Below are 56,569 nucleotides of genomic sequence, written 5' to 3' on the forward strand. Positions count from 1 at the left end.
GCCAGCCCGCCGCCGCCGTCGCCGCGGCCCTGGACCGGACCTCGAGTGCCACGGGCGAGCTGACCCGCGACGAGGTCCTCGACAACATCACGCTGTACTGGCTGACGCGCACCGGGGTCTCCGCGTCGCGGCTGTACTGGGAGTACCGCGGCGGCTTCTTCGACGCCAAGGGCGTCACCATCCCGGTCGCCGTCAGCGTCTTCCCCGGCGAGCAGTACCAGGCCCCGCGCAGCTGGACCGAGCGCGCCTATCCCGGCCTGGTCCACTACAACCGGCTCGACCGCGGCGGGCACTTCGCCGCCTGGGAGCAGCCACGACTGTTCACCGAGGAGCTCCGCGCGGGCTTCCGGTCGCTGCGCAGACCCCCGGTCCCGGAACCGCGCCGTTGATCCAGCGCGCCGACCGTCGAGAGGACGCGCCGATGGCGTCGCGAACGTCGCCACGCCGGCTCAGCCTGGCAGGAGACCCGCTATCGGTTCACGACCGACGCGTCCTCGGCGTTCGCCACGACGTGGACCGCAGGCCCCGCGGCGGCGCCGTCGATGCCGACGTCGGAAGCGTGCAACTCTGCCTCGACGAGCCGATCCGCGCCCCGACCTCGACCAGCCGACCGGCCCGCCGATGGCCCACCTCGATCAGCTCCCCGTCGGTGTCCGGAGGCGTCCCCCTTCCGCAGGAGGGCAGGAGATCGATGGGAGCCCGCCGCGGGCCCAGCACGGGATGGCTCAGGGACTTCCGACTGGCCCGAGGGGCCGCCAACGGTGCGACGGTGGTGCCGACACCGCCAGGGGGAGCTTCGAGGAGGTGAGCGCGTGGAGGGCGCGCCCGTGTCCGTGGCGATCGTGGGCAGCCGCACGGAGGGGGAACTGATCGTCGGCTTGCTGCGCAGTCACGGTCTGAGAGCCGACATCGCAACCGACGATGCCGGAGGACAGTACCCACAGCTGCAACTGGAGGGCGTTCACGTGCTGGTTGCCGCCTCGGACGAAGCCGCGGCCCGTCAGCTGCTCTCGCCCGCCGCTGAGTCGACCGGGCCGGTCTCCAGCGGCTGAATCCGGTGGGTGGTGGCCGACACGGCCGCGCAGCGGTCGTGGACGCGCCCTGCCGCCGGACCTGCCGCTGCGGCCCGTGCCGGGCATAGCGTCGGTCAGTGCTCGATCCCGGGACGCTCCGCCGGCAGAGACTGCGCAACGTCACCCAGGCCGTCCTCCTGCTCGTCGGCTTGATCGGCACGGCCGGTGTGCTGGCCTGGGTGCTGCTCGGCCCGACAGGCCTGCTGTGGGCGCTCGTCATCGGCGTGCTCGTCGGTGCACTGCGGCCCCGGGTGCCGACGCGGACCCTGCTGTCGATGTACGGCGCGCTACCGGTGGGCCCCGGCACGGCTCCGAGACTGCTCCGGATCGTGCAGGAACTCTCGGAGCGGGCCGGGCTCGCGAGCACGCCGGCCCTCTACTACGTGCCGAGCAGGATCCCCAACGCCTTCGCGGTCGGGCGCGGAGACGACGCGGCGATCGCGGTCAGCGACGGGCTGCTGCGCATCCTCACCACCCGCGAGGTGGCCGCCGTCCTGGCACACGAGGTGAGCCACGTGCGGTCCGGCGACACCACGATCATGAGTCTGTCGGACACGGTGGGCCGTTTCGTCCAGGGCCTCTCCTACGTCGGCGTCCTGTCGATCTTCATCACGCTGCCGATGACGCTCGGTGGCGACCCGGAACTGCTCCTGCTCTCCCTGAGCCTGATCGCCCTGCCGACCGTCGTGACCCTGCTGCAGCTGGCACTCTCCCGGACCCGGGAGCACGACGCCGACCTCGAGGCGTCGACGCTGATCGGGGATCCGGAGGCCCTCGCCTCCGCCCTGGAGGCCCTCGAGCGCAGCGCCGGCCGGATCTGGGAGCGGCTGATGGTGCGGCGCGGCCGGGTGCCCGATCCCCTGCTGCTCCGGACCCATCCGCCGACGGCCGAGCGCGCCAGGCGCCTGCGCGAGCTCGTGCCGCACCGACCGCAGCGGGTGCTGGGGGACGACCGCCCGGCGGCACCACCCGTGGACGTCCCGACCGTCGTCGGACCGCCGAGGTTGCGCTTCCCAGGCGTGCGGTGGTGATCAGCCCCTGACCGACGGGATGGAGAGGGGGCCGTCGTCCCTGCCCCGGTGCGGATCGATGACACACGTGCCCGGCGGTCGTCCGTGACCCCGGCGACCGGGCGCAGCGCCGCCCGGGTCACGACTGCTTCCCGGCCTGCTGCTCGGCCGGCGTGTCGACTCGCAAGTCCCCCCGGGCGCCGCGGAACCGCAGCGGCTGCAGGGCAGCGAGTTCGTCCTCGGTGGCGGTCCGGAAGGGCGAGGTGGACGGCGCCTCGACGGCGCGTCGGCCCTGGCCGCGCGTGGCCCGGAGGCTCGCCGCGACGGAGACGCCGATGATGAGGCTGATGACCGCGAGGCTGACCGCGGTGGGCACGTAGAAGAGGTCCACCTTCAGCATCATCTTGACGCCCACCCAGATGAGGACGAGGGCCAGCCCGGTCTTCAGGTAGACGAAGCGGTGGATCAGGTCGGCGAGCAGGAAGTACATCGCCCGCAGGCCCAGGATGGCGAAGGCGTTGGCGGTGAAGACGAGGAACGGCTCGTCGGTGACGGCGAAGATCGCCGGGATCGAGTCGACGGCGAAGACCACGTCGGTGACCTCCACGAGGACCAGCACCGCCAGCAGCGGGGTCGCGAGCAGGGCACCGTCGCGCCGGATGACGAACCGTTGCCCGTGGTATGCGTCGGTCATCGGCACGTACCGGCGGAACAGCCGAAGCGCTCGCGACTTCTCCGGGTCCAGGTGCTCGTCGCGCTGACGGATCATCCGGTAGCCGGTCCACAGCAGGAACGCCGCGAACAGGTACAGCACCCAGCCGAAGCCGGCGATCAGCACCGACCCGCCGGCGATGAACAGCCCGCGGAAGACCAGGGCGCCCAGGACGCCGAAGAACAGCACGCGGTGCTGGTACTCCCGAGGCACCGCGAAGTAGGTGAAGATGATCGCCCAGACGAAGACGTTGTCCACGGCCAGCGACTTCTCGATCAGGTAGCCGGCGAAGTACTGCTGGCCGAACTCCGCGCCGTGCGCCCACCACACCCAGCCGCCGAAGGCCACCCCGAGCGCCACCCACACGGCCGACCACACCGCGGCCTCGCGCACGGCGATGACGTGCGCGCGGCGGTGGGCGAACAGGTCCACGGCCAGCATGCCGACGATCAGGGCGAGCACGGCCAGCCAGAGCCACAACGAGACGTCCACGAGCCATCCCTCCGGTCGATGTGCACCGACCGGAGGTCTCTCCCGGCGCCCCACCGGGACGCCCGCCCCGCCGAGCGCCGTTCGGCGCCGTACTGACGACGGAGCGTTGGGGGGTACTCCCCTCCGTGAGATAGAGTGAACCACACTTCACCTGTCGCCTGCCACCAGAACCCGTGAGGAAGTGCCGTGGCCGAGGGAGTCGAGGCGCCGCGCCGCCCGCCCTGGACGTTCCTGACCAACCACGGTCACGTGCTGCTGACAGTCGCGGCGGATCCGGACGCCCGCGTCAAGGACATCGCCGACCGCGTGGGTGTCACGCAGCGAGCGGCGCTGTCGATCCTGCGCGACTTGGAGGACGGCGGGTACCTGACGCGCAGCCGCCGCGGCCGGCGCACGCACTACGAGCTACGTCCGCACCAGCACTTCCGGCACCCCAGCACGGCCGCGCACGAGGTGGACGAACTGCTCGCCATCTTCGCCCCGGACGGCGGGTGAGGACTCCCCGTCCATCTCCGCCGACGTCGCTGGACAGCACGGCCGCTGTCGCTCGGGAGAGCACACCGTGAACATCCCTCGACATCGCCGTCGCCGGTCGCACGAGAGCACCGTTCCACGGCTGTACCGGCGCGATCGTCCGGAGCAGCTCAGGCCCGCGCAGCCGCCTTCCGTGACGCCAGGGCGGTGACCGCCACAGCCGCCAGGCCCGCCGCCGCGAGCGCTGCGAGCCCACGCTCGCCGGCACCCGACGTCGACACGGCGACGCCAAGCAACGCCCAGCCGGCCGCCAGGGTGAACCCCAACTGGCCGCCGAACAGGCGCGCCCCCGCGCAGGCGGTCAGCGCGGCACCGGCCACCAGCAACGCCCAGGCCACGGTGGCATCGCCCGGCAGCAGCGTGGCCGCGTTCAGCCACACCGCCGCCGCGCTCCAGCCGGTGTAGACGCCCAGGGTCCCGCCGAGCAGCACCCGTGTCAGGCGGTCGGCAGGTGTGCGCAGCACCGTCCACAAGCTCCACGCCAGCGCGCCGAGCATCACCAGGAACACCGGGAGCGTCAGGGCCGGCACCGTGGCGGCGGCGAGCAGCCAGACGACGAAGCCGACCTGGGCCACCGACACCGGTACCTGCACCGCCGTCCACGGCGCCCGGGTGGCCCGCAGCAACGGCAGCCCCCACAGCGCCGCGGCGACCGAGCCGAGGACGACCACGCCCCAGACGGCGAAGAACGGGCCGGGCGGCACGACGACCGGATCCGCCCCGCTCCCCTGGTCGAACCCGGCGACCAGCGGGCTCACTGCCTGCGCTGCTGCCGTGCCCAGCAGCAGCCAGCGTGCCCGACGACCGCGACCGGCCCGCACGGACGCGTCCACAGCCCCTCCCTCACCCCGCCGGTCCGGGAACCCGCTCCCCTCATCCTTCACGTCGGAGTGGGTGCGCAGATGCACGTGGTGCCCTGGGGCGGGGATGCGAGAGCCGACAGCACCGGGCCCCGGTCGGTGTGACTCAGCGCCGCCGCAGGGCGCCGAGCACGGTCTCGGTCACCAGCCGCTGGGCGTCGGCCGGCGCCACGCGGCCGGTGCGCAGGCCGTCCGCGGCTCCGACGATGAGCCAGGTGACCGCGACGACGGCCCAGTCCGCGGGGAGGTCCACGCGGAACTCGCCGGCCTCCTGGCCGCGGCGCACCAGCGCGCGCAGCCGGTCTTCGGCGCTGCGAGCCTGCTCCAGCAGCCGGTCCTCCACGACCTCCTCGAGCGGCTGCAGCGCCAGCAGGCCGTACCGGGGAGCCAGGGCGACGAGGTGTGCGAGCACCCGGCGAAGGGCCTCGGGCGCCGGCCCCCGCTCGGGCTCGGCCCGGTCCACGTCCCGGACGTAGGCGTCCAGGGCCCGCCGGGAGAGGTCGGCCACCAGTTCGGCCCGCGAGGGATACCGGCGGAACAGGGTCGCCCGGCTGACGCCGGCGGCGCGCGCCAGCTCATCCATCGTCGCTGCAGGACGGCGGGCCAACACGGCCGCGGCCGCCTCGGCGATCCCCTCTTCGCTCACCTGTCGATCCTCTCGTTGACACGATATCGTCTCATCTGAGACGCATTCGTCTCAGGGATGGGGATTCCTCGTGTCAGCAACTCTCGTCGCCGGGATCGCCGGCCTCGCGCTCCTCGACTCGCTCAACCCGGCGACCATCGTCGGGGTTGCGCTGATCCTGATCACCCCGCTGCCCCGGCCCGCCGTCGTCGCGCTGGCGTACGTCGCCGGCGCCTACCTCACGGTCCTCGCCGCCGGCGCCGGCGTCCTCCTCGGTGCCGGCGCGGTGGCCGGGCTGGTCACCGACGGGGTGGTCTGGGTCCGCCGGGCGGCGCTGGGCCTGGCCGCGCTCCTGCTGTTCGTCGCCGCGGTTCGCCGGCTGGGCACGGGACGCGGCCGGGAGGTGCGGCTGCCGTCCTGGTTCGGCCCGTGGACGGCCGCGCCCGTCGGCGTGATGGTCACCGCCGCGGACCTGCCCAACGCCTTCCCGTACCTGATCGCGATCGAGCGACTGCTGGCAGCCGACGTCGCCACCACCCCGGCGCTGACCACCCTCGCCGCTTACGCGTTCATCTACTGCCTGCCGTGCCTGGTCCTGCTCACGGTCGGAGTGGCCTGCGGCGAGAGGGTCCGGACGCGTCTGCGTGCCGTGCAGGAGCACCTGGGCCGTAGCAGGCCCGAGGGCCGCAACACCACTCAGGCCGCCCTGCTGGCGCTGTCTGCAGCCGGGGTCGGCAGCATCGCCGTCCTGGCGTGAGCCCCGCCGGGGTGGGCCGCGGGCCGGCCGGCGTGCGTCCCAGCAACGTGCGCGCGACGAGATGGCCGCAGGCACCCGTGGAAGCTGCGCCGGCGTGCGGTACGTCGTCTCCTGGTCGCTGACGGGAGTCGAGCGCCTGCAGGTGGTGTCGCAGCAGCCGTGCGTCCCGTCTCGGGCAGGCACCCACAGTCGGTGAGCACCGTCTGGCGGTGGCCGACATCCTCAGAGCAGGCTGATCCAGTCGCCGGTCGCCCGGACCGGGGTTAGCGTGGGTGACCGGTCCAACAACGGAGCCGCCTGCAGCAGCAGGACCTTCGGCGGTCGACGCTCGGCCGCCGACGCCACGCGCTCACCACCGAGGTGATGCGTGACCGCCGAATCTGCCTGCGCCGCGGGAGCCGCCGATGGGCGGGACCCGTCGTTCACCGTCGATCTCGACCTCATCGGCGGACGCCTGAAGTTGACCGGACCGCTGGAGCGGGACACCACCCACCTCTTCCACGACGCGGTCGTGACCCTGCTCGTCTGCGACCGCCCCCGGTGGACGGTCGACCTCAGCGAGCTGACCGCGTGCGGGCGCACGGGGGCGCATGTGATCACCGGCGCCCGCCGGTGGGCCCAGCGGCAGAACCGCCGCATGATGCTGGTCGGAACGCCGTTGTGGCTGCAGCGGGAGCTGGCCCGGCTCCAACTGCACCACGGTCCGGTTCCTGACGTCCCGGGCGTGGTCACTGCTGCAGGCGTGGCCACCGCCGATGCGGCACCCACCGCCGCCGAGCGAGCCCGGCCCCTCGAGCGACCGTGAGCCGCGAGCGGAGGTGTCCGCCGAGGGCGTGCAGCTGGGGATGCGGTGACCGGGCCGCACGAGGTGGGATCAGCCTCGGCCACCCGGGTGCCGCCGAGCCGGAGCCGGCGCCGCACCGCCGATCCTGGCGGCGGGCCATGAGAGCCGGCACCGGCGGCGCCGAGCACGGGCAGGCGCAGTGGACTGTCGGCGCCGACGCGGTCGTGCCCCGACGGTGGGAGGACGAGTGGGTGGACATGCCCACCGGCCGGTTGCACGCCGTCGGCGGGAACGGGCTCATCACCGGCCGAGCCCTCTGCCTTGCCCCGGTGACACTCCTCGATCCCGCTGACTGGGCGTGGCCCGACGACGGCACCGAGGAGTGGCCACCCTGCCGGAGCTGCGTGGCGATGACCTGCTGACTCGCGCAGCCACGGTCGGCTCCAGCAGCTCGTCCGGCACCCGTCACGGGGGCGGGCCCGTCCCTCGTCATCGGTAGCGGCGCCGCCCGTCTCCGCTGGCGGTCGCCTCCCCGAGCGGTCAGGGCCGGCGCCGCCGGGGGCCGGGCACCTCGGACGGGTCCAGGGGCGCCCCGCCGCGCCGCTCATCGCCCCGGTCAGTCGCCCAGCCGGCTCCCGTCGCCGACGTCGAAGAGGTGGACGTGGCCGCGCCGGGGGGTCACGTGCAGGACCTCCCCCTTCTGCGGAGGCCGGCGTCCGTCGACGCGGGCGGTGATCTGGTGCTCCCCGTCCCCGAGCCGAGTCCGGCCGTAGACGTACGCGTCGGCGCCGAGCTCCTCCACGACGTCGACCTCGACCGGCAGGCCGTGGTCGGCGACCTCCAGGTCCTCCGGGCGCACGCCGAGGACGACGGAGGACGCGGAGGCCTCCTGGAGGACGTCGCGGGCCACCGGGTAGAGGTCGTCGCCGAAGCGGACGCCGCCCTCCACCTGCGGCAGGGTGAACAGGTTCATCGCCGGGGAGCCGATGAAGCCGGCCACGAAGACGTTGCGCGGCCGGTCGTAGAGCTCCCGGGGCTTGCCCACCTGCATGAGGTTGCCGTCCTTGAGGACGCAGACCCGGTCGCCCATCGTCATGGCCTCGACCTGGTCGTGCGTGACGTACACCGTGGTGATCCCCAGCCGGCGCTGCAGCTGGGCGATCTGGGTGCGCGTCTGCACGCGGAGCTTGGCGTCGAGGTTGGACAGCGGCTCGTCCATGAGGAACACCTGCGGCTTGCGGACGATCGCCCGGCCCATCGCCACCCGCTGCCGCTGACCACCGGAGAGCGCCCGCGGCCGCCGGTTCAGGTACTCCTCCAGGTCGAGCAGGCGGGCCGCCTGCCGGACCCGCTCGGCGATCTCCTGCTTGCCGACCTTGGCCATCTTCAGCGCGAAAGCCATGTTGTCCGCGACGGTCATGTGCGGGTACAGGGCGTAGTTCTGGAAGACCATGGCGATGTCGCGGTCCTTGGCCGGCACGGTGCTCACGTCCCGGTCACCGATCAGGATGCGCCCGCCGTCGACGTCCTCCAGGCCGGCGAGCATGCGGAGGGACGTGGACTTGCCGCAGCCCGACGGGCCCACGAGGACCAGGAACTCGCCGTCCTCCACGGTGAGGTCGAGCGCGTCGACTGCTGGCCGCTGCGCGCCGGGGTAGACCCGTGTCGCCTGGTCGTAGGTGACCGATGCCATGTCCTGCTCCTCATCTGCTCCCCCGGCGGCGTCGCCGGGGTCTGGTGTTGTCCGGTGGTGGTGCAGCCGCGCGCTGCGGCGGGTGGATCAGGTGCGTTCGGCGGTGGGGTCGCGCACCTCGGCGTAGCGCCGCCGCACGTGCACGGGCGGATCGGCCTCGTGGACCTCGGTCCCGGCGGCGCGCCACGGCAGCGGCGCCGCGCCGCCTCCAGGAGGCGGGGTCGACCTCGGTGCCCTCGGGGTGCGGCGCCCGGCCCTCGCGGACCAGCGCGCCGCTGCCGGCGTCCCGGACGACATGTGGGTTCCTCTCGCGAGCGGTACGGCTGGTGGCCGGGGTCGGTGGTCGATCTGGCGGTCAGCGGAGGGAGACGGCCGTCCAGGAGACGGGCGGCAGGGTCACCCCGAGCGTGCTGCCGACCACCGCTGCCCGGGTGTTGGGCTGCAAGCGGACCCGGTCCTGCCGGTCGGTCGTGTTGGCCGCGTGTGGGTCCGGGTCGCAGAGCATCAGCGTCTCCTCGATGGTGCTCACGCCCAGCGCCGTGAGGTCGACGGAGACCTCCGCCTCCTCCGTCTGCGAGCGGTTCACGAGGAACAGCGCGGCCACGCCGGCATCGGTGGTGGCGGCAGCGTCGACGACGGGGACCCGGCCGTACTCGGCGGTGTCGTAGTCAGGGCCGTCGACGCCCACCCGGAGGGCGACGCCGCGCGCCAGCCGGGCGGTGGTCGCGAACGGGAAGAACGTCGACTTGCGCCACGCCGGCCCCTGCGGCTCCGCCGCGATCGGGGCGATGACGTTGACCAGCTGGGCGATCGAGGCGCTGGTCACCCGGTCCGCGTGGCGGAGCAGCGACATCAGGAGACTGCCCACGACGACGCCGTCCGCCACGGTGTAGGCCTCCTCGCTGATGGGTGGCGCGATGGGCCAGTCGCCGATGTCCTTCGCCAGGTCGGCCGGCACCCGGGACAGGTACCAGACGTTCCACTCGTCGAAGGAGACGTTGATCGTCTTCGGGCTCCTCCGCACGGCCTTCACGTGGTCGGCGGTGGCGACGACCGTCTCGATGAAGCGGTCCATGTCCGTCGCGGAGGCGAGGAAGGAACCGAGGTCGCCGTCCTTCTCCTCGTAGTACGCGTGGCAGGAGATGAAGTCCACGTCGTCGTAGGCGTGGGTGAGGACGGCGCGCTCCCACTCGCCGAAGGTCGGCATGGTCGCGCCCGACGAGCCGCAGGCGACGAGCTCGAGGCCGGGATCGACCTGACGCATGGCCTTCGCGGTGCGGGCGGCCAGCTTGCCGTAGTCGTCCGCGGACCGCTGGCCGAGCTGCCACGGACCGTCCATCTCGTTCCCGAGGCACCACATCCGGACGTCGAACGGCTGCGGACGCCCGTTGCGGATCCGCTGTTCGGCGAGCGTGGTGCCGGCAGGCACGTTCGCGTACTCGAGCAGGTCCAGCGCCTCGAGCGTGCCGCGGGTGCCGAGGTTCAGAGCGAGCATGAGCTCGGCGCCGACCTTCTCCAGCCACGAGGCGAACTCGTGCAGACCGACCTCGTTGGTCTCCGTGCTGTGCCACGCGAGGTTGAGCCGGACGGGGCGGTTCTCACGGGGCCCGACGCCGTCCTCCCACCGGAACCCGGAGACGAAGTTCCCGCCGGGATACCGGACCGTCGTCACCCCCATCTCCTTGACGAGGTCGATCACGTCCCGGCGGAAGCCCTCCTCGTCCGCCTCCGGGTGCCCCGGCTCGTGGATGCCGCCGTAGACGCCGCGTCCCATGTGCTCGACGAAGGCGCCGAAGAGCCGACGGGACACCGGGCCCACCGGTCGGGCCGGGTCGACGGTGAGGCGTGCGCGCAGCATCAGACGCCCCGCCCCCGCGGTGCGGACCGCTCGCCGAACGCGGGCTGCCGGGCAGTGGGCACCTCGAGCCGGCTGCGGAGCCAGGCCAGCTGCGCACGCTGCTGGAAGCCCTGACCGCCCTCGTGGTCGTTGAACGGGTAGACCTCGATCTGCTTGGGCCCGCCGTAGGAGTGGTACGCCGCGAAGACCGTCGACGGCGGGCAGGTCTCGTCCATGAGGGCGACGGAGAACAGTGCCGGCGCGGACGACCGGCGGCCCAGCACCGCGCCGTCGAAGTAGGCGAGCGTCCGGAAGACGCGGTCCACGCGGTCGCGGTGGGCCTTGAGGTACCGCACGATCTCGCCGTACGGGTCTCCGGGAGCGATGCGCGCGGCCCTCGGGAAGTCGCAGAGGAACGGCACGTCGGGCATGACCGCCCGCACTCCGGGGACGAGGGCCGAGACGGCCAGCGCGATGCCGCCGCCCTGGCTGATGCCGGTCACCGCGACGCGGTCGCCGTCGACCTCGGCGTGGCCGCGCAACATCTCGACGGCCCTCGCGGCGTCGGTGTAGACGCGGCGGTAGTAGTAGTCGTCCGGCGACAGCACGCCCCGAGTCATGAATCCCGGCTGGGCGGCCGCGGAGCCCACCGGGTCGCCGGTGTCCCCCACGGACCAGCCGCTCCCCTGCCCGCGCGTGTCCACCACGAGGTGGGCGAAGCCCGCCGACGCCCAGAACACGTGCTCGTGGGGCAGCCCGCGCCCGCCGTTGTAGCCCTGGAACTGGACGACCCCGGGCAGCGCTCCGTTCCCGCGCAGTGCGCGCGCGGGCAGGTGCAGCCAGGCGCGGACCTCGGACCCGGCGGAGCCGGCGAAGGACACGTCGTGGGTCTCGACCGTCACGAGCCCGCTGTCGACCGGAGTGCACGACACGTCGAGCGGCCGCTCGGCCGCCTCGTCCAGGGTCGCCTCCCAGAACTGCCAGAGGTCGTCCGGTGCGGGGAGCTCCGGGCGGTAGCGCCGGAGCTCCTCCAGCGGGAGGTCGGTCTGCGGCATCAGCCGTCGCCCCCGCCGCCGCGAACCCCGTCCTCGACGACGCTCTCGGCGTGCAGCCGGCGCTCGAACCCGACCGTGCGGCGGCTGCCCGTGAGCGTGAACCGCAGGGTCTCCCGCACGTCGGCGCTGGAGGCACCCACCCGCAGTTCCACCGCACCCGGCTCGACGATCCGCCTGCCGTCCCGCCCGGTGAAGGAGGTGAGGTCGGCGTGCAGGCTGAACCGGACGGTCGCCGCCGACCGCGGCGCGAGATCGACCCGCCGGGCGGCCAGGAGGGCCTGCACGGGCCGGACCACCTCGGCGACGGGATCGTGCAGGTAGACCTGCACGACCTCGGTCACCTCGCGGTCGGTGTCGTTGCGGAGCTCGACCTCCAGCTCGCTGGTCCCGTCGGTGTCCCACTCCGATCCGGTGACCGCTCGGACCCCTGCCCAGGTCGCCGAGCCGTATCCCAGCCCGTGCCCGAAGGAGAAGAGCGGGGTCGGGTCCACCGTGCTCACGTCGGTGCGCCGGCCCAGGGGCGCCGCGAGGTAGGTCGCCGGCTGGCTGCTCTCCGCGCGCGGGAAGCTCACCGGCAGCCGGCCCGACGGGGCCACCCGCCCGCTGAGGACGTCCGCCATCGCCGGACCGCCCTCCTCACCCGGGAAGAACCCGCACACCACCGCGGCGAGCCGGTCGACCTGGCGGGACAGCTCGTAGGGGCGGCCGGCGAGCAGGACGAGCACGACAGGTCTCCCGGTCGCCAGCAGGGCCTCCAGCAGCTCCTCCTGGCGGCCGGGGAGGCGGAGGTCGACGGCGTCGCAGCCCTCCCCGGAGGTGCCGTTGCCGAACAGGCCGGCCTGGTCACCGAGGACGGCGACGCACACGTCGGCGTCGGCCGCGGCGCGCACGGCGGCCTGGATGCCCTCGTCGTCGCCACCCAGCACCGGGCAGCCCTCGGCGACCTGGACCTCGTAGGCGGCCGGATCCGCCCGCAGCGCGTCGGCGAGCGTCGGGATGTCGACGCCCACAGGCACGTCCGGGTGGTGCACGCCGACGTGCATCGGGAACGAGTAGCAGCCGAGCATGGCCTGGGCGGTGTCGGCGCGGGGACCCACCACCGCCAGCCGCAGCCCGGGCCGCAGGGGCAGCGTGCCGTCGTTGGCGAGCAGCACGACGGAGCGGCGGGCGAGCTCCGCCGCGACGGCACGGGACTCCGCCGAGTCGAGGTCGACCTCGCCGTCGAGGACGGCCGGCGAGTCCGGCGACCAGTCGGCGTCGAGCAGACCGAGCTCGCACTTCTGCAGCAGCACCCGGCGCAGCGCCCGGTCCACCAGGCCCTCGTCCACCGCCCCACTGCGCACCGCCTCGACCAGCGGCTCGCCGTAGCAGGCCACGGTCGGCAGCTCCACGTCGATGCCCGCCTCCAGGGCACGCCCGGCCGCCTCCCCCGGGGACGCGGCGACGCCGTGCAGGGTCTGCAGGAAGGCGATCGAGAAGTAGTCGGCGACCACGGTGCCGGTGAACCCGTAGGTCTCCCGCAGCAGCGTCGTGAGGAGCGCCGGATCCGCGGCCGCGGGCACGCCGTCGATGTCGGTGTAGGAGTTCATCACCGACCGGGCACCCGCCCGCAGCGCCATCTCGAACGGCGGGAGGAGCACGTCGGCGATCTCCCGGGGGCCGGCGGAGACCGGGGCGAGGTTCCGCCCCGCCCGGGAGGCGGAGTAGCCGACGAAGTGCTTCAGGGTCGCCACGATGCCGCTCGACTGCAGACCGCGGACGTAGGCGCTGCCGATGGTGCCCACCAGGTACGGGTCCTCGCCCATGGTCTCCTCGACCCGTCCCCAGCGCAGGTCCCGGGCGACGTCCAGGACCGGGGCGAGCCCCTGGTGGACGCCGAGCCGGCGCATGCCCTGCCCGATGACCGCGCCCATCCGCTCGACGAGGTCCGGGTCGAAGCCGGCCGCCCAGCACAGCGGCGAGGGGAAGGCGGTCGCCGTCCACGCCGCGAGGCCGGTCAGGCACTCCTCGTGCACCAGCGCCGGGATCCCGAAGCGGCCGGCCGCCACGATGGCCCGCTGGCTCTCCGCCAGACCCTTCGCGCCCAGCAGCGGATCGACGGGAGCCGTCCCGAACGGGCGGGTCAGCTGTCCGAGCCCGCTGCGGATCAGCTCGTCCCAGTCCACCGGCGCCGCGGCCATCTCGTGCTGGTGCGGGGCGACCTCGCCCGCAGTCGCATCGATGCCCACCCAGACGCCGTACAGCTGGGCGACCTTCTCCTCGAGTGTCATGCGCCGGATGAGGTCCGCCACCCTGTCCTGGGCGGGGATGGTCGTGTCCCGCCAGGGCGCGGAGCCGAGGTCGTCGTTGGTGCCCATGCTGTTCGGAAGTCCGTCCTGTGTCGTTCGTTGTCGGTTGCGGCCTGGGCGGGTGCGGCGGTCAGACCAGGGTGACCTCCGACAGCGGCACGTCCGGCCGCAACTCCCAGGACACGGAGCGGTCCCCGACCGACACCGTGTAGTCCCCGGGCCAGCCGCGCACGGCGACCCGGCCCTCGCCGTCGGTCCGCAGCCGGGTCGGCGCCTGCCACCACTCGCCCTTGACGAGGCCCCGGAGCGCGTCGTAGGCCGGCTTGGGGCTGCCGTCGGCGCGCACCAGCCCCGCGGGGGCGCCGAGCCACGACCCCCGGTCGGTGATCCCCCAGTACGTCACGGCCTGGACCGAGGGGTGCGAGAGCAGCGTCCGGTAGTGGCGGACGATGTCGTCGGCCTGCCGCTCCTCGCCCTCCGGCGTGGAAGGCCACTCGTCGACCTGGTGGTCGTTCAGGTCCACGATCTCCGGTGGCATCAGGTCCCCGGACACCAGAGTCGTCTCGGTCCAGTGCAGCGGGAGGCCGTAACGGGCGAACCGCTCCAGGACCTCCTGGGTCCGCTCCTCGCCCCAGTAGCCCTGGTGCATGTGGCTCTGCAGGCCGATCGCGTCGACCTGCACGCCGGCCTCGAGCACTCCCTCGATCAGGCACTCGTACGCCGTCGACAGGTTGAAGTCGTTGAGCACCAGGGTCGTCGCGGGGTCCGCCCGGCGTGCCTCCTCGAAGGCCAGGCGGATCGTCGGGATGCGACCGATGCGACGGCACAGCCGGGTGACGGCGTTCTGCCGGTCCTCGTTGGCGAAGACCGGCATGATGACGACCTCGTTGATCGCGTCCCAGGTGTCGACGAGCCCCGCGAAGGACGTGACCTCCCGCCGGACCCGGGCCCGCACGATCTCCTCGACCTCCTGGTCGGGGTACTCCCGCAACCAGTCCGGGGCGAGCGTGTGCCAGACCAGCGGGTGACCCTTGACGGACACGCCCCGCTCGCGGAACCACGCGGCGGCGGCCTGCAGGCGGCGGGTGTCGGGTTGCCCCTCCAGCGGCTCGAACCCGGCCCAGTAGAACGGGAGGGTCGCGGTGTTGAACAGGTCGAGCCACAGGTCCTCGAGCCGCTCGGCCGCCTCCGGGTCGGCTCCGCCGAAGACGTTCTCGCGGGACCCGCCCCGCTCGTCGTTGGCCAGTCCCACGAAGTCGAAGCCGATGTTGCCGAAGGCGAAGTCGTGCCGGACCTGCTGGACCACCACGTCCCTGTCGGCGCAGGGCGAGCCGTCGGCGGAACGTACGACCAACGTGGCTCCGGTGCACCGGACGGCGTCGACAGCTGTGGAGCAGGTCACTCCGAAATCGTTATCGACAACGATTGACAGCGCAAGCCCTTGCTGCCACCTTCGTGAAATGTGTTCCACGCCACCACGGCGTGCGGAAGGACGAAGGGGTCAGACATGCGGCGTTCGGGGCGAGCAGCTCTCTCGGTGCTGTGCAGCAGCGCGGTGCTGCTGACGGCCACTGCCTGCGGCGGTGGCGACAGCAGCGCCTCGGGGGGCGACGACAACACGATCACCTGGTGGCACAACTCGAACAACGAACCGGGCAAGGGCTACTACGAGCAGGTGGCCGCGGACTTCGAGGCCGCCAACCCGGGCGTGGAGGTCGAGGTCGTCGCCATGGCGCACGAGGACATGGTCGACAAGCTCGAGGCCGCCTTCCAGAGCGGTGACGTGCCGGACGTCTACATGGAGCGCGGCGGCGGTGAGCTCGCCGACCGCGTGGAGGCCGGCCTGGTTCGCGACCTGTCCGAGGACGCGGCGGAGGAGATCGACAAGATCGGCGGCTCCGTGGCCGGCTGGCAGGTCGAGGACCAGACCTACGCGCTGCCGTTCTCCGTCGGCGTCGTGGGCTTCTGGTACAACACCGAGCTCTTCCAGCAGGCGGGCATCACGGCGCCCCCGACCACGATGGCGGAGCTGGCCTCCGCCATCGACACACTGAAGGGCGCCGGCATCACGCCGATCTCGCTCGGCGCGGGCGACAAGTGGCCCGCCGCCCACTACTGGTACTACGCGGCGGTGCGCTCGTGCTCCGAGGACGTGCTGACCGACGCGGTCACCAGCCTCGACTTCTCCGACCCGTGCTTCGTCCAGGCGGGCGAGGAGGTCCAGTCGCTGATCGACACCGAACCCTTCAACCCCGGCTTCCTGACGACGCCGGCGCAGGAGGGTGCCACGTCGGCCTCCGGCCTGCTCGCGACCGGACAGGTCGCGATGGAGCTGACGGGCCACTGGGAGCCCGGCGTCATGCAGGGCCTCACCGAGGACGGCCAGGGCCTCGGCGCCAAGACCGGCTGGTTCCCGTTCCCGGCGATCGAGGGCGGCGAGGGTGACCCCGAGGCCCAGCTCGGTGGTGGCGACGCGTGGGCCGTCGCGCAGGAGGCTCCGGATGAGGCGGTCGACCTCGTGAAGCACCTGCTCTCCGACGAGGTGCAGCAGGGCTTCGCCGAGAACGACATGGGTCTCCCGACGAACCCCGCCGCTTCGGGCTCCGTCTCCGACCCGGCGCTCGCCCAGCTGCTCGAGGTCCGCGACGCGGCGCCGTACGTCCAGCTGTACTTCGACACCGCGTTCGGGGCGTCCGTCGGTGGTGCGATGAACGACGCCATCGCGCTGCTCTTCGCCGGTCAGGCGACGCCGCAGGAGATCGTGGACCAGACCCAGCAGGCCGCCGAGCAGGAGGGGTGATCCGAGGATGACCTCCCAGGGCGCCGTGACGGCGGCGGACCCGGAGGCAGCGGTCGCCCGGCGCGCGGAGGCGCGCCGGGCGACCGGCCGTTCGGTTCGTGCGACCGGGAGCCCCGGTCGTGACAGGGGCCGGAAGCGCCTGGAGATCCTCTTCTTCGTGGCGCCGGCCCTGACGCTGATGGCGGTCTTCGTCGTCTACCCGGTCTTCTCCGCCGCCCGGATGTCGTTCTTCCGCTGGAAGGGCTTCGGCCCGATGGTGGACTTCGTCGGGTTGCAGAACTACGTCCGTGTGCTGACCGACGACGTCTTCACCGACGCCGTGGTGCACAACTTCGTCATCGTCTTCGCCTCGATCCTCGTGCAGCTGCCGCTGGGACTGGCGCTGGCACTGCTGCTCAACCGCCGCATCCGGGGACGGGGGCTGCTGCGGACGATCATCTTCGTCCCGTACGTCCTCGCCGAGGTGATCGCCGGCGTCGTGTGGTTCCAGCTGCTGCAGCCACGGACCGGACTCCTCGAGACCATGCTGACGTCGGTCGGGATCCCGGTCCCCGAGCAGGGCTTCCTCGGCACCCCCGACGTCGCCCTCGCCACGGTCTTCGTCGTCCTCACCTGGAAGTACCTGGGCCTGGCGGTGCTGCTCTTCCTCGCCGGGCTGCAGGGCGTCCCCGACGAGCTGCACGAGGCGGCGCAGCTCGACGGCGCCTCGTGGTGGCAGGTCCAGCGCCGCATCGCGATCCCGCTGCTGGCGCCCACGATCCGGACGTGGTGCTTCCTGTCCATGATCGGTTCGCTGCAGCTGTTCGACATGGTCTGGATCCTGACCGGCGGCGGGCCGGCGAACGCGACGACCACGATGGCGACCTACCTGATCAGCCAGGGCACCCAGCGCAGCAACTTCGGCATCGCCGGTGCGGCGTCGGTCGTGCTGTTCCTGATCGGCTTCGCGCTGGCCGTCGCGTACCAGTTCCTGGTGCTGCGTCGCGACACCAAGGCCGACACGTGAACCCGGTGGACCGGGCACCCGAGAGGAGATCCTGGTGATGGCGCGACGGGCAACGACGTACGGGCGGGGTGGCCCGCTCGTCTACCTGGTGGCGCTGGCGGTCGTGGCGCTCACGCTCGGGCCGGTGCTCTACGGCGCGCTCGGCGGCTTCCGCAGCAACGAGCAACTGGCGCGTGACCCCGCCGCGCTCCCCGACCCGTGGCTGCTGCGGAACTACGGGGGCGTCCTCAGCAACCCGGACTTCTGGCGCTACGCGTTGAACTCGACGGTGATCGCCCTCATCACCACGGCGGTGGCCGTGCTCGCGGGCGTGATGGCCGCGTACCCGTTGGCGCGCTACCAGTTCAGGTTCCGGGAACCGCTGTTCCTGGTGTTCGTCCTGGGACTGCTCTTCCCGGCCGCCGTGGCCATCGTCCCGCTGTTCATCCTCGTGACGCGCGACCTGCAGCTCGGCGACACCTGGTGGGGGGTCGCGCTGCCGCAGGCGGCGTTCGCGCTGCCGACGACGGTCGTGATCCTGCGGCCCTTCCTGATGGCGCTGCCGAAGGAGGTCGAGGAGGCAGCCATGATCGACGGCGCCTCCAGGATCGGCATCTTCTGGCGGATCGCGCTGCCCCTGTCGATGCCCGGGCTGGTCACGGTCGGCGTCCTCGCCTTCGTCGCCTCCTGGAACGCCTACCTCCTCCCGCTGCTCCTCCTCCAGGGTGAGATGCGCACGCTCCCGCTGGGCGTGGCGGACTACTCGACCGAGCACTCGGCCGACACCGCGGGAGTGCTGGCGTTCACGACCATCGCGATGATCCCCGCGCTCATGCTGTTCCTCGCCATGCAGCGGCGCATAGTCAGCGGGCTCCAGGGGGCGGTCAAGGGCTGAGCCGGACTCCCGCGCCCGGAGCCGAGCGGACCGGCTTCAGCCCGGACCCCTTGTCGTCGATGTCCTGGACAGCGCAGCCCCCTCCCCTGGCAATCTGACCACCGAGGGCCCGACCGAGAAGAGGTTGACCCATGGAACTCAACGCCCCGAACGACGACGTCGGTGGCTCGGACCTCCTCGTGGCTCCCAGCGACGGAAGCCCCGACGGGAACCCTTCCGCGTCGTCCCTCCGCGGCCGCGTGACCATGCAGCAGGTGGCCGCAGAGGCCGGCGTCTCGGTCTCCACCGTGTCGAAGGTCATCAACGGGCGGTACGGCGTATCCGCCGAGACCGTCGACCACGTGACCCGGGTCATCGATCGGCTCGGCTACGAGGCGAGCCTCGTCGCGCGGAGCCTGCGCAACCGTCGGACCCACGTCGTCGGCGTGCTGGTCATGGACTTCGAGCCCTTCAGCACCGAGGTCCTCAAGGGGGTCGCAGACGCCGTCCACGGCTCCGGCTACGAGCTCATCGCCTACTCCGCCGGCGGACACGTCGAGGCGCAGGTGGGCTGGGAGCGTCGGTCGCTGACCCGGTTGATGGGGAGCCTCGTCGACGGCGCCGTCCTGGTCACGCCCACCGTGACCGACGTGCAGGCCGACGGACCGGTGGTGGCGGTCGATCCGCACACCGGTCCGGCGGGGCTGCCCTCGGTCACCGCCGACAACCTGCAGGGCGCCCGGCTCGGCGTCGAGCACCTGCTCGGGCTGGGGCACACCCGCATCGGCATGATCACGGGTCGCTCGGACCTGCTGTCCGCGCAGCAGCGGGAACAGGGCTACCGCGAGGCGCTCGTCGCCGCGGGGCTGCCCGTGGACGAGGCACTGGTGCGGTCCGGCGGCTTCGAACCGGAGATCGCGCGCGAGGCGGCTCGCGAACTGCTCTCGCGCCCATCCCCGCCGACCGCGGTCTTCGCGGCGAACGACCTCTCGGCGCTGGTGACGCTGGAGCTCGCGGCGGAGCTCGGGCTCGACGTCCCCCGTCAGCTCTCGGTGGTCGGCTTCGACAACATCCCGGAGTCCGCTCTCGCCAATCCCCCGCTGACCACGGTGCAGCAACCGATCCGGCGGATGGGCAAGGAGGCCGCCGACATGCTCCTGGCGCTCATCTCCGGCGAGGAGGTCGCCGACCTCCACCGCACCCAAGCCACCTCCCTCGTCCTACGGGCGTCCACCGCGCCTCCGGGGCAGGCCTCCTGACACAGCCGTTGCGCGACGGCGACGGCCTTCGGCCGTGCGGGTGTGGCGACCGCGCATGGACCCGCGACCGGACAGCGCTGTCGGGTCTCGCTCCCCGGAGATGCCGGGTGAGCCGATGCGCGTGGAGCCAGCCGCGCCCGGCGTCCGGCGTGCGGCGTCCGGCCGGCACGGACGAGTGATCCGGCGCTCGACGCCAGAGGAGCACAGCGCTCACACGACAGACGACCGACGTCCTGCAGCGGAGACGGCGGACTCCTCCGGTCGCCGTCCCGGGTCGATGCCGACCGCGGAGCGTCCCGCTCTCCCTGGGCGCGGGACTACCAGGGCCGGCCGTGGCGCAGCGCGCCGAAGACACCCCGCAGGCGTTCGACGAGCGCGGAGGTGGCGGCGTCGGCGGGCTCGGCGGCGTCGAGCAGCTGCATCGCGTGGTCCACACCCTTGCGCAGCTCGTCCCGCTCGGCGGCGCGTTCAGCGAGCTCGGTGTGCAACAGGTGGAGGTCGACGAACACGGCCACCTTCGACCGGAGCACCCACGGATCGAAGGGTTTGGTGATGTAGTCCACCGCGCCCGCCTGGTAACCGCGGAAGGCCAGATGGGGATCGTAGTCCGCTGCGGTGAGGAACAAGATCGGGATGTGCCGGGTCCGTTCCCGCTGCTTGACGTGCTTGGCGGTCTCGAAGCCGTCCATCCCGGGCATGCGCGCGTCGAGGAGGATCAGCGCGAAGTCCTGGACGAGCAGCTTCTTGAGCGCCTCCTCGCCGCTGGTGACCGGCACGACCTCGATGGGGAGCCCCTCCAGGACCGCCTGCAGCGCGAGCAGGTTCTCCCGCCGGTCGTCGACGGCGAGGACCCGGACGGGCGCGGTCATGCCGAAGGGCCGTCGTCGTGGGCTGCTGCATGCCCGTCGCCGGTCACCCACGAGGCCATGATCGCGAGCAACTCGTCGAGGTCGACCGGCTTGGTGACGTAGTCGGTGGCACCCGCGGCCAGGCTGGACTCCCTGTCCCCCGGCATCGCCTTCGCCGTCAGGAACACGATCGGCAGGTCCTTCCACTGCGGGACCGCCCGGATCCGGCGAGTGGTCGCGTTGCCGTCGAGGTCGGGCATCATCGCGTCCATCAGCACGATCCGGACCTCCGGGTGCTCGGTGAGCAGGGCGATGCCGTCGAGGCCGTTGTCGGCGTAGAGGACCTCGAGACCGTGCAGCTCCAGCGCGCTGGTGAGGGCGAAGACGTTGCGCACGTCGTCGTCGACGATGAGCACCGTGGCCCCGGACAGCTCCGGCGCCGTCCGCGCCGTCGCCGGCGGCGTTGCCCTCAGGATGGGCGAGCCCCGGTCGGCGGCCTCGGGCGCCGCTTCGGCCGGGCGCGGGGCGGGGACGTCGGACACCGCCGCGGTGATCGCCGGGGTGATCGCCGGGCTCTCGACGGGCAGCAGCAGGGTGAACACCGACCCGACGCCCGGCTCGGACGACACCTCGATCTTCCCGCCCAGCAGCCGGGCGAGCTCCTTGCAGATCGACAGGCCCAGCCCGGTTCCGCCGTACTTGCGGCTGGTGGTGCCGTCAGCCTGCTGGAACGCCTCGAAGATCATCGCCAACTTGTCGCCCGGGATCCCGATACCGGTGTCGCGCACGGCGAAGGTGATGACCGAACCGGCGCCGTCGAGCGAGGGCACCCCGTGGAGCGTCCGGGGTGGCGCCAGGCCGACCTGCAGGGTGACGCTGCCGGCGGCGGTGAACTTGATGGCGTTGGCCAGGAGGTTGCGGAGGATCTGCTGCAGCCGCTGAGCATCGGTGGTGATGACCGCGGGCAGCTCCGCCGCCGCCTCGACGCGCAGCTGGAGGCCCTTGTCCTCGGCCTGCACGCCGAAGGCCTGCTCCACGTCAGCGCACACGTCGGCGAGCAGCACCGGGGCCGGCTCGATGTCCACCCGACCTGCCTCGATCTTGGACAGGTCGAGGATGTCCTCGATCAGGTGCAGCAGATCCGACGCGGAGGCGTGGATGGTGCTGGCGAACTCGATCTGCTTGGGCGTCAGGGTCGCGTCCTGGTTGTCGGCGAGCAGCCGTGAGAGCAACAGCAGTGCGTTGAGCGGCGTCCGGAGTTCGTGGCTCATGTTCGCCAGGAACTCCGACTTGTACTGGTTGGCCAGCGTGAGCTGCTGCGCCTTCTCCTCGACGCCGCGCCGAGCCGCGTCGATCTCCATGTTCTTGAGCTCGACGTTGCGGTTCTGCTCGGACAGCTGCAGGGCCTTCTCCTCGAGCTCGGCATTGGTGCGCTGCAGCTCGGCCGACTGGTCCTGCAGCTCCATGGTCAGGCGCTGGGACTGCGCGAGCAGCTGCTCCGTGCGCCGGCCGGCCTGGATCGTCGCGAGGGTCACGCCGATCGTGGTGACCAGCCGCTCGAGGAAGGTCAGGTGCAGCGCCGAGAACGGCGCGGTCGCGCCGAGCTCGATCACACCCAGCGACTCGCCTTCGAACAGGATCGGGAGGACGACGAGCGCACCGGGCGCGCCGGTGCCGGTCCCGGAGCGCACGTCCAGATAGCCCTGGGGCAGATCGGTGACGACGATGCTCTGCTTGCTCATCGCAGCCTGGCCGACCAGGCCCTCACCGGAGCGGAACTCGAGTGGCGGGTCCCCGATCGGGACCCCGTATCCCCCGCACATGACCCAGCGAGCGGGGGCGCTCGCCTCCACCAGGTCACCGGGGTCGGCCGCCAGGAAGAACGTGCCGACCTGGGCCCCGACCAGGGGGGCGACCTCCCCCATGATCATCTGACCGACGTCGCCGAGGTCGCGCTGGCCCTGCAGCAGGCCGCCGACGCGGGCGAGGTTGGAGTCCAGCCAGCCCTGCTCGGCGTTCTCCGCAGTGGTCTCGCGCAGGGCCACGATCATCTGGTTGATGTTGTCCTTGAGCTGCGCGACCTCGCCGAGCGCGGCCACCTGGATCTGCTCGGTGAGGTCACCGCGCGCCACCGCGGTCGACACGGCCGAGATCGCGCGCAGCTGCGTCGTGAGCGTGCCGGCGAGCTGGTTGACGCTCTCGGTCAGGTCCCGCCAGGTGCCCGACACCCCGCGCACCTGGGCCTGCCCGCCGAGCTTGCCCTCGGTGCCGACCTCGCGGGCCACCCGGGTCACCTCGTCGGCGAACGAGGAGAGCTGGTCGACCATCGTGTTGACCGTCGACTTCAGCTCCAGGATCTCCCCGCGCGCGTCCACGGTGATCTTCTGGCTCAGGTCACCGCGGGCCACCGCGGTGGTCACCTGGGCGATGTTGCGCACCTGCCCGGTCAGGTTCGACGCGAGCTGGTTGACGCTCTCGGTGAGATCCCGCCAGGTGCCGGCGACACCCTTGACCTCCGCCTGCCCGCCGAGCTTGCCGTCGGTGCCGACCTCGCGGGCCACCCGGGTCACCTCGTCGGCGAACGAGGAGAGCTGGTCGACCATCGTGTTGACCGTCGACTTCAGCTCCAGGATCTCCCCGCGCGCGTCCACGGTGATCTTCTGGCTCAGGTCACCGCGGGCCACCGCGGTGGTCACCTGGGCGATGTTGCGCACCTGCCCGGTCAGGTTGAACGCGAGCTGGTTGACGCTCTCGGTGAGATCCCGCCAGGTGCCCGACACCCCGCGCACCTGGGCCTGCCCGCCGAGCTTGCCGTCGGTGCCCACCTCGCGGGCCACCCGGGTCACCTCGTCGGCGAACGAGGACAGCTGGTCGACCATCGTGTTGACCGTCGACTTCAGCTCCAGGATCTCCCCGCGCGCGTCCACGGTGATCTTCTGGCTCAGGTCACCGCGGGCCACCGCGGTGGTCACCTGGGCGATGTTGCGCACCTGCCCGGTCAGGTTGAACGCCATGTAGTTCACGTTGTCGGTCAGGTTGCGCCAGGTGCCCGAGACGTTGGGCACCTGGGCCTGCCCGCCGAGCTTGCCCTCGGTGCCGACCTCGCGGGCCACCCGGGTCACCTCGTCGGCGAACGAGGACAGCTGGTCGACCATCGTGTTGACCGTCGACTTCAGCTCCAGGATCTCCCCGCGCGCGTCGACCGTGATCTTCTGGCTCAGGTCACCGCGGGCCACCGCGGTGGTCACCTGGGCGATGTTGCGCACCTGCCCCGTCAGGTTGTCGGCCAGCTGGTTGACGTTGTCGGTCAGGTTGCGCCAGGTGCCCGACACGTTGGGCACCTGGGCCTGCCCGCCGAGCTTGCCGTCGGTGCCGACCTCGCGGGCCACCCGGGTCACCTCGTCGGCGAACGAGGAGAGCTGGTCGACCATCGTGTTGACCGTCGACTTCAGCTCCAGGATCTCCCCGCGCGCATCCACGGTGATCTTCTGGCTCAGGTCACCGCGGGCCACCGCGGTGGCGACCTGCGCGATGTTGCGCACCTGCCCGGTCAGGTTGGCCGCCATCAGGTTCACCGCGTCGGTGAGGTTCTTCCAGGTCCCGGCCACGTCGGGGACCGCGGCCTGCCCGCCCAGCCGGCCCTCGGTGCCCACCTCGCGGGCCACCCGGGTCACCTCGTCGGCGAACAAGCGCAGTGTGTCGGTGAGCGAGTTGATCGTCTCGGCCAGCTCGGCGACCTCGCCTCGCGCCGAGACGGTGATCTTGCGGGACAGGTCGCCCTCCGCGATGGCCGTGGCCGCCGAGGAGATCGAGCGCACCTGGTTGGTGAGGTTGCTCGCCATCGTGTTGACCGAGTCGGTGAGCGCGCGCCAGGTGCCCGCGACACCGGCCACATCGGCCTGCCCGCCGAGCTTGCCCTCGGTGCCGACCTCACGGGCCACCCGGGTCACCTCGTCGGCGAACGAGGACAGCTGGTCGACCATCCTGTTCACGGTGCGGCCGATGCGACGGAACTCGCCGCGGAGCCTCCGGCCCTCGATCTCCAGGGCCATGTGCTGAGACAGGTCGCCCTCCGCGACCGCATCGAGCACCCGGGCGATCTCGGCGGTGGGCGCCGCGAGATCGTCGATCAGCGCGTTCACGGCCTGCACACCCGCCGCCCACGCGCCGTCGTAGGACTCCTCGTCCAGCCGCTCGGACATGCGCCCGTCGCGGCCGACGACGCGGCTGATCCGGAGCAGGTCGCGGCTCTGCCGCTCCTGCAGCTCCACCAGCTCGTTGAACTGCTCGACCACCTCGCTGGCCGGCCCCTCGCGGCGGGCGAGCCGGACGTCGAAGCGACCACGACGCACCTGGGCCAGCGCCTGCGCCAGCTCGACCAGGAGCGCTCCGTCGTCGCCGACCGATCCGTCAGGGGCCACCGCGGGCGTCCCCGGGCCGGCGGGGACCATCGAGTCTGCGTGCCGTGTCGCGCTCATGAACGCCTCCCGCCGCAGCCTAGTCACGGTGACGGCTGATCCTGGCAGACCTGCTTCGGCACACCGGGCACCCCGCGAGCAGACTGCACGCGTGCCCGTTCAGGTCGAGCGACGGATGCGGTTCCCGCCCGACATCCGGTCGGTCAGACACGCTCGGCGGATGGTCCACGACGCGCTGGCCGAGGTGGCGGACGGCGGCCGCGCCGAGGACGGCTCCGCCGTGGCGGAGTTCGTCGACGACGTCGTGCTGCTGGCCAGCGAGCTGTGCGAGAACGCCGTGCTCCATGCCGGCACCGCGTTCGACGTGGCGGTGGTGGCCGGCGACGACGACATCACCGTGTCCGTCACCGACCGCGGCCCGGGCGCGCTGGAGCTGCACCTGGCCGAGCCGCGACAGCGCTACGGGCGGGCCGCGACCCACGGGCGAGGCCTGTCCCTGGTCGCGCGGCTGGCGACGACCTGGGGCACCCGGCACGAGGCCGACGGACGGCACACGGCGTGGTTCACCCTCAGCCGGCGTCCGGGCTCCACCGACGAGCCCCCGGCGGTCCAGGCATCCCAGCACGAGCGCACGTGGACCTCGGCCGAGCAGGCCCGCTGGCTGCAGCACGTGCCGGCGTCCCTGGTCCATCGCCTCAGGCCGGCCGAGCTGGTCCGCGAGTTGACGACACGGCTGTGCGATCTGGTGGACGCCGCGGCCGTCGTCGTCGAGATCGACCCCGGCGACGGCTCCGGGGCGCGGGAGCTGGCGCGCGCCGGTGTCTCGCCGTCCGACGACGCCGTCACGCCGGGGGCGACCGTCGCCGTGGCGCTGCCGACCACCACCGGGCTGCGCGGCACCATCCGACTCGACGTCCGCGAGGCCGCCGACGCCCCCCGCGCCCGGGAGCTGACCGAGCTGATCGCCGACCGGATCGCCCTCACCGCCGAGTCGCACTGGCTCCGCGAGGTGGACCAGAGCCGGCGGGCGTGGATGACCTATCTTGCCGAGGCCAGCGAGCTGCTCAACCAGTCCCTCGACCTCGAGCTGACGGCCGCGCTGGTGCCACAGCTGGTGGTGCCCCGGCTGGGCGCATGGTGCGCGGTGCTCCTCCCGGAGCCGACGCGCCGGCTGCGCCTGGCCGCAATCGCGCATGTTGACGAGGACCGGCTGCCCGAGCTGCGCACGGTGCTCGACCCCGCTGCCGTTCCGGGTCCCCCACCACAGCTGCGCGCCCTGTTCGCGGCAGCCCACCGGGCCGCCACGCCCTCGTGGTTCTCCGACCCGGCCGACGGTGTCGCGGTGGCGCTGCAGGCCCGCGGGACCTCGACCGGAGTGCTGTTGGTGGGCCGCCCCACGGGCCGCGCGCACACCCCGGAGGACCTGCTGCTGATCGACGACATCGCCCGTCGTGCCGCGCTGGCGGTCCACAACGCCCAGGTCGTCGGCGAGCACGTGCGGGTGTCGCAGACACTGCAGGCCGCCCTTCTGCCCCGCGCCCTGCCGCAGGTACCGCAGATCACGTTCGCGGCGGAGTACCTGCCCGCGAGCACCGGGGCGGACGTGGGCGGCGACTTCTACGACGTGATCGCGGTCGGCCCCGACACGTGGCTGGCCACCATCGGCGACGTCTGCGGCAAGGGAGCACGGGCCGCCGCCCGCACCGGTCTGGTGCGCGATGTGCTCCGGGCGCTCGTGCGCGAGGGCCGTCCGCTCGTGCAGGCGATCGAGATCCTCAACGCCGTCATGGTGGAGGCGGCCGACCCCCAGCAGTTCTGCACGCTTGCGGCGGCGATGCTGCGCCGGACGACGCTCGACGGGCGTCCCGCGGTGGCAGTGGACCTGGTGCTGGCCGGCCACGCCAAGCCGGTCGTGGTCCGCGCCGACGGCACGGCCGAGCTGATCGGCCGGTTCGGGACCGCACTGGGCCTGCTCGACGCCGTCGATCTGCCCTGCACCCAGCACCTCCTGGGCGCCGGGGAGACGCTGCTGCTCTACACGGACGGCATCACCGAGTGCCGGCGTGGCACGGAGCAGTTCGACGACGACCGGCTGCTCGAGGCCGCCACCGCCGCGTCCGGCACGAGCGCCGCCCGTGTCGTGGCGACCGTCCGTGAGGCCGTGCAGCGCTTCGCCACCGACCGCCGCAGCGACGACATGGCCCTGCTCGCCGTCCGCGCCGAGCCCCCGGTGCCGTGACCGAGGCACACGCGGGCCGAGGGTCGTAGGTTGGTGGCGCCGTCCGCAGAGCGGGCTCGGCACGAGCGGAGAGGGGAACCGGATGGCGACCGACCGGCCTGACCCCGGCGAGTTCCTCGACATGGCGCAGCGGGTGCTTCGCGAGCTCTTCGGCGGTCCGCGCGGCGGCGACGAGCCGTGGGCGGAGGCGACACGTCGTCCGGAGCGGAGCCGCGGGCCCAGCCTCGAACTGCAGCGCGACGACCTCACGTTCGCGCTGGCGACGCGCGCCGTCGAGGCCCTCGAGGACCTCGCGCTCAACGTCGCGGCGATCCGGCAGCGTCTGGAGCGCCTCGACCCGCCGGCCCCGGGGAGGCAGCCCGCGAGCGAGGAGCGGGACCCGGACGGGACCGACGCCGCGGAGACCTGACCCGGTCCGTCATCCCGACGGGGTGACGCCCACTGCGGGCCCTGTGGGTGCACCATCGGCGACGTGGGTGACCACCACACCGTCCGAGTCGTTCCCCGCCGCACGCGCGTCGCGGTGGCGCTGGGGGGCGGCGGCGCCCGCGGGTACGCCCACATCGGCGTCCTCCAGGTGCTGGAGGAACGCGGCTTCGAGGTCGTCAGCGTCGCCGGCTGCTCCATGGGCGCCCTGGTCGGGGGCCTCTACGCCGCGGACGGCCTCGACGCGTTCTCGGCGTGGGTGCGCGGCCTGACGCACCGCGACGTGCTGCGGCTGTACGACCTGTCCCCCCGGGCTCCCGGAGCCATCCGGGCCGGGAAGGTCTTCGCCAGGGTGAGCGGCATCCTCGGCGACCGGCGCATCGAGGACCTGCGCCTCCCGTTCACCGCGGTCGCGACCGACCTCGAGACCGGCGAGGAGCGGTGGTTCCAGGAGGGGCCGCTCGACGTGGCCCTCCGTGCCTCCGTCGCCCTCCCCGGCTTCATGACGCCGGTGGTCGTCGACGGCCGGCTCCTGGCGGACGGCGGACTGGTCAACCCCCTGCCGATCGCGCCCACCGCCACCGCCCGCGCCGACCTCACCGTGGCGGTCGCCGTGTCGGGTCCGCGGCTGTCGGCGGACCGGACCGGTGCGGCCACCGGCGCCCGCAGCGGGCACCGCAGGGAGGTCCTCCGTGGCCTCGGGACCCGCCTGGCCACGTTGCGCAGCGCCCCGCCGGACCGGATCGCCGACGAGGTGCCGGAGGTGGCGCCGGGAGCGCTGCCCCCGGGACTGCGCACCCTCGACGTCGTGGAGTTGTCCCTCGAGGCCGTCCGGACCGCGGTCATGCGCCACACGCTGGCCGTCCATCCCCCCGACGTGCTCGTCACCGTCCCGAGGTCGTCCTGCCGGACGCTCGACTTCCACAAGGCCGAGGAGCTCATCGAGCTGGGACGGCGCCTCGCGGCCGAGGCACTCGACCGCGAGGCGGAGAGTCCACCCGCCTGCGCCACCGGAGGGTGCTCGTAGCACCGCGGCCCGACCCCACCGCTCCAGGGAGGCTGCCATGAGCCAGAGGCACCGTGCGCTCCGGTCCGCGATCGCCGCTGCGGCGGTCGCCGCGGCCGGCCTGCTCACCCGGTCGATGGTGCGGGGCGTCCGCCGGCCCTGAGCCCACGCACCCCGGCGCGGGCGGTGAGCCCCGGAAGAGCGGCGGCCCGGGTCGGGAGTCGCGGAGCCGACATCAGCCCGTTGCCGGTGGTCGGCAAGCAGAGCCGCGCCCGTTCGCCGGTCACCGCCCTGTGCCGGTCGTCCGCCTGCGAGCAGGGTGGGTGCAGGTCGGGAGGCCGGCGAGCCGGCCGGGGACCCGCGCCGGCGGGCCGCCTGACCCGACCGGCCGATCGACTCGTCGGGCCCCGCACCGCGCGCGTCCGGCTCAGCCGGGACGCGCCTCCCGTCGTCCCAGGAGGACCCCATGACCACCGCCGCCGCCACGACCGCTTCGACGCGGACCACCGACCGGGCGCCGTTCACGGAGCTGCTGCGAGCCCAGCGCGCCGACGTCGTCCGCCAGCACGAGCTCGCCCTGGCCGAGACGGTCACGTCGGTGCCGGACCCGGTCGCGGTGACCCGCGCGGCCGGCCTGGTGCTCACGATCGAGGAGATCGACGCGGCGCTGGCCCGGATCGACGCCGGCACCTACGGCCGGTGCGTGCACTGCGGCGGCGGGATCCCCACCGAGCGGCTGGAGTTCCGGCCGTCCGCGGCCGCCTGCGTGTCCTGCCAGCGGGCGCGCTGAGCGCCGCGCGCGCTCGACGTCCTCCACCTCGCGGGCAGTTCCCGGTCCGACCCTGACCGATCTCGGCGCACGTCCTTCGCCGTCCCTGCCCGCACGACCCGTCCCGGCGGAACGACCGCCGGAGAAGGAGCGGGCATGTCCTCTCCCCAGCACGGTCCGGTGTTCGTCCCCGGCTCCCCACGCGAGGTGGCCGTCGTCGGCGCCGGCATGGTCGGCCTGGCCACCGCCTGGTTCCTCCAGGAGGCCGGCGTCCGGGTCACCGTCTACGACCGCGACTCCGCCGGCGCCGGCGCCTCCTGGGGCAACGCCGGCTGGCTCACCCCGGCGCTGGCCGCGCCGCTGCCCGAACCGGCGGTGCTGCGCCAGGGGCTGCGTGCGGTGCTCGGTCCCCGGTCGCCGGTCTCCCTGCCACCGCGGGCCGACCGCACGCTGCTGCGCTTCCTCGCCGGCTTCGTCGCGCACAGCAGCACCCGGCAGTGGCGGCGGGGCATGGCCGCCTTCGTGCCGCTCAACGGGCGCGCGCTGGAGGCCTTCGACGTCCTCACCGCCGCCGGGGTCCCCGCGGCCACCCACCCGGCACGGCCGTTCCTGGCCTGCTTCCGCCGGGAGCGCGAGGCCGAGCGGCTGTGCGCCGAGCTGGAGCGGATCCGCGACGCCGGCCAGGAGGTCAGCGGTCACCCGGTCATCGGCTGGCGGGCACGGGCGCTCGAGCCGGCGCTCACCGACCGGGTGGGCGCGGCGGTGCAGATCCACGGCCAGCGCTACCTGCACCCACCCGAGTTCGTGCGGTCCCTCGCCCACGCGGTGCGGCAGCGCGGCGGCACGCTCGTCGAGGGCACCGGCGTGGCCGACCTGTGTCACGAGGCCGGCGGGGTGGCCGTCGTCACCGGCACCGGCGATCGGCAGCGGCACGACGCGGTCGTCGTCGCCACCGGCGCCGAGCTCGGCCGGCTGGCGCGGCGCTTCGGTGTCCGGCAGCCGGTGCAGGCCGGGCGCGGGTACAGCTTCAGCGTGCCGGCGGACCGGATGCCCGGCGGCCCGCTGTACTTCCCGAGCCAGCGGGTGGCCTGCACACCGTTGGGCACTCGGCTGCGGGTGGCCGGGATGATGGAGTTCCGCCGCCCCGACGAGCCGCTGGACCCGCGGCGGATCAGCGCCATCGTCGACGCCGTCCGCCCCTTCCTGACCGGGGTGGACCTCGATGACCGGCGCGACGAGTGGGTCGGCTCCCGGCCGTGCACTCCCGACGGGCTGCCGTTGATCGGCCGCACGGCCTCACCGCGGGTGTTCGTCGCCGGCGGCCACGGCATGTGGGGCATCACGCTCGGCCCCGTCACCGGCCAGCTCCTGGCCCAGACCGTGCTGAAGGGCGATGCCCCACCGGAACTCGCCCCGTTCGACCCGCTGCGCTGACCCGCCTCCCCACCCCCGCGGAGCCCCTCCCCGCTGAACGAACGTCCGGCCGGCCGGTGACCTGCCGTCCGTCCCGTGCCGCGGGCCGTTGGTCTCGGCCAGGATGCCGGGCCATGAAGTACGTGATGACCTACCGCGCGGTCGAGGACTTCCTGCCCCTGGCCCGGCAGCACGGCCCGGCGCACCGGGCGCGGCTGGAGGAGTTCCGCGACCGCGGGCTGCTGCTCATGGCGGGGCCCTTCGACGAGCCGATGGACGGCGACGCCATGGGGGTGTTCACCAGCCGCGAGGCCGCCGAGGAGTTCATCGCCGGCGACCCGTTCGTGCAGGGCGGCGTGGTCGCCGAGTGGACGGTGCGGCCGTGGAACGAGGTCCTCGTGTCCTGAGCCTCACCCCGCGGGGTGATCTCCGGGCGTCCAGGGCACCTCCAGCCTCCGCCCAGGGGACCGACCGGCCGTTGACCCCGGTGTCCGGTCCACGACGGAGGTGCACGGTGCGGGTCTCGTTCCTGGTGTACGGCGTGCTCTACGTCGTCGTCGAGATCGTCGGCGCCCAGCTGGAGTCGATCGGCTGGCCGGAGCTCACCCCGCTCGACGTCGCCACCGCGGTCGCCAACGCCTGCCTGACCGTGGCCGTCGGCATCGCCGTCCTCGTGGGGCTCGACCTCGGCGGCCGGCGGTGGCACCGCGCGGTGCTGGCGCGGCGGGCCGAGCGGGCGCAGCCGGCCCAGCAGTACTGGGAGGAGCAGCCGCCGCTCGGCGTCCCCTCCTGGCGGGCCGAACCGCTCGCGCTGCCCGCGCGGCCCTCGCCGGCTCCCGTACCGGACTACTCCGGTGCACCCTCGGGGGGCCGGGCCTTCCCCGAGGAGCCGGGACACCTCCTCTGAGCTGCGGCGATCCGCAGGCCGGGTCAGGCGCCGGCCAGCAGCGCCGCCTTCAGGCCCAGCCCGTGCGCGGCCGTGGCGGCCCGCCCGCCGCGGCGGACTGCCCAGGCCAGCTCCACCGCGTCGGCCAGTCCCGGCCGGGGGCCCTGCCCGGAGATGACCCGGCCCACCTCGTCGCCGGACACGCCCGCCGCGTCGGCGCGCAGCCACAGCCAGCCGCCGTCCTCCAGCCGCTGGGCGAGGTCGGCGTCCAGGTCGCTGTCGGCGAGGTCCTCGACGTCGCACAGGACGAGGGGAGCGGTGGGCAGGGCGGCGATGGCGGCGGTCATGTCAGGAGTCCGTTCCTTCGGGTCGGCCGGGTCCGTCCCGGCACCGAGGACTCTCCGGCCGCTGCCGCAGGTACTCGACGAGGGAACCGCACGGTTGCCGCAAGACCCGCACATCCGCGACGCGCCCGGGCGGATGAGGAGAGTCCCGGCCCCCCGCAGGTGGCCGACGACGTCTAGGGTGGACGCGTCGGGAAGGCCCTGCGCTATGGCAGGACCCCGATGCACCACCTCAGCTAGGAGCGAGCAATGCCCGAAGGAACTGTCAAGTGGTTCAACGCGGAGAAGGGGTTCGGCTTCGCCACCCCTGACGGCGGCGGACCGGATGTGTTCGTCCACTACTCGGCCATCCAGACCAGCGGGTACCGCTCGCTCGACGAAGGCCAGCGGATCTCGTTCGACATCGAGCAGGGCCAGAAGGGCCCGCAGGCTGCGAACGTCAACCCGCTCTGATCTCACGATCAGCCGCTGATCACTGATCGGCACCAGCGCCCCCGTCCGGTTCTCCGGGCGGGGGCGCTGTCGTCGGTGGGCTACCGCGCGCGGGGCACGTAGCCGCCGATCAGCGAGGACATGAGCAGCGCACCGGCGTCGGGGCCGACCGCGGCCGCGGCGTCGGCGAGCGCCCGCCACCGGCCCCGCTCGACGTCGGTCGGCGCGTTCTCCGCCCGCGCGGTCAGCTGCTCGAGCAGCCGCTCCCACTCCCCCTGCGGCGTCGGCCAGAGCCCGGCCAGCCGGCGCGCCTCGGCCGAGATGCCGGTGAACCGCACGATGTCACCGGCGTAGTTGGTCAGCGCCTCGACGTAGCCCGACGACACCAGCGCCCGCGCGGCCGCGACCACCTCGGGCTTGGGCAGCCCGCTGGCCGGCACGACCTGGCCCAGGTACGGGGCGCCGCCGTACCTCGGCTCGTCCACCAGCCGCGCGACCGCCCGCAGCACGGGGAGGTCGCGGGTGAACCAGACGTCGGGCAGCGGCGTGTCCAGCGAGCTCACCGGCCCAGTCTCCGCCCGACACGGCGGCGCCCCGCCACCCGGGGTCACGGGGTGGCGGGGCGCTGTCGGCCCGGGGTTCAGCGGGCTCCGGTCAGCTCCGGCTCGCGGGCGAGGATGACGCCGAGGAGGACGTAGCCGACCAGCAGGTGCGCGGCGCCGGCGAACCCCCCGGCCGCGGGCACGATCGCGTTGAGCGGGACGACGACCGGCGCCCAGCTCTCGGCCACCAGCGGCCAGAACCGCGCGGCCCCCTGCCAGCGGCCGGCGATCGCGATGCGGATCCCGATGCCGGCCATGCCGAGCATCGACAGCGGCCAGAAGGCGTCCAGCAGCAGGAACCAGGTGGCTCCGTCGTACTGCCGCAGGAAGATCCAGGTCAGCGTGGAGACGATCGCCAGGCCGAGGAGCACGTGCTCGGCGTGCAGGAAGAAGCGCGCCAGTCGTCCGGTGCCGGTCGCCCCGGTGCGCAGCTGGAGGGTCACGAGCGCGACCAGGCCGAGCTGGAACAGCAGCGAGGTGAGGTTGTAGACCGTGTCCCCCCAGCCCGGGTCCGGGTTCGGGCCGAAGACGAGCAGCCCGGCCGCCCACGCCGCGGAGCCGGCGGCCACCGCCATCCCCGTGGAGCGGGCGAACCGGGTGGTGGCGGCGGGCCGGGTGCCCGACGGCGTCGAGGAGGCCGCACCCAGGTCGGTGCGGGCGGTGGCGGGGGTGGTGCTGAGGGACATCTCGTCTCCCGGATCGAGGTGGCGGTGCCCTGCGCACCGACTGGGAGAACCGTCTCGGGGCGGCGTCCCGGGCAGCCAGGGCGCGCCGCCCTCGATCCGGTCCCCGTCGCCGTCCCGGGCGACACGGGACACCTGCCTCGTGACGCGCGGGACGCCGGCGGGTGAGGATCGCCCGCGTGCAGGCAGGAGCCCCGGTCGCCGAACCGACCCCCGCGGCGCCGGACGACCCTCCCGCGCCGCCACCTGCGCGCCCCGCGGCGGCGACGGCAGGGCTGCGGACGCTCGCCTGGCTGCTCGTCGGGGTCACCGTCGCGGCCGCGGTCGGGGCCACCGTTCTCGACGTCCTCACGCCGGCCGCCGCCCGGCAGGCCGCGGACACCACACCCGGCTGGATCATCGGCCTCCCCGGCGTCGGGCTCGCCGTCCCCGGGGCCCTGCTGCTGCGCCGGGTCCCGCGCAACGCGGTCTCCTGGGTGGTCGGGGGCACCGGCCTGCTGTGGGCCCTGGACGGGGTGGCGCAGTCCTGGCTGACGTTCGCCCTCCAGTACGACCCGCCGTTGCCCGGGGCCACGGCGTCGTTCTGGTTCGTGAACCGCTTCGGCGCCTGGCTGCTGCTCGGGCTGCCCCTGCTGCTCCTGCTCTACCCCCACGGGCGGCTGCCGGCCGGGCGCTGGCGGTACGCGGCCGTGCTGAGCCTGGCGTCGACTGCGCTGCTGCCGACCCTGCTGATGGTGGTGCCGTCGGCGATCGCCGACGCTCGCGCCGGGGTGGAGACGCCCGCGATCTACCGCTCGCTCGACCTGGACCCGACCAGCCTGCCGCTGCCCGAGCCGGTGGTCCTGCCGCTGCTGCGGCTGGCCTTCCCCGTCGCCGTCCTCGGGGTGGTCGTGCCCGTCGCCGCCGTCGTCGCCCGGTACCGCCGTGCTCCGGGCGAGGACCGCCGCCGGATGCGCTGGCTGCTGTGGGCCGCCGTCGTCGACCTGCTGGTCATGGTCGCCGCCCTGGTCTTCCCCGGCGACGAGGCCTCCTTCGGGCTGTCCATCGCGGTGACCCTGACCGGCGTGGCGGTCGCCGTCGGCATCCTGCGCCCGCAGGCGGTCGACATCGACCGGCTGCTCGGCGGCACCCTCGTCTACGGCGGGCTCGCGGTCGCCGTCGTCCTGCTCGACCTGGCGGTGATCGCCGCCGCCGGCGCCCTGCTCGGGGACCGGCTCGGCGACCGGGACGCCACCCTGCTGGCCCTGCTCGTGGTCACCGGCCTCTACGTGCCGCTGCGCGCCCAGGCCTGGCGGCTGGTCCGCCGGTGGGTGCTCGGCGAGCGGGAGGACCCCTACCGCGTCGTCTCCGGGCTGGCCGCGCGCCTGGAGCGCTCCGACGGCGCCGAGGAGCAGCTCATGGCCGTCGCGGCCGGCATCGCCGAGGCGTTCCGCTCCCCCTACGTGGGCGTCGAGGTCGACCAGCCCGGCGGTCAGCACCTGCTGGCCGAGTCCGGACGGCGCCCGGCCGCGGTGCAGTCGCTGTCGATCGCCTACCGAGGCGAGGAGGTCGGACGGCTGCTGCTCCCGCGGGACGGCGTCCGCGCCCACCTGGTCACCCGCGACGAGGGGCTGCTCGCCGACGTCGTCCGGCAGGCCGCCGCGGCCGCCCGCGCGAGCTCGCTCGCCGCCGAGCTCCAGGCCAGCCGCGAGCAGCTGGTGGCCGCCCGCGAGGAGGAGCGGCGGCGGCTGCGCCGGGATCTGCACGACGGGCTGGGGCCCTCGCTCGGCGCGGTGGTGCTGCGCATCGACACCGCCCGCAACCTCGCCGCGGCCCGCCCGGAGGAGGCCGACCGGCTGCTGCGGCAGGCCCGCGACGACGTCTCGGCCGCGCTGGCCGACGTCCGCCGGCTGGTGCACGACCTGCGCCCGCCGGCCCTGGACGACCTCGGCCTGGCCGGGGCGGTCCGCCAGCAGGCCGAGCGGCTGCTCGCGCCGCGGGCCGAGGTGACCGTCGAGGCCGGCGAGCTCGCCGACCTGCCCGCCGCCGTCGAGGTCGCCGCCTACCGGATCGCCTCGGAGGCGCTGGCCAACGTCGCCAAGCACGCCGCGGCGACCCGGGTGCGGGTGTCGCTGGCCTGCGACGGGGACGGCGCCCTGGTGGTCGAGGTGGCCGACGACGGCGTCGGGATCGCCCCCGGCGCGCCGGCCGGCGTGGGGTTGGTCTCCTTGCGGGAGCGCGCCGCGGAGCTCGGCGGGCGCTGCTCGGTGGAGTGCCCCGCACCCGGCGGCACGGTGGTGCGGGCGGTGCTGCCCGCGGACGGAGGGAGTTCCCGTGTCGGAGCCTGAGGAGCCGCTGCGGATCGCCGTGGTGGACGACCACCCGGTCTACCGGGACGGGCTGGCGGTGCTGCTCGGCTCGGTCCCGGGTCTGGTCGTCGTCGGCACCGCCGCCGACGGCGCCGAGGCGGTGGAGCTGGCCCGCGAGGAACAGCCCGACGTCGTGGTCATGGACGTGCAGATGCCGGTGCTCGACGGGATCGAGGCGACCCGCCGGATCACCGCCGAGTCGCCGTCGGTCGGGGTCGTGGTGCTCACGATGAGCGAGGACGACGGCACGGTGTTCTCCGCCGTCCGGGCCGGTGCGCGCGGCTACCTGCTCAAGGGCGCCGACCAGGAGGAGGTGGTGCGGGCGATCACCACGGTGGCCGGCGGCGGCGCGGTGTTCGGGGCCGCCCTGGCACGCCGGATCGCGGAGTTCTTCACGACCGGGCCGGCCGGGCCGGAGACGGCGTTCCCCCAGCTGACCGCCCGCGAGCGCGAGGTGCTCGACCTGGTCGCGGCGGGCCGGTCCAACGCGCAGATCGCCGCGGCGCTGTACCTGTCGCCGAAGACGGTGCGCAACAACGTGTCCAACGTGCTGACCAAGCTGCAGGTCACCGACCGGGCGCAGGCGATCGTGCGGGCGCGGGAGGCCGGGCTGGGCCGCTGACCTCGCCCGTGATCAACAGCGCGTCCGGCGTCGTACCGTGGAGCGCATGACGACGTCCGCGGAGAACCAGCCGAAGGTCAGCAAGAGCGACGAGGAGTGGCGGGCGCAGCTGTCGCCCGAGGAGTACGCCGTCCTCCGCCAGGCCGGCACCGAGCGGCCCTGGACCGGTGAGTACGTCGACACGAAGACGGCCGGCGTCTACACCTGCCGGGCGTGCGGGGCGGAGCTGTTCCGCTCCGAGACCAAGTTCGACTCGCACTGCGGCTGGCCGTCGTTCTACGAGCCGACGTCGGCCGACAACGTGGTGCTGCGCGAGGACCGCAGCCACGGCATGGTCCGCACCGAGGTGCTGTGCGGCAGCTGCCACAGCCACCTGGGGCACGTCTTCGAGGACGCCCCGCAGACCCCGACCGGCGACCGCTACTGCATCAACAGCGTCTCGATCAGGCTCCTCGAGGCGTGAAGCGGAGGCTGGGGGTGCAGAATTCCTGCACCCCCAGCCTCCGCTGGGGTCACGGCAGGTCGTTGACGAGCTCGGCCACCGGCTTGCGGACGCCGGTGTAGAACGGCACCTCCTCGCGCACGTGCCGCCGCGCCGCCGAGGCCCGCAGCTCGCGCATCAGGTCGACGATGCGGTGCAGCTCGTCGGCCTCGAAGGCCAGCATCCACTCGTAGTCGCCGAGGGCGAACGAGGCCACCGTGTTGGCGCGCACGTCGGCGTACCCGCGGGCCATCTGCCCGTGCTCGGACAGCATCGCGCGCCGTTCCTCGTCGGGCAGCAGGTACCACTCGTAGGAGCGCACGAACGGGTAGACGCACACGTAGCGGCGCGGCTCCTCGTCGGCGAGGAACGCCGGGATGTGGCTGCGGTTGAACTCCGCCGGCCGGTGCAGCGCCATCTGCGACCACACCGGCTCCAGGTGCCGGCCGAGGGCGGTGCGGCGCAGCCGGGTGTAGGCCTCCTGAAGCGCCTCCGGCGTCGCGGCGTGCCACCAGACCATGAGGTCGGCGTCGGCCCGCAGGCCGGCGACGTCGTAGACCCCGCGGACGACGACGTCCTTGCCGGCCAGCTCGTCGAGCAGGGCCTGCACCTCGTCCGCGGCCGCGGAGCGCTGCTCCTCGCCCAGCGGGCGGGCCAGCCGGAACACCGACCACATCGTGTAGCGGATGGTCGCGTTGAGCTCGTTGGCCCGCTTGCCGATGCTGCGCTGGTCGCTCTGCTCGCTCATGGGGCCATTGTCCCGCGCGGCGCCGGCCGGGTCCGGCGGGGTGGTCAGGCGGCGTCGGTGGACGGCTCGGCCGGCTGCGGCTCGTCGCGGACGGTCGCGCTGTGCGCCGCGCGGCAGTCCAGACAGGCGGCCATCCAGACGCGGTGGCGCAGGCAGCGGGTCGTGGTCCGGGTCTCGGGTCGGGTCGGGTGGTGCGGTGTCCTCACCCCGAGCTCAACAACGGCCGCCCCGTGGTGATGCCCGCGGCCAGGGTGGCCCCGGCCACGGATCAGGACAGCGCGTCGAGGGCGTGGTAGGCGTCGCGGATGCAGGCGGGGACGCCCACCCCGCGGAACGCCGCACCCGCGATCGCCAGGCCCGGCACCGCGCTGACCGCCGTCCGCACGGCGTCGACCCGCTCCTGGTGACCGACCAGGTACTGCGGCAGCCCGCCGCCCCAGCGCACCACCCGCGTCGCCACCGGCTCCGGCCGGGACAGCTCCAGCAGGTCGGCGACGTCGGCGACCACGGCGGCGGCGAGGTCGTCGTCGGACCGCTGCAGCTGCGACTCGTCGCGGAACCGGCCGACCGACGAACGCACCAGCAGGTGCTCGCCGGTCAGGTGCGGCCACTTGGCCGACGACACGGTGACGCCCTTGACCAGCCGGCCGGTCACCGGGGGCACCAGCAGCCCGGAGCCGGCCGCGACCTGCTGCGCGGGGAAGGCCATCGCGACGACGGCCATCGACGCGTACGGGATCCCCTGCAGCGGCTCGACCGCGTCCGGCGCCACCCGGGCCAGCAGCCGCGCCGCCTTGGGCGCCGGCGCGGTGACGAGGACGGCGTCGGCCGTCAGCGTCTGCGGGGCGGCGGCCGGGCCGATCGAGAGCTCGAAGCCGGTCGGGGTCCGGGTCAGCGCGTGCGCGGGCGTGCCCAGCCGGACGCCGGCGCCGGACGCCGCCACCAGCGCGTCGGGCAGCCCGCCGATGCCGTCGGACACGGTCACGAACACCGGCGCGTCGGCGTCGAAGCGGCTGCGGGCGCCGGCGTCGCGGGCGGCGGCCGCCGCGCCGAGCACGGACCCGGCCCGCGGCAGGTGCGCCGCCAGCGCGGGCATGGTCGCGGTCAGCGACAGCTCGTCGGCGCGCCCCGCGTAGACGCCGCCGAGCAGCGGCTCGACCAGCCGGTCGACCACCTCGTCGCCGAGCCGCTCCCGCAGGAGGGTGCCGACGGCGACGTCGCCGTCCAGGGTGAGCGGCGGCAGCTGCGCCTCCGCCGCCACCCGGGCCACGCCGTCCGGGGTCAGGATGCCGTCGAGGCCCTCGGCCGAGGCGGGGACGCCGAGCACGGTGCCGGCCGGCAGCCGGTGCCGGCCGTCGGGGAGCACGACCGACGCCTGCGTGGTGGCGGGGCGGACCAGCCGGTCGGCCAGCCCGAGCCGCTCCACCAGCTCCACGGCCTCGGGCACCCGGGCGAGCATCGCCTCGGGTCCGGTGTCGTACCAGTGCCCGGCCAGCTCGACCCGGCCGAGCTTCCCGCCGACCCGGTCCCCGGCCTCGAGGACCACGATCTCGTCGTCCGGACGCCGCCGGCGCCACTCGAACGCCGCGGCCAGGCCGGTGATCCCGGCCCCCACGACGACCAGGCGGCTCATCTGGCCGACAGCTCGTGGACCAGCTCGGCGACGTGGGTGAGGACGCCCGGGTCGGTGTCCGGCAGGACGCCGTGGCCCAGGTTGAACACGTGCCCGCGGGCGGCGCGGCCCTGCTCGACGACCCGGCGCACCTCGCGGTCGACGGTCGCCCGGTCCGCGAGCAGGACGGCGGGGTCGAGGTTGCCCTGCAGCGACCGCTGCGGCCCCACCCGGCGCGCCGCCTCGTCCAGGGGCACCCGCCAGTCGACGCCCACGACGTCGGCGCCGGCGTCCCCGATGAGCGGCAGCAGCTCGCCGGTGCCGACGCCGAAGTGGATGCGCGGCACGTCCCGGTCGCCCAGCCCGTCGAACACCGCCCGCGAGTGCGGCAGCACCCGCTCGGCGTAGTCGGCCGCCGACAGCACCCCGGCCCACGAGTCGAACAGCTGGACCGCCGAGGCGCCGGCGTCGACCTGGGCGCGCAGGAACGTCGCCGCCGAGACCGCCAGCCGGTCCAGCAGCCGGGTCCACGCCTCGGGCTCGGCGTACATGAACGCCTTGGTGCGGGCGTGCTCCTTCGACGGGCCGCCCTCGATCAGGTAGGTGGCGAGGGTGAACGGCGCGCCCGCGAAGCCGATCAGCGGCGTCGGGCCGAGCTCGGCGACCAGCCGGCGCACCGCCGTCTCGAGGAAGGCCAGCCGCTCGGGCTCCAGCGGCGGCAGCGCGTCGACGTCGGCGACGGTGCGCACCGGCTGGGCCACGACCGGCCCGACGCCGGGCTTGATCTCGATGTCCACGCCGGCCACCACCAGGGGCAGCACGATGTCGGAGAAGAGGATCGCGGCGTCCACCCCGTGCCGGCGGACCGGCTGCAGGGTGATCTCGGTGACCAGGTCGGGGTCCTGGCAGGCCTCGAGCATCGCCGTGCCGGCCCGCAGCGCGCGGTACTCCGGCAGCGAGCGGCCGGCCTGGCGCATGAACCACACCGGGGTCCGGCTCACCGGCAGGCCGCGCGCGGCCCGCACGAGGTCGGAGTCGGCGGGGAGGGAGGAGCCGGGGGTGGTCACGACCGTCGATCCTCCCAGAACGGTGCGGCGCGTCGGCCGCGCGGGGCCGGTCGGCGCCCTACCCTGCGAACGTGGAGCCTTCCAGCCTGGCCGGTGCCGGGCCCGGCGCGGGCGACCGGACCGGCGACGTCCCCCCGGAGTTCCGGGCTGCCCTGGAGGCGCTGGCCGGCGTGACCACCCGGCCGGAGATCACGCTGGAGACCATCCCCGCCCCGCAGCGGCTGGCGCCCTACGCCCACGCGGTGGGTGCGCTGGTCACCGAGCCGGACGGCGAGGACGAGGTCGAGGTCGCCACCGGCCGGTTCATCGTGCTGCACGACCCGGCCGGCCACGAGTCGTGGGCCGGCACCACCCGCTGCGTCGGCTACCTCTCGGCGGCCACCGACGAGCACATGGTCGACGACGCGATGTTCTCCGAGGTCGCGTGGAGCTGGCTCACCGACGCCCTCGCCGAGGCCGGCGCCACGCACCACGCCGTCGGCGGCACGGTCACCCGCACCGCCTCCACCCGCTTCGGCGAGCTGGCCGGGCCCGAGCACTCGGTGGACGTCGAGATCCGCGCCTCCTGGACCGCCGAGGACAGCGCCCTGGACCGCCACCTGCTGGCCTGGCTGGAGGTGCTGGGCACCGCGGCCGGGCTACCGCCCCCCGGCGTCCGGCTGCTGGGTCCCTCCGGCCCCTCCGGCGGCGGGACTCTCTAACATCGGTGTCCCGAGGGGGCGTTCGGCGCCCCCGCGCCGGTTGCCCACTCCCCCGGCCCCTGCGGTCCCGTTCCGCGGAGCTGCGCGCTGCCGGTGCTGCACACGCTGACGACACGGGCGAGAAGGTGGACGAGCGCTGAGCACCGAGCCCATCCCGGAGCCGGACGAGGAGCAGACCGCTCCCCCGGCGATCCCGCTGCTCGCCCCGCGCGAGGGCCTGCCCCCGGTCATCGAGACCTCGACCGCGCTGGTCGAGTACGCCGACGCGCTGCGCGGCGGCACCGGCCCCGTCGCCGTGGACGCCGAGCGGGCCTCCGGGTACCGCTACGGCCAGCGGGCCTACCTCGTCCAGCTGCGCCGGGCCGGCGCCGGCACCGGCCTGGTCGACCCGGTCCCCCTCCCCGACCTCTCGGTGATCCAGGAGGCGATCGCGGACGCCGAGTGGGTGCTGCACGCCGCCAACCAGGACCTCCCCTGCCTGGCCGAGATCGGTCTGGTGCCCGCGCGCGTCTTCGACACCGAGCTGGCCGCCCGCCTGGCCGGGCTGCCGCGGGTGGGCCTGGGCGCGGTCGTCGAGTCGCTGCTCGGGTTCTCGCTGCAGAAGGGTCACTCGGCCGCCGACTGGAGCACCCGGCCGCTGCCCGAGGAGTGGCTGGTCTACGCCGCCCTGGACGTCGAGGTGCTGGTCGACCTGCGGGACGCGCTGGCCGAGGTCCTCCAGGAGCAGGGCAAGACCGAGTGGGCGCGCCAGGAGTTCGAGGCGATCCTCGCCGCGGGCCCCCCGGCACCGAAGGCCGATCCGTGGCGGCGCACCTCCGGCGTGCACGGCCTGCGCAACCGGCGGCAGCTGGGCATGCTGCGCTCGCTGTGGCAGGCACGCGACGACCTGGCCCGCCGCCGCGACGTCGCCCCGGGCCGGGTGCTGCCCGACGCCGCGATGGTCTCCGCCGTCCAGGCCGACCCGCGGTCGGAGGCGGCGCTGCTGGAGCTGCCGGTCTTCCGGGGCCGCGCCAACCGCAAGCTGGTGGGCACCTGGTTCGGCGCGCTGGCCCGCGGCCGCGAGCTGCCGGACGCCGAGCTGCCGCTGCACAGCAAGCCCGGCGACGGCCCGCCGCCGGTCAACCGCTGGGCCGACCGGGACCCGGCCGCCGCCGCCCGCCTGCAGGTGGCCCGCGCCGGGCTGGCCGAGCTGTCGGCGAAGCACAGCGTGCCGGTGGAGAACCTGCTCTCCCCCGACCTCGTCCGGCGGCTCATGTGGAGCCCGCCGGAGCAGCGCGACACCGGGTCGGTGGCCGCGGCCCTGCGCGCCGGCGGCGCCCGCGAGTGGCAGATCGAGCTCACCGGCGACCTGCTGACCGACGCGGTCACCCGCGCCTGAGCCGCTCCACCTCTCGTCGCGCGGTCTGCCCACCGGCGGTCTCCGACCCCGTGACGGCCGCCGGCGTGCGGATCTCGCCCTTCTTGGCCACGGCGGTTACCAGCGGGTAACTTGAGGGCGGCCGGTGGTCACCGGCCGGTGTCCCTGCTGCGGAGGTCCCATGTCCCGCTCGCTGCGTGAGGTCGTCTTCGTCGACGGCGTGCGCACCCCCTTCGGCAAGGCCGGCCCGAAGGGCATCTACGCCGAGACGCGCGCCGACGACCTCGTCGTGCGCTGCATCCGCGAGCTGCTGCGGCGCAACCCGTCGCTGCCGGCCGACCGGGTCGACGAGGTCGCCATCGCCGCCACCACCCAGATCGGCGACCAGGGGCTGACCATCGGCCGCACCGCCGCGCTGCTGGCCGGGCTGCCGACGAGCGTCCCCGGCTACGCCATCGACCGCATGTGCGCCGGCGCGATGACCGCCGTCACCACCACCGCGTCCGGCATCGCCTTCGGCGCCTACGACGTCGCCATCGCCGGCGGGGTCGAGCACATGGGCCGCCACCCCATGGGCGAGGGCGCCGACCCGAACCCGCGGTTCTTCAGCGAGAAGATCGTCGACGGCTCCGCGCTGGTGATGGGCTCCACGGCCGAGAACCTGCACGACCGCTTCCCGCACCTGACCAAGGAGCGCGCCGACGCGTTCGCCCTGGCCAGCCAGCAGCGGTACGCCAAGGCCGTGGCCAACGGGCAGATCGGCCCCGAGCTGGTCCCGGTCGCGACCCGCTCGGCCGAGCAGGGCTGGGGTCTGGCCACGGTGGACGAGCCTCCGCGCCCGAGCACCACCCTCGACGGCCTGGCCGCCCTCAAGACGCCGTTCCGCCCGCACGGGCACGTGACCGCCGGCAACGCGGCGGGCCTCAACGACGGCGCCACCGGCTGCCTGCTCGCCGCCGAGGAGGTCGCCCGCGAGCTGGGCCTGACCATCGGCATGCGGCTGGTCGGCTACGGCTTCGCCGGCGTCGAGCCCGAGGTGATGGGCGTGGGTCCGGTGCCCTCCACCGAGAAGGCGCTGGCCCGCACCGGCCTGTCGATCGAGGACATCGGCCTGTTCGAGCTCAACGAGGCCTTCGCCGTCCAGGTGCTCGCGTTCCTGGACCACTTCGGCATCGCCGACGACGACGAGCGGGTCAACCCGTGGGGCGGCGCCATCGCCGTCGGCCACCCGCTGGCCTCCTCGGGCGTGCGGCTGATGACCCAGCTGTCGCGCCAGTTCGCCGAGCGGCCCGACGTCCGCTACGGCCTCACCGCGATGTGCATCGGTCTCGGCATGGGCGGCACCGTGATCTGGGAGAACCCGAACTGGGAAGGGGCCGCGGCATGAGCGCCGTGTTCGAGGACGAGGTCGTCACCGCCGCGCGGGTCCGGTACCTGGCCGTGCCGGGCGTCGCCGGCGAGGTCGCGCTGATCACCCTGGACAACGGGCACGACCACACCCGCCCGTCCACCTTCGGTCCGGCGGGGCTCGCCTCGCTGGACGCCGCCCTCGACGAGATCGCCGCCCACTCCCCTCCCCCGGCCGCGATCGCCGTCACCGGCAAGCCGTTCGTCTTCGCCGTCGGCGCAGACCTCTCCGGCGTCCCGTCGATCGCCTCGGCCGACGACGCCCGCGAGATCGCCGAGACCGGCCACCGGGTGTTCCGCCGGCTCAAGGAGTCGGCGGTACCGACGTTCGCCTTCGTCAACGGCGCGGCCATGGGCGGCGGCCTGGAGCTGGCGCTGCACTGCCACCACCGGACGATCGCCACGACCGCCGTCGTCGCCTTCCCCGAGGTCTTCCTCGGCCTGGTGCCCGGCTGGGGCGGCACGCAGTTGCTGCCGAACCTGATCGGCATCGACCCGGCGGTCACGGTGATCGTCGAGAACGCCCTGGCGCAGAACAGGACGACGCCCGGCCCGGCCGCCGCCCGCCTGGGCATCGCCGACGCGGTGTTCGAGCCGGCCGACTTCCTGGAGCGCTCACTGGAGTGGGCGGCCGGCGTGCTGGGCGGCGACGTCCCCGTGTCCCGTCCCGCGGTCGACCGGGCAGCGTGGGACGACGCGATCGCCCGGGCCCGCGCTATCGTCGCCGGCCGCACCCGCAACGCCTCCCCGGGCGCGCTGCGGGCCGTGGAGCTGCTCGACCTGGCCCGGGCCGGCGTCGAGGGCGACGCCTTTCCGGCCGGGACCGCCGCCGAGGACGACGCCCTGACCGACCTGCTCATGAGCGACGAGCTGCGGGCCGGCCTCTACTCCTTCGACCTGGTCAACCGGCGGGCCAAGCGCCCGGCCGGCGCCCCGGACCGGAAGCTGGCCCGCACGATCACCAAGGTCGGCGTCGTCGGCGCCGGGCTCATGGCCTCCCAGCTGGCGCTGCTGTTCGTGCGGCGGCTGCAGGTGCCCGTCGTGCTGACCGACGTCGACCAGGCTCGGGTCGACAAGGGTGTCGGCTGGGTCCACGCGCAGCTGGAGGAGCTGGCCTCCCGCGGCCGCCTGTCGCCGGACGCGCTCAACCGGCTCCGCGGGCTGGTCACCGGCTCGCTGTCCAAGGACGTCTTCGCCGACGCCGACCTCGTCGTCGAGGCGGTGTTCGAGGAGCTGTCGGTCAAGCAGCAGGTCTTCGCCGAGGTGGAGGCCGTCGTCTCGCCGGAGTGCGTGCTGGCCACCAACACGTCGGCGCTGTCGGTGACCGAGATGGCCTCGAAGCTCGAGCACCCCGAACGCGTCGTCGGTCTGCACTTCTTCAACCCGGTGGCGGTGCTGCCGCTGCTGGAGGTGGTGCGCGCCGAGCGGACCGACGACGCCACGCTGGCGACCGCGTTCGCCGTCGGCAAGGCGCTGGGCAAGTCGTGCGTGCTGGTCGCCGACGCCCCGGCGTTCGTCGTCAACCGGCTGCTGACCCGCTTCCTCGGCGAGGTCACCGCCGCCGTGGACGCCGGCACCCCGGTCGCCGTCGCGGAGCGGGCGCTGGACCCGCTGGGCCTGCCCATGACGCCGTTCGAGCTGCTCTCGCTGGTCGGCCCGCCGGTGGCGCTGCACGTGGCCGAGCGGATGCACGAGGCGTACCCCGACCGCTTCGCCGTCGGCGAGGGGCTGCGGCGCATGGTCGAGCTGGGCAAGGCGTCGGTGTTCTCGGCCCCCGGCGTGGTCGACCCCGACCTCGCCAGCATCGACTCCGGGGACTCGCCGCTGACCGCCGAGCAGCTGCGGGCCAACGCGGAGCGGGCGCTGGCGCGGGAGATCGGGCTGATGCTCGACGAGGGTGTCGTGCAGGCGGTGCAGGACATCGACCTGTGCATGCTGCTCGGCGCCGGGTGGCCGTTCTGGCTGGGCGGCATCTCCGCGTACCTGGACCGCACCGGCGTCTCCGAGGCGGTCACCGGCAGGCGCTTCCTGCCCCGTGGGGTGGCCTCCCTCCCCGCCTGACGGGCGGCACCGCGGTGGTCCTCCCCGGACCACCGCGGTGCACCCGGCTCAGCAGGGCGGCATGGTCGCGTCGTCGCTGCCCGTGGCGAGCGCGATGTCGGCGACGGACCCGCCGTGGCTCGTGTCGTTCCACAGGTCGCTGCCGAAGGTCCCCGTCGGGTCCGGGACCGGCTCGGCACGCACCGTGCACCGGATGTGGACCACGGCGCCCTGCGGCAGCAGGCCGATCACGACGTCACAGCGGGACGCTGCGTCCAGTGTGCCGCGCCTGCCCTGCACGGGGAGCCCGCGGGGGCAGGCTCAGCGGAACTTGGCGGTGAGGCTGTCCATCGTCCGCCGCACCGAGGCGACCTTGATGTGCGACAGCCCGCCGGTCGCGCCGGCCGCCAGCATCGCCTCGTGCGCGGCGCGCAGCGTGGCCCACACCTCGTCGGCCTCGCCCTCCAGCGTCGTCCCGAGGGCGCCGACCTCGTACCGCAGCCCCGAGGCCTGGATGACCGCGATCGCCGCCTCCACGTGGGCGTGGGGGTCCTCCGCCGTGCCCGGGGGCGAGGGCGCCACCTGTATCTCGGCGATCACGCTCACGGCCGCTCCTCGACGACCTCCGACACGCGCCCCTCCGCGCGCTCGGCGACCACCGCGGCCCACTCGACGATCCGGCGGGCGACGTCCTGCTCGGTCAGGCCGACGTCGGCGAGCACCTGGCCGCGGCTGCCGTGCTCCAGGAACTGCTGCGGCAGGCCGAGGGCGCGCACCGGCACGTCGTAGCCGCGGTCCTGCAGCGCCTGGGTCAGCGTGGTGCCGACCCCGCCGGCGCGGCCGCCGTCCTCGACGGTCACGACCAGCCGGTGCGCGGCGGCCAGCTCGACCAGCTCCGGCGCGACCGGCAGCACCCAGCGCGGGTCGACGACGGTGACCTCGATGCCGTGGTCGGCCGCCCGCTCGGCCGCGGCCAGGCACATCGGCACCATCGACCCGACGGCGACCAGCAGCACCTCCTCCCGCGCCCCGCTGCGCAGGACGTCGACCGGCCCGCGTCGCTCCAGCGCCGGCAGCTCGACCGGAGGCGCCCCCTTCGGGAACCGGACGACGGTGGGCCCGTCGGTCACGGCGACCGCCTCGCGCAGCGCCTCCCGCAGGGTCGGCTCGTCCCGCGGCGCGGCCAGCCGCAGGCCGGGGACGACGGAGAGGATCGACATGTCCCACATGCCGTTGTGGGAGGCGCCGTCGGTGCCGGTGACCCCGGCCCGGTCCAGGACGACGGTGACCGGCTGGCGGTGCAGCGCGACGTCCATGAGCAGCTGGTCGAAGGCGCGGTTGAGGAACGTCGAGTAGACGGCGACCACCGGGTGCAGGCCGCCCATCGCCAGGCCCGCGGCCGAGGTCAGCGCGTGCTGCTCGGCGATGCCGACGTCGAAGGTCCGGTCGGGGAAACGCTCGGCGAACGCGGCCAGCCCGGTCGGGTGCAGCATCGCCGCGGTGATCGCCACGACGTCGGAGCGCTCGGCGCCGATGCGCACCAGCTCGTCGGAGAACGCCGCCGTCCAGTCGCGGGCCGCCGCGGCGCTGGCCCCGCTGTCGGGGTCGAACACACCGGTGGCGTGCCAGGCGTCGATCTGGTCGGTCTCGGCCGGCGGGTAGCCGAAGCCCTTGGTGGTGACCGCGTGCACGATCACGGGGCCGCCGAAGGAACGGGCGCGGCGCAGCGCGGACTCCATCACCTCGACGTCGTGACCGTCGACGGGGCCGACGTACTTCAGGCCGAGGTCCTCGAACATGCCCTGCGGCGAGAGGACGTCCTTGAGGCCCTTCTTGATCGCGTGCAGCGCGTCGTAGAGGGCCGAGCCGAGGACGGGCGCGCGGTGCAGCGCCTGGCGGACCTGCAGCAGCGCCTGCTCGTAGCCGGGCCGCAGCCGCAGGGTGGCCAGCGCGTCCGCGACGCCGCCGATGGTCGGCGAGTACGAGCGGCCGTTGTCGTTGACCACGATGACCACCGGCCGGTCGTGGGCGGCGGCGATGTTGTTCAGCGCCTCCCAGGCCATGCCCCCGGTCAGCGCGCCGTCCCCGATGACGGCGACGACCGGCCGCCTCTGCCCCCGGACGGCGAAGGCCTTGGCCAGCCCGTCGGCGTAGGACAGCGAGGTGGAGGCGTGGCTGTTCTCGACCCAGTCGTGCTCGCTCTCGGCACGGCTCGGGTACCCGGAGAGGCCGCCGCGCTGGCGCAGCCGCTCGAAGCCCTCCACCCGGCCGGTGAGCATCTTGTGCACGTAGCTCTGGTGCCCGGTGTCGAAGACGATCGGCTCGTGCGGGGAGTCGAAGACCCGGTGCAGGGCGATGGTCAGCTCGACCGCACCCAGGTTGGGGCCCAGGTGACCGCCGGTGCGGGCCACGCTGGTGACGAGGGCGTCGCGGATCTCGGCGGCGAGCGCGGGGAGCTGATCGGCGGGCAGCGCCTTCAGGTCGGCGGGGCTGCGGAGCGATCGCAGGAGCGACACGAGTAGGAGGTGTCCTCTCTGACGGCGGCAGGTGCACGGCTCGGCAACGGCCGCCGACCAACTGTAGCCGCGTTCCCTGCGCTCTTCCGGTCGAGAGCGGGGGCTGGAGCGAGGCTTCCAACACCCTGGGTCCGCTCGCGCGGGGCGCTCCGCTCCTCGCTCGTCCCTCGCTGCGATGCTCATGCCCCTGTCCGCTCACAACACCCTTGGTGCGCTCCCGCGGGGCGCTCCGCTCCTCGCTCGTCCCTCGCTGCGATGCTCACGCCCCTGTCCGCTCACAACCGGGGCACCCAGCGCTCCCCGCGGAGCGCCCCGGCCACCACCTCCACGCCGCGCGCGGCCGCTGCCAGGCGGGTGCCCTCGCGCTCGTAGGCGGTGATCGCCGCGGTCATCGCGTCGGCGGGCAGCTCGTCGGCCAGCTCGACCCGCACCGTGCGCCACCCCGCCCGCGCGGCCTCCAGGCCGGCGCGCACGTGGTCGGAGGCGAAGCGGGCGAGCAGCACCGGGTAGCGGCGCAGCACCTCGTGGGCGCGGTAGTCGGGCGGCACGAGGTCGAACAGCCAGGCGACCGCGCTCTGCTCCCAGTCGGGTGCACCGGGCGGGCGCACGGCGTCCGGCCAGCCCGGCGGCAGCGTCGCGTCCACCGCACCATTCTGCCCCGTGGATCGAACACCCGTTCGATCGGCGCGCGCGGGACCGCGCCCGGACTCAGGCCGACGTCGGGCGCTTGAGCCAGAACTGCTCGAACCCCCAGGTGCCGGCACCACTGGAGTGGTAGCTGACCAGCTCCCACCCCTCACTGCCGAGCCGGTTCAGCACGGAGCTCGTGTCCCCGCTCTGCCGCTCCAGCGAGCCACCGGGGAGCTTCACGCTCACCCCTGCCCGCTGGGACTCCGCGTCGTTGGCCGTGATGACCGAGGCGTACTCCCAGGTGGTCACGGGGAGCAACGGTAACCGACCGTCTCCGGCCCGCCCCGCGGACCGGTGCCGGGAGTGATCTGGCACCGGACCCTTCCGTCACCCACCCGATCCAGCTAACGTGACGGACAGCGCTGGACCAACTCCATTCCGTGTTGGGGTTCAGCGGCCGGGTCGGCCCGACCCACACCCCGCCGTCGCCCGACCCACCCAGGGAGCTGTCCCCGCATGCCCGCCAACCGCCGGACGCCGTCCGACCTCGCCCGCCCCCGACGCTCGCGCGCCGCCACGGTCATCGGGGGCCTGGCGATCGCGGGGATCGTCGCCGGCAGCGGCGCCCTCGTGCTCGACGACCGGACGGACGCCGCGGCGCAGGAGGTCAGCGCCGTCGAGACCGCGACCCCCGCCACCGTGGACAGCGGCATCGGCCAGGCCTCGCGGACGTCGACCTCCGCCGCCGCCACGACGTCCACCTCCGCACCGGCGACCACCCCCGCGGCGCCGTCGGAGACCCCCGCGCCCACGACGGACGCCCCGGCTCCCACCGCGGCCCCGACCACCGCGGCGTCCCGCGGGGCGTCGTCCGCGGCGTCCCGCGTGGCGTCGTCCGCGGCGTCCCGCGTGGCGTCGTCCGCGGCGCCGGCCCCGGTGGCGAGCGCAGCGGCCCCCGCACCCGCCACGAGCCGGTCCACCCCGGCGCCCGCGCCGAAGCCCGCCGCGGCCCCGGCTCCCGCCCCCGCGGCGGCCGGTGCCGGCGAGCGCGAGATCCAGGCCTACATGACCGGCTACTCGTACTTCGACAACACCCCGGCCGGCAGCCCGAGCATCTCCCACCCGATCGTCCACCGGCAGGCCGGCGGCACCGGCACCTACGAGGACCCGATCACCGTCGCGGTGGGGCACTCGAAGGCCGGCGGCCAGGACACCCTCGACTGGCCCGCGGGCACCCGCTTCTACGTGCCGGCGCTGAGCCGCTACCTCATCGTCGAGGACACCTGCGGCGACGGTGCCGCCCCGCAGAACGGCGCCTGCCACACGGGCTACCCGTCGTCGGCGTCGACCTGGCTGGACGTCTGGGTGGACGGCCGGGACGGCGGCTCGTCGTCCGCCGACTCCTGCATGGGCCGCCTCACCGGCGTGCGCACGGTGATCGTCGACGCCGGCCCGGGCCGCCCCGTGACGGCCGGCCCCATCGCCTCCGGGAGCGGCTGTGCGCTCTGAGCGGACCGCTCAGGCGACCGCGGACCCCGGCCGGGATGCGCTGTCGTACGACAACGCGTGCTGGGGGCTCGACGGGCCGTGCCCGCACCGGGCGTCGCACTCCCACCACAGGCGCTGGCGCCCCGCCTCGTGACGGTCGGCGACCGCCAGCCCCCGGCCGACCAGCACGGCGAACAGCGAGGCCGGCAGCGGCCACGCCAACAGCACCCATCCCCACGACGACATGCACCCACGATGGCCGGATCGCGCCCGGGTCGCGATCCCCAACCCGGGACGCCGCGGATCCCCGAACCGGGTGCACACCAACGGGGGGCCTCGCCCGCCTACGCGGGAGCCGAGGCGGGGACCAGCAGGGCGACGCACTCCACGTGTGCGGTCATCGGGAAGGCGTCGAACCCGCGGACGGCCTCCAGCCGGTACCCCGCCGTCCCGAGGACGGCGACGTCACGGGCGAGGGACGCCGGGTCGCAGGCGACGTAGACCACCGCCCGCGGGCCGGCACCGGCCAGCACCCGGCTGACCGCGGCGCCGGCGCCGGCGCGGGGCGGGTCCAGCACGACGACGTCCGGTGGCGTCTCCAGCTCGGTGAGCAGTTCCTCCAGGCCCTCGGCGTCGATCTCTCCCTGCCAGACCTCGGTCTGCGGCAGGTGTGCGAGGTTGGCCTCGGCGGCGGCGCACGCCGCCGGGTCTGCCTCGACGCACACCACCCGGCCGCCCGAGCCGACGGCCGGAGCCAGCGCCCCGCCGAAGAGCCCGGCCCCGGCATAGAGGTCGAGCACCGTCTCCCCCGGCACGACGGCGGCGAACGCCTCGACGGCGGCCACGAGGGCGTCGGCGGCCGCGGGGTGCACCTGCCAGAAGCCGGTCCCCTCGACCTCCCAGTCCCGCCCGGCGGCGGTGCGCGCGGCGCGGCCGGCCGGCTCGGCGTGGACCTCCTCCCCCGGGCGCAGCACGCGGGTCGTCTGCGGGCGGCCCTGCCGGTCCAGCCGGGTGGTGGTCACCGTTCCGGTGCCGTCGACGGCGACGTCCACCGCCCCGGCGCCGGGCCAGCGGCGGTCGAGGACCGCGCGGGCGGCGGGCTCGACGGTGATCGGGCAGTCGGCGAGCGGCACCACGTCGTGCGACCGGTGCCGGCGCAGCCCCGGCGTCCCTGAACGGTCGACGGCGAAGCGAGCCCGCGAGCGCCAGCGCAGTGGACCGCCGGGGAGCTCCTCCACGACCACGTCGACGTCCAGGCCGGCCAGCCGGGCCAGTTGCTCGCGGACGACCGCGGCCTTGAGCCGGTGCTGCTCGGCCGGCGTCACGTGCTGCCAGTCGCAGCCGCCGCACCGGCCGGGGCCGCTGTACGGGCACGGCCGCTCCACCCGCTCGGGCGAGGCCTCGAGCACCTCGACCGCGTCGGCGCGGCAGAAGCCGGGGTGGCGGTCCTCGGTCACCCGGACGACGACCCGCTCCCCGGGCAGCGTGTGCCGGACGAACACGACGCGCCCCTCGTGCCGGGCCACGCAGTGCCCGCCGTGCGCCACCGGGCCGACGACGACCTCGAACTCCCGGCCGGTCCAGCCGCCGCCGCGGTCGGCGCGCTCGGGCCGGTCGGCGCGGCCGGGCCGCTGGCCACGCCGGCCGGGACCCCGCCGGCGCTCAGCCACAGCAGTCGCCTGCGGGTCTCGTCATCGCCAGTCGCTCAGCCACAGCAGTCGCCTGCGGGTCTCGTCATCGCCAGTCGCTCAGCCATATGGGGTCGCCTCCGGCTCCTCGGTGGCCAGCCCGCGGCGCAGGTCACCGGGCGCGGGACCACCGCGCCCGTTGTCGTCGTCCCGGCCGACCGAGCTCTCCAGCTGCCACGGCACGGTCGTGATCATGACGCCCGGCATGAACTGCAGCCGGGCGCGCAGCCGCAGCGCGCTCTGGTTGTGCAGCACGTTCTCCCACCAGTGCCCCACCACGTACTGCGGCACGAAGACCACCACGAGCTCGCGCGGGCTGTCCCGGCGGATGCCCTTGACGAAGTCGAGGACCGGCCGGGTGATCTCGCGGTACGGCGACTCCAGCACGGTGAGCGGCACCGGGACGTCGTAGCGCTCCCACTGCGCCTGCAGCGCCCGCGTCTCGGCGTCGTCGACGTTGACGGTGAGGGCGGTCAGCACGTCCGGGCGGGTGGCCCGGGCGAAGGCCAGCGCCCGCAGCGTCGGCTTGTGCACCTTGGAGACCAGCACGATGGCGTGCACCTTGCTGGGCAGCGTCCGGGAGTCGGTGTCGGGCACCAGCTGCTCCGCGACGTGCGAGTAGTGCCGGTCGATCGCCTTCATCAGCAGGAACAGCACCGGCATCACCAGCAGGACCAGCCACGCGCCGCGGGTGAACTTGGTGACGACGATGATCACCAGGACGACGCTGGTCAGGGAGCCGCCGACGGCGTTGATCGCCTGCGAGCGGCGGATCCGGCGCCGGGCGTCGGCCTCCTCCGTCGAGCGCAGCTCGCGGTTCCAGTGCCGGACCATCCCCCACTGGCCGATCGAGAAGCTGGTGAAGACGCCGACGATGTACATCTGGATGAGCCGGTTGACGTCGGCGCCGAAGGCGACGATCAGCAGCGCCGCGAAGCCCGCGAGCAGCAGGATGCCGTTGCTGTAGACCAGCTTGTCGCCGCGGGTGTGCAACTGGCGGGGCAGGAACCGGTCCTGCGCCAGTACCGAGCCCAGCAGCGGGAAGCCGTTGAAGGCGGTGTTGGCGGCCAGGATGAGGACCAGCGCGGTGGCCGCCTGGATGTAGAAGAACCCGACCGAGGTGTCCCCGCCGAAGGTCGCCGCGGCGAGCTGCGCGATGACCGTGCGCTGCGGCTCGGTCTCGCAGTTCGCGAAGCCCTCGAGGTCGCAGGGGTGCTCGACGTACTTCACGTCGGCTGCGAGGGCCAGGGCGGTCACCCCCGCGAACATGGTCGCGGCGATGCCCCCCATCAGCGCCAGCGTCGTGGCGGCGTTCCTGCTCTTCGGCGGCTTGAACGCGGGCACGCCGTTGGCGATCGCCTCGACGCCGGTCAGGGCGGTGCACCCGGAGGCGAAGGCGCGCAGCGCGAAGAACAGCAGCGCCAGCCCGCCGAGCTGTCCGTAGCCCGGCTCGGGCGTCACCGTGAACCCGGCGGTCTCTGCGACCACCGGCGAGTCGGTGAACAGGTCCCGGACGAGGCCGGTGGCGACCATCACCAGGATCCCGGTGATGAACAGGTAGGTGGGGACGGCGAAGGTGCGGCCGGACTCCCGCAGGCCGCGGAGGTTGGCCGCGGCCAGCAGCGTCACCAGGCCCACGGCGATGAGCACGCGGTGCTCGTTGAGGGCCGGGAACGCCGAGATGATGTTGTCGGTGCCCGCCGCGACCGACACCGCGACGGTGAGCACGTAGTCCACGAGCAGTGCACTGGCCACGGTGAGCCCGGCGAACTGGCCGTGGTTCTTGAACGCCACCTCGTAGTCGCCGCCGCCGGAGGGGTAGGCCCGCACCACCTGCCGGTAGGAGAGCACGACCGTGGCCAGCAGCAGCACGACACCGATCGCCAGCCACGGCGCGAGGAACAGGAACGCGGTGCCGGCCAGCGTCAGGACGATGAGGATCTCCTGGGTGGCGTAGGCCACGGAGGAGAGCGGGTCGCTGGCGAAGATGGGTAGCGCGAGGCGCTTGGGCAGCAGGGACTCGCCGGCGCGGTCGCTGCGCACCGGACGACCCAGGACCAGCCGTTTCGGGAGTTGTCCGAGGTCGGACAGGGATGGCACGGCGGCGATGGTACGGACGCCCGGATCCCCCGCGCCCCCGCCGGGAGGGTGAGTTGTAGCGCTCCCCCGCCGTGCCCGGGTGTAGCTTCGCGCCCGGGCAGCGCCGGCGGTCGGCGCCGGCGCCCTGGACCGTCGAGCGGAGAGTTCACCAGTGCACGTGGTCGTGATGGGCTGCGGCCGCGTCGGGTCGGCCATCGCCCGCCGGCTCGAGGAGATCGGCCACAGCGTGGCGGTCATCGACCAGGACCCGGAGGCGTTCCGCCGGCTCGGGCCGGACTTCGCCGGCCGGCAGGTGACCGGCCTGGGCTTCGACCGCCAGACCCTCCTGGACGCCGGCATCGACTCCGCCGGCGCCTTCGCCGCGGTGAGCAGCGGCGACAACTCCAACATCATCAGCGCCCGGGTGGCCCGCGAGACCTTCGGTGTCCAGCACGTCGTCGCGCGCATCTACGACTCCAAGCGCGCCGAGGTCTACGAGCGGATGGGCATCCCGAGCGTGGCCACCGTCCCCTGGACGGTGAACCGGCTGCTGCGGGAGCTGCTGTCGGTCAAGGTCAGCGAGCTGTGGCGGGAGCCCACCGGTCAGGTGCTGCTCATCCGGGTCACCGTGACCGAGGGCTGGGTCGGCCGGAAGCTCTCCGAGCTCGAGGCCCGGTCCGGTGCGCGCGCCGCCTGGCTGGTCCGCTTCGGCGAGGCCCAGCTGCCCACGACGGCGACGGTCCTGCAGGACGGCGACCAGCTCATCGTGGCCGCGACCGACGCGATCATCCCGCGGGTGCACGAGGTCGTGGACCGCGGTCCCCAGGGAGGGGAGTCCTGATGCGGGTCGCCATCGTCGGTGCCGGCGCCGTCGGCCGGTCCATCGCCGGCGAGCTGCTCAACAACGGCCACGCCGTCATGCTCATCGAGAAGGACGGCCGCAAGGTCCGCACCCGGTCGGTGCCGGGCGCCGAGTGGGTGCAGGCCGACGCCTGCGAGGTGTCCTCGCTCGAGGAGGCCCAGCTGGCCACCTGCGACGTCGTGGTGGCCGCCACCGGCGACGACAAGGCCAACCTCGTCGTGTCGCTGCTGGCCAAGACCGAGTTCGCGGTCAACCGGGTGGTCGCCCGCGTCAAGGACCCCCGCAACGAGTGGCTCTACACCGAGGCCTGGGGCGTCGACGTCGCCGTCTCCACCCCGCGGGTGCTGGCGGCGCTGGTCGAGGAGGCGGTGACCGTCGGCGACGTCGTCCGGCTGATGAGCTTCCGCAAGGGCGCGGCCAACCTGGTGGAGATCACCCTCGCCGAGGACACCCCGTGGGTGGGCAAGGCGCTGCGCGAGGTGCCGCTGCCGCGCGAGACCGTGCTCACCGCGATCCTGCGCGGCGAACGGGTGATCACCCCGAGCCCCGACGAGCCGCTGGAGGCCGGCGACGAGCTGCTGTTCGTCACCCACGCCGACGTCGAGGAGCAGCTGCAGGAGGTGCTCTCCCCCGCCCGCGCCGGCTGACGCTCAGGCGGCCGGCCGCTCCGAATCGGCCTCCCCCGGGCCCTCCGGCACCGCGCGGTGCCGGTGCAGCCTGGCCACGACCCACAGGGTCACGACGACCTCCACGGCGGTGACCGGCAGGCCGAGCACCAGGGACGCGGTGCCGAGCAGCTCCACCTCGTCGGCCCGGTAGAGCACGTACTGGACGACGGCCCGCGCCAGGAACGTCGCCCCCCACAGCAGCGTCAGCCAGGAGTAGGCGCGCACCATGCGCGGGTCCTCCCGCCAGTGCCGCTCCGGCTCGGGGTCGGCCGGCCGGGCACCGGTCCCGGGGTCCGGCGGCGGCCGGTGGTGCAGGGTGGCGCTGACCCGGCCGATCCGCTGCCGCAGCCCCGGCAGGGAGTGCGAGGCCATCGCCCCGAGGTGGCTCGGCGCGAGGAACTCCGCGAGGACGCCGACCAGCGGCCAGCGCACGGCGATCGAGCCGACCAGCACCACACCGAGGGCCACGTTGCGGATCAGCCCCGGCACGAAGAAGTCGCGCGCCTGACCGGAGACCGCGGCGATGCCCACGGCGATGGCGACCCCGAACA

53 protein-coding genes and 1 pseudogene (1 of these 54 cut by a window edge) are annotated in these 56,569 nt (G+C 74.1%); 29 read left to right on the top strand and 25 right to left on the bottom strand.

What is annotated here, in order from left to right:
- The 3 genes and pseudogenes from ACI78Q_RS16785 to ACI78Q_RS16795 all read left to right on the top strand — a co-directional run.
- A pseudogene (locus tag ACI78Q_RS16785) lies at nucleotides 1–389 on the top strand (hypothetical protein); the annotation flags it as partial.
- Nucleotides 390–812: 423 nt separating this feature from the next.
- On the top strand, nucleotides 813–1,052 hold the full coding sequence (locus tag ACI78Q_RS16790) for a hypothetical protein (protein WP_456924554.1): 240 nt from the start codon (nucleotides 813–815) through the stop codon (nucleotides 1,050–1,052).
- A 98-nt stretch (nucleotides 1,053–1,150) separates the two neighbouring features.
- Nucleotides 1,151–2,104: a zinc metalloprotease HtpX gene (locus tag ACI78Q_RS16795; protein ID WP_456924555.1), complete on the top strand. Its 954-nt coding sequence runs from the start codon at nucleotides 1,151–1,153 to the stop codon at nucleotides 2,102–2,104.
- A 118-nt stretch (nucleotides 2,105–2,222) separates the two neighbouring features.
- Here ACI78Q_RS16795 and ACI78Q_RS16800 read toward each other — a convergent pair whose 3' ends face one another.
- The gene (locus ACI78Q_RS16800; protein WP_456924556.1) at nucleotides 2,223–3,287 is read right to left on the bottom strand and encodes a TerC family protein; all 1,065 of its coding nucleotides are present in this window, start codon (nucleotides 3,285–3,287) and stop codon (nucleotides 2,223–2,225) included.
- 186 nt (nucleotides 3,288–3,473) lie between these two features.
- Here ACI78Q_RS16800 and ACI78Q_RS16805 point away from each other — a divergent pair, with 186 nt between their 5' ends.
- Nucleotides 3,474–3,782, top strand: a complete 309-nt coding sequence (locus ACI78Q_RS16805; protein WP_456919127.1) for a helix-turn-helix transcriptional regulator — start codon at nucleotides 3,474–3,476, stop codon at nucleotides 3,780–3,782.
- A gap of 149 nt (nucleotides 3,783–3,931) precedes the next feature.
- On the opposite strand, the gene ACI78Q_RS16810 is transcribed toward ACI78Q_RS16805, so the two are convergent.
- The gene (locus tag ACI78Q_RS16810; protein ID WP_456924557.1) at nucleotides 3,932–4,579 is read right to left on the bottom strand and encodes a hypothetical protein; all 648 of its coding nucleotides are present in this window, start codon (nucleotides 4,577–4,579) and stop codon (nucleotides 3,932–3,934) included.
- Between the two features lie 208 nt (nucleotides 4,580–4,787).
- Nucleotides 4,788–5,327: a TetR/AcrR family transcriptional regulator gene (locus ACI78Q_RS16815; protein WP_456924558.1), complete on the bottom strand. Its 540-nt coding sequence runs from the start codon at nucleotides 5,325–5,327 to the stop codon at nucleotides 4,788–4,790.
- Nucleotides 5,328–5,397: 70 nt separating this feature from the next.
- Here ACI78Q_RS16815 and ACI78Q_RS16820 point away from each other — a divergent pair, with 70 nt between their 5' ends.
- The 3 genes from ACI78Q_RS16820 (at nucleotide 5,398) to ACI78Q_RS16830 (ending at nucleotide 7,269) form a co-directional block, all read left to right on the top strand.
- Nucleotides 5,398–6,063, top strand: a complete 666-nt coding sequence (locus ACI78Q_RS16820) for a GAP family protein (RefSeq protein ID WP_456924559.1) — start codon at nucleotides 5,398–5,400, stop codon at nucleotides 6,061–6,063.
- Nucleotides 6,064–6,430: 367 nt separating this feature from the next.
- A complete protein-coding gene (locus ACI78Q_RS16825; protein WP_456924560.1) occupies nucleotides 6,431–6,868 on the top strand; it encodes an STAS domain-containing protein in 438 nt (145 codons plus the stop codon).
- A gap of 137 nt (nucleotides 6,869–7,005) precedes the next feature.
- Nucleotides 7,006–7,269, top strand: a complete 264-nt coding sequence (locus ACI78Q_RS16830; RefSeq protein ID WP_456919132.1) for a hypothetical protein — start codon at nucleotides 7,006–7,008, stop codon at nucleotides 7,267–7,269.
- 194 nt (nucleotides 7,270–7,463) lie between these two features.
- Here the strand turns inward: ACI78Q_RS16830 and ACI78Q_RS16835 are convergent, their stop codons facing one another.
- The 5 genes from ACI78Q_RS16835 to ACI78Q_RS16855 all read right to left on the bottom strand — a co-directional run bounded on the left by ACI78Q_RS16835 (nucleotide 7,464) and on the right by ACI78Q_RS16855 (nucleotide 15,026).
- Entirely contained in the window at nucleotides 7,464–8,540 is a 1,077-nt protein-coding gene (locus ACI78Q_RS16835) for an ABC transporter ATP-binding protein (protein WP_456924561.1), read from the bottom strand.
- A 355-nt stretch (nucleotides 8,541–8,895) separates the two neighbouring features.
- Nucleotides 8,896–10,398, bottom strand: coding sequence for an arabinosylfuranosidase ArfA (gene arfA, locus ACI78Q_RS16840; protein ID WP_456924562.1), 1,503 nt, complete (start codon nucleotides 10,396–10,398; stop codon nucleotides 8,896–8,898).
- Nucleotides 10,398–11,432, bottom strand: coding sequence for an acetylxylan esterase (locus ACI78Q_RS16845; protein WP_456924563.1), 1,035 nt, complete (start codon nucleotides 11,430–11,432; stop codon nucleotides 10,398–10,400). Before ACI78Q_RS16845 ends, arfA begins: the two co-directional genes overlap by 1 nt.
- A complete protein-coding gene (locus ACI78Q_RS16850; protein WP_456924564.1) occupies nucleotides 11,432–13,789 on the bottom strand; it encodes a beta-xylosidase/alpha-l-arabinosidase in 2,358 nt (785 codons plus the stop codon). The genes ACI78Q_RS16845 and ACI78Q_RS16850 overlap by 1 nt, the downstream gene beginning before the upstream one ends.
- Before the next feature lie 61 nt (nucleotides 13,790–13,850).
- Nucleotides 13,851–15,026, bottom strand: a complete 1,176-nt coding sequence (locus tag ACI78Q_RS16855) for an endo-1,4-beta-xylanase (RefSeq protein WP_456924565.1) — start codon at nucleotides 15,024–15,026, stop codon at nucleotides 13,851–13,853.
- Nucleotides 15,027–15,257: 231 nt separating this feature from the next.
- Here ACI78Q_RS16855 and ACI78Q_RS16860 point away from each other — a divergent pair, with 231 nt between their 5' ends.
- The 4 genes from ACI78Q_RS16860 to ACI78Q_RS16875 all read left to right on the top strand — a co-directional run bounded on the left by ACI78Q_RS16860 (nucleotide 15,258) and on the right by ACI78Q_RS16875 (nucleotide 19,638).
- Entirely contained in the window at nucleotides 15,258–16,520 is a 1,263-nt protein-coding gene (locus tag ACI78Q_RS16860; RefSeq protein ID WP_456924566.1) for an extracellular solute-binding protein, read from the top strand.
- Between the two features lie 157 nt (nucleotides 16,521–16,677).
- Nucleotides 16,678–17,526 (top strand): carbohydrate ABC transporter permease, encoded by an 849-nt coding sequence (locus tag ACI78Q_RS16865; protein WP_456924567.1) that lies wholly within the window; start codon nucleotides 16,678–16,680, stop codon nucleotides 17,524–17,526.
- A 37-nt stretch (nucleotides 17,527–17,563) separates the two neighbouring features.
- Nucleotides 17,564–18,400: a carbohydrate ABC transporter permease gene (locus ACI78Q_RS16870; RefSeq protein ID WP_456924568.1), complete on the top strand. Its 837-nt coding sequence runs from the start codon at nucleotides 17,564–17,566 to the stop codon at nucleotides 18,398–18,400.
- Between the two features lie 131 nt (nucleotides 18,401–18,531).
- Complete coding sequence (locus ACI78Q_RS16875) at nucleotides 18,532–19,638, top strand: LacI family DNA-binding transcriptional regulator (protein WP_456924569.1); 1,107 nt, start codon at nucleotides 18,532–18,534, stop codon at nucleotides 19,636–19,638.
- Nucleotides 19,639–19,955: 317 nt separating this feature from the next.
- Here ACI78Q_RS16875 and ACI78Q_RS16880 read toward each other — a convergent pair whose 3' ends face one another.
- The gene (locus tag ACI78Q_RS16880) at nucleotides 19,956–20,507 is read right to left on the bottom strand and encodes a response regulator (protein WP_456924570.1); all 552 of its coding nucleotides are present in this window, start codon (nucleotides 20,505–20,507) and stop codon (nucleotides 19,956–19,958) included.
- On the bottom strand, nucleotides 20,504–24,964 hold the full coding sequence (locus ACI78Q_RS16885) for a HAMP domain-containing protein (RefSeq protein ID WP_456924571.1): 4,461 nt from the start codon (nucleotides 24,962–24,964) through the stop codon (nucleotides 20,504–20,506). The genes ACI78Q_RS16880 and ACI78Q_RS16885 overlap by 4 nt, the downstream gene beginning before the upstream one ends.
- 115 nt (nucleotides 24,965–25,079) lie before the next feature.
- Between ACI78Q_RS16885 and ACI78Q_RS16890 the strand changes: the two genes are divergently transcribed.
- The 7 genes from ACI78Q_RS16890 to ACI78Q_RS16920 all read left to right on the top strand — a co-directional run bounded on the left by ACI78Q_RS16890 (nucleotide 25,080) and on the right by ACI78Q_RS16920 (nucleotide 31,664).
- On the top strand, nucleotides 25,080–27,143 hold the full coding sequence (locus ACI78Q_RS16890; protein ID WP_456924610.1) for a SpoIIE family protein phosphatase: 2,064 nt from the start codon (nucleotides 25,080–25,082) through the stop codon (nucleotides 27,141–27,143).
- Between the two features lie 82 nt (nucleotides 27,144–27,225).
- Complete coding sequence (locus ACI78Q_RS16895) at nucleotides 27,226–27,552, top strand: hypothetical protein (protein WP_456924572.1); 327 nt, start codon at nucleotides 27,226–27,228, stop codon at nucleotides 27,550–27,552.
- A gap of 63 nt (nucleotides 27,553–27,615) precedes the next feature.
- Entirely contained in the window at nucleotides 27,616–28,596 is a 981-nt protein-coding gene (locus tag ACI78Q_RS16900; protein ID WP_456924573.1) for a patatin-like phospholipase family protein, read from the top strand.
- 445 nt (nucleotides 28,597–29,041) lie between these two features.
- Entirely contained in the window at nucleotides 29,042–29,365 is a 324-nt protein-coding gene (locus ACI78Q_RS16905) for a TraR/DksA family transcriptional regulator (RefSeq protein ID WP_456924574.1), read from the top strand.
- Nucleotides 29,366–29,500: 135 nt separating this feature from the next.
- A complete protein-coding gene (locus tag ACI78Q_RS16910; RefSeq protein WP_456924575.1) occupies nucleotides 29,501–30,778 on the top strand; it encodes an NAD(P)/FAD-dependent oxidoreductase in 1,278 nt (425 codons plus the stop codon).
- A gap of 113 nt (nucleotides 30,779–30,891) precedes the next feature.
- Nucleotides 30,892–31,164, top strand: coding sequence for a YciI family protein (locus ACI78Q_RS16915; RefSeq protein ID WP_456924576.1), 273 nt, complete (start codon nucleotides 30,892–30,894; stop codon nucleotides 31,162–31,164).
- A 107-nt stretch (nucleotides 31,165–31,271) separates the two neighbouring features.
- Nucleotides 31,272–31,664 (top strand): hypothetical protein, encoded by a 393-nt coding sequence (locus ACI78Q_RS16920; protein WP_456924577.1) that lies wholly within the window; start codon nucleotides 31,272–31,274, stop codon nucleotides 31,662–31,664.
- A 23-nt stretch (nucleotides 31,665–31,687) separates the two neighbouring features.
- On the opposite strand, the gene ACI78Q_RS16925 is transcribed toward ACI78Q_RS16920, so the two are convergent.
- Entirely contained in the window at nucleotides 31,688–31,990 is a 303-nt protein-coding gene (locus ACI78Q_RS16925) for a hypothetical protein (protein ID WP_456924578.1), read from the bottom strand.
- 246 nt (nucleotides 31,991–32,236) lie between these two features.
- Here ACI78Q_RS16925 and ACI78Q_RS16930 point away from each other — a divergent pair, with 246 nt between their 5' ends.
- Entirely contained in the window at nucleotides 32,237–32,440 is a 204-nt protein-coding gene (locus tag ACI78Q_RS16930; RefSeq protein WP_012948038.1) for a cold-shock protein, read from the top strand.
- Nucleotides 32,441–32,520: 80 nt separating this feature from the next.
- Here the strand turns inward: ACI78Q_RS16930 and ACI78Q_RS16935 are convergent, their stop codons facing one another.
- Together ACI78Q_RS16935 and ACI78Q_RS16940 are read right to left on the bottom strand one after the other, a co-directional pair.
- Nucleotides 32,521–32,982, bottom strand: a complete 462-nt coding sequence (locus tag ACI78Q_RS16935) for a hypothetical protein (protein WP_456924579.1) — start codon at nucleotides 32,980–32,982, stop codon at nucleotides 32,521–32,523.
- A 77-nt stretch (nucleotides 32,983–33,059) separates the two neighbouring features.
- On the bottom strand, nucleotides 33,060–33,707 hold the full coding sequence (locus tag ACI78Q_RS16940; RefSeq protein ID WP_456924580.1) for a hypothetical protein: 648 nt from the start codon (nucleotides 33,705–33,707) through the stop codon (nucleotides 33,060–33,062).
- A 176-nt stretch (nucleotides 33,708–33,883) separates the two neighbouring features.
- Between ACI78Q_RS16940 and ACI78Q_RS16945 the strand changes: the two genes are divergently transcribed.
- Genes ACI78Q_RS16945 through msrB form a run of 3 tightly spaced genes read left to right on the top strand, consistent with a single transcriptional unit; the run spans nucleotide 33,884 to nucleotide 37,137 of the window.
- Nucleotides 33,884–36,031, top strand: a complete 2,148-nt coding sequence (locus tag ACI78Q_RS16945) for a histidine kinase (RefSeq protein ID WP_456924581.1) — start codon at nucleotides 33,884–33,886, stop codon at nucleotides 36,029–36,031.
- A complete protein-coding gene (locus tag ACI78Q_RS16950) occupies nucleotides 36,018–36,674 on the top strand; it encodes a response regulator (protein ID WP_456924582.1) in 657 nt (218 codons plus the stop codon). The genes ACI78Q_RS16945 and ACI78Q_RS16950 overlap by 14 nt, the downstream gene beginning before the upstream one ends.
- Before the next feature lie 46 nt (nucleotides 36,675–36,720).
- Entirely contained in the window at nucleotides 36,721–37,137 is a 417-nt protein-coding gene (msrB, locus tag ACI78Q_RS16955; RefSeq protein WP_456924583.1) for a peptide-methionine (R)-S-oxide reductase MsrB, read from the top strand.
- Nucleotides 37,138–37,186: 49 nt separating this feature from the next.
- Here the strand turns inward: msrB and hemQ are convergent, their stop codons facing one another.
- The 3 genes from hemQ to hemE all read right to left on the bottom strand — a co-directional run bounded on the left by hemQ (nucleotide 37,187) and on the right by hemE (nucleotide 40,582).
- Entirely contained in the window at nucleotides 37,187–37,903 is a 717-nt protein-coding gene (hemQ, locus tag ACI78Q_RS16960) for a hydrogen peroxide-dependent heme synthase (RefSeq protein WP_456924584.1), read from the bottom strand.
- A gap of 268 nt (nucleotides 37,904–38,171) precedes the next feature.
- Nucleotides 38,172–39,536: a protoporphyrinogen oxidase gene (hemG, locus tag ACI78Q_RS16965; RefSeq protein ID WP_456924585.1), complete on the bottom strand. Its 1,365-nt coding sequence runs from the start codon at nucleotides 39,534–39,536 to the stop codon at nucleotides 38,172–38,174.
- A complete protein-coding gene (gene hemE, locus ACI78Q_RS16970; protein ID WP_456924586.1) occupies nucleotides 39,533–40,582 on the bottom strand; it encodes a uroporphyrinogen decarboxylase in 1,050 nt (349 codons plus the stop codon). The genes hemG and hemE overlap by 4 nt, the downstream gene beginning before the upstream one ends.
- Before the next feature lie 71 nt (nucleotides 40,583–40,653).
- Between hemE and ACI78Q_RS16975 the strand changes: the two genes are divergently transcribed.
- From ACI78Q_RS16975 to ACI78Q_RS16990, 4 genes are all read left to right on the top strand, one after another.
- Nucleotides 40,654–41,283, top strand: a complete 630-nt coding sequence (locus ACI78Q_RS16975) for a DUF3000 domain-containing protein (RefSeq protein ID WP_456924587.1) — start codon at nucleotides 40,654–40,656, stop codon at nucleotides 41,281–41,283.
- Nucleotides 41,284–41,434: 151 nt separating this feature from the next.
- Nucleotides 41,435–42,661, top strand: coding sequence for an HRDC domain-containing protein (locus ACI78Q_RS16980; protein WP_456924611.1), 1,227 nt, complete (start codon nucleotides 41,435–41,437; stop codon nucleotides 42,659–42,661).
- Between the two features lie 160 nt (nucleotides 42,662–42,821).
- Complete coding sequence (locus ACI78Q_RS16985; RefSeq protein WP_456924588.1) at nucleotides 42,822–44,027, top strand: thiolase family protein; 1,206 nt, start codon at nucleotides 42,822–42,824, stop codon at nucleotides 44,025–44,027.
- Nucleotides 44,024–46,108: a 3-hydroxyacyl-CoA dehydrogenase NAD-binding domain-containing protein gene (locus ACI78Q_RS16990; protein WP_456924589.1), complete on the top strand. Its 2,085-nt coding sequence runs from the start codon at nucleotides 44,024–44,026 to the stop codon at nucleotides 46,106–46,108. The genes ACI78Q_RS16985 and ACI78Q_RS16990 overlap by 4 nt, the downstream gene beginning before the upstream one ends.
- A 48-nt stretch (nucleotides 46,109–46,156) precedes the next feature.
- Here ACI78Q_RS16990 and ACI78Q_RS16995 read toward each other — a convergent pair whose 3' ends face one another.
- The 5 genes from ACI78Q_RS16995 to ACI78Q_RS17015 all read right to left on the bottom strand — a co-directional run bounded on the left by ACI78Q_RS16995 (nucleotide 46,157) and on the right by ACI78Q_RS17015 (nucleotide 49,542).
- The gene (locus ACI78Q_RS16995; RefSeq protein ID WP_456924590.1) at nucleotides 46,157–46,339 is read right to left on the bottom strand and encodes a hypothetical protein; all 183 of its coding nucleotides are present in this window, start codon (nucleotides 46,337–46,339) and stop codon (nucleotides 46,157–46,159) included.
- 69 nt (nucleotides 46,340–46,408) lie between these two features.
- Nucleotides 46,409–46,693 carry a thiamine-binding protein gene (locus ACI78Q_RS17000; RefSeq protein WP_456924591.1) on the bottom strand — a complete coding sequence of 95 codons (285 nt, stop codon included), beginning with the start codon at nucleotides 46,691–46,693 and terminating at the stop codon, nucleotides 46,409–46,411.
- The gene (gene dxs, locus ACI78Q_RS17005) at nucleotides 46,690–48,603 is read right to left on the bottom strand and encodes a 1-deoxy-D-xylulose-5-phosphate synthase (RefSeq protein ID WP_456924592.1); all 1,914 of its coding nucleotides are present in this window, start codon (nucleotides 48,601–48,603) and stop codon (nucleotides 46,690–46,692) included. The genes ACI78Q_RS17000 and dxs overlap by 4 nt, the downstream gene beginning before the upstream one ends.
- A gap of 275 nt (nucleotides 48,604–48,878) precedes the next feature.
- On the bottom strand, nucleotides 48,879–49,247 hold the full coding sequence (locus tag ACI78Q_RS17010) for a hypothetical protein (protein WP_456924593.1): 369 nt from the start codon (nucleotides 49,245–49,247) through the stop codon (nucleotides 48,879–48,881).
- Nucleotides 49,248–49,311: 64 nt separating this feature from the next.
- Entirely contained in the window at nucleotides 49,312–49,542 is a 231-nt protein-coding gene (locus tag ACI78Q_RS17015; RefSeq protein ID WP_456850979.1) for a DUF4177 domain-containing protein, read from the bottom strand.
- Between the two features lie 207 nt (nucleotides 49,543–49,749).
- On the opposite strand from ACI78Q_RS17015, the gene ACI78Q_RS17020 reads away from it, so the two are divergent.
- Nucleotides 49,750–50,742 carry a hypothetical protein gene (locus ACI78Q_RS17020; protein ID WP_456924594.1) on the top strand — a complete coding sequence of 331 codons (993 nt, stop codon included), beginning with the start codon at nucleotides 49,750–49,752 and terminating at the stop codon, nucleotides 50,740–50,742.
- 9 nt (nucleotides 50,743–50,751) lie between these two features.
- Here the strand turns inward: ACI78Q_RS17020 and ACI78Q_RS17025 are convergent, their stop codons facing one another.
- The 3 genes from ACI78Q_RS17025 to ACI78Q_RS17035 form a co-directional block, all read right to left on the bottom strand.
- Nucleotides 50,752–50,967, bottom strand: coding sequence for a hypothetical protein (locus tag ACI78Q_RS17025; RefSeq protein ID WP_456924595.1), 216 nt, complete (start codon nucleotides 50,965–50,967; stop codon nucleotides 50,752–50,754).
- Nucleotides 50,968–51,065: 98 nt separating this feature from the next.
- Nucleotides 51,066–52,391: a class I SAM-dependent RNA methyltransferase gene (locus ACI78Q_RS17030; protein WP_456924596.1), complete on the bottom strand. Its 1,326-nt coding sequence runs from the start codon at nucleotides 52,389–52,391 to the stop codon at nucleotides 51,066–51,068.
- Between the two features lie 78 nt (nucleotides 52,392–52,469).
- The gene (locus ACI78Q_RS17035) at nucleotides 52,470–54,509 is read right to left on the bottom strand and encodes an APC family permease (protein WP_456924597.1); all 2,040 of its coding nucleotides are present in this window, start codon (nucleotides 54,507–54,509) and stop codon (nucleotides 52,470–52,472) included.
- A gap of 151 nt (nucleotides 54,510–54,660) precedes the next feature.
- Here ACI78Q_RS17035 and ACI78Q_RS17040 point away from each other — a divergent pair, with 151 nt between their 5' ends.
- A complete protein-coding gene (locus ACI78Q_RS17040; RefSeq protein ID WP_456924598.1) occupies nucleotides 54,661–55,329 on the top strand; it encodes a potassium channel family protein in 669 nt (222 codons plus the stop codon).
- Entirely contained in the window at nucleotides 55,329–55,997 is a 669-nt protein-coding gene (locus ACI78Q_RS17045; RefSeq protein WP_456924599.1) for a potassium channel family protein, read from the top strand. Before ACI78Q_RS17040 ends, ACI78Q_RS17045 begins: the two co-directional genes overlap by 1 nt.
- A 3-nt stretch (nucleotides 55,998–56,000) precedes the next feature.
- Here ACI78Q_RS17045 and ACI78Q_RS17050 read toward each other — a convergent pair whose 3' ends face one another.
- Nucleotides 56,001–56,569, bottom strand: partial view of a DUF3159 domain-containing protein gene (locus ACI78Q_RS17050; protein WP_456924600.1) — the 3' portion only. It continues 295 nt past the right edge of the window; 569 of the gene's 864 nt are visible here — the last part of the coding sequence; its start codon lies off the right edge, out of view; the stop codon is at nucleotides 56,001–56,003.

It is taken from the genome of Geodermatophilus sp. SYSU D00705 (assembly GCF_054050135.1).

Bases quoted from the DNA above. Each gene is read 5' to 3' on its own strand.
- ACI78Q_RS16830 (WP_456919132.1), top strand. From the start codon at position 7,006: ATGAGAGCCGGCACCGGCGGCGCCGAGCACGGGCAGGCGCAGTGGACT.
- ACI78Q_RS16835 (WP_456924561.1), bottom strand. From the start codon at position 8,540: ATGGCATCGGTCACCTACGACCAGGCGACACGGGTCTACCCCGGCGCG.
- arfA (WP_456924562.1), bottom strand. From the start codon at position 10,398: ATGCTGCGCGCACGCCTCACCGTCGACCCGGCCCGACCGGTGGGCCCG.
- ACI78Q_RS16845 (WP_456924563.1), bottom strand. From the start codon at position 11,432: ATGCCGCAGACCGACCTCCCGCTGGAGGAGCTCCGGCGCTACCGCCCG.
- ACI78Q_RS16850 (WP_456924564.1), bottom strand. From the start codon at position 13,789: ATGGGCACCAACGACGACCTCGGCTCCGCGCCCTGGCGGGACACGACC.
- ACI78Q_RS16870 (WP_456924568.1), top strand. From the start codon at position 17,564: ATGGCGCGACGGGCAACGACGTACGGGCGGGGTGGCCCGCTCGTCTAC.
- ACI78Q_RS16875 (WP_456924569.1), top strand. From the start codon at position 18,532: ATGGAACTCAACGCCCCGAACGACGACGTCGGTGGCTCGGACCTCCTC.
- ACI78Q_RS16880 (WP_456924570.1), bottom strand. From the start codon at position 20,507: ATGACCGCGCCCGTCCGGGTCCTCGCCGTCGACGACCGGCGGGAGAAC.
- ACI78Q_RS16885 (WP_456924571.1), bottom strand. From the start codon at position 24,964: ATGAGCGCGACACGGCACGCAGACTCGATGGTCCCCGCCGGCCCGGGG.
- ACI78Q_RS16890 (WP_456924610.1), top strand. From the start codon at position 25,080: ATGCGGTTCCCGCCCGACATCCGGTCGGTCAGACACGCTCGGCGGATG.
- ACI78Q_RS16895 (WP_456924572.1), top strand. From the start codon at position 27,226: ATGGCGACCGACCGGCCTGACCCCGGCGAGTTCCTCGACATGGCGCAG.
- ACI78Q_RS16905 (WP_456924574.1), top strand. From the start codon at position 29,042: ATGACCACCGCCGCCGCCACGACCGCTTCGACGCGGACCACCGACCGG.
- ACI78Q_RS16910 (WP_456924575.1), top strand. From the start codon at position 29,501: ATGTCCTCTCCCCAGCACGGTCCGGTGTTCGTCCCCGGCTCCCCACGC.
- ACI78Q_RS16915 (WP_456924576.1), top strand. From the start codon at position 30,892: ATGAAGTACGTGATGACCTACCGCGCGGTCGAGGACTTCCTGCCCCTG.
- ACI78Q_RS16925 (WP_456924578.1), bottom strand. From the start codon at position 31,990: ATGACCGCCGCCATCGCCGCCCTGCCCACCGCTCCCCTCGTCCTGTGC.
- ACI78Q_RS16930 (WP_012948038.1), top strand. From the start codon at position 32,237: ATGCCCGAAGGAACTGTCAAGTGGTTCAACGCGGAGAAGGGGTTCGGC.
- ACI78Q_RS16940 (WP_456924580.1), bottom strand. From the start codon at position 33,707: ATGTCCCTCAGCACCACCCCCGCCACCGCCCGCACCGACCTGGGTGCG.
- msrB (WP_456924583.1), top strand. From the start codon at position 36,721: ATGACGACGTCCGCGGAGAACCAGCCGAAGGTCAGCAAGAGCGACGAG.
- hemQ (WP_456924584.1), bottom strand. From the start codon at position 37,903: ATGAGCGAGCAGAGCGACCAGCGCAGCATCGGCAAGCGGGCCAACGAG.
- hemG (WP_456924585.1), bottom strand. From the start codon at position 39,536: ATGAGCCGCCTGGTCGTCGTGGGGGCCGGGATCACCGGCCTGGCCGCG.
- ACI78Q_RS16985 (WP_456924588.1), top strand. From the start codon at position 42,822: ATGTCCCGCTCGCTGCGTGAGGTCGTCTTCGTCGACGGCGTGCGCACC.
- ACI78Q_RS16990 (WP_456924589.1), top strand. From the start codon at position 44,024: ATGAGCGCCGTGTTCGAGGACGAGGTCGTCACCGCCGCGCGGGTCCGG.
- ACI78Q_RS17020 (WP_456924594.1), top strand. From the start codon at position 49,750: ATGCCCGCCAACCGCCGGACGCCGTCCGACCTCGCCCGCCCCCGACGC.
- ACI78Q_RS17025 (WP_456924595.1), bottom strand. From the start codon at position 50,967: ATGTCGTCGTGGGGATGGGTGCTGTTGGCGTGGCCGCTGCCGGCCTCG.
- ACI78Q_RS17045 (WP_456924599.1), top strand. From the start codon at position 55,329: ATGCGGGTCGCCATCGTCGGTGCCGGCGCCGTCGGCCGGTCCATCGCC.